This window comes from Kutzneria sp. 744, assembly GCF_000568255.1.
Taxonomy (GTDB): Bacteria; Actinomycetota; Actinomycetes; order Mycobacteriales; family Pseudonocardiaceae; genus Kutzneria.
Genome location: NZ_KK037166.1, coordinates 10,958,458 through 11,012,902, shown reverse-complemented (window position 1 = coordinate 11,012,902; position 54,445 = coordinate 10,958,458). Strand labels below are relative to the sequence as shown.

Below are 54,445 nucleotides of genomic sequence, written 5' to 3'. Positions count from 1 at the left end.
CCCGGGCCGGGCGGGGTGTGGTCCTCGGCCGACACGGTCTCCAGCACGTGCGACCAGCCGCCGTCCTGGACGATGAAGCCCTCCACGTAGTCGCACTGTCCACCGAGGACCAGATCCCGCTGCGCCGCGTTCAACGACGCGGTGTCGGGGTATCGGACCTTGCGGTGCAGGACCGTAGACGGCGCCGGGATGAGCTTGATGGTGGCCCGGGTGATGATGCCGCACTGCCCCAGCCCGCCGAGCACGGCCCGGAACAGGTCGGATCCCGGCCGGCAGGTGACCACCGCGCCGGTGCCGGTGACCACTTCCAGCTCCAGCACGTTGTCGGCCTGCGAGCCGTGACGATGGCTGGTGCCGCCGATTCCGCCGAGCGACAGCGTGCCGCCGACGGACAGATCAAGGAAGTCGGTGAGCACGGGCGGCGTCAACCCATGCGGCAGCGTGGCCCCCAGCACGGTCCGCCACGACGCACCGCCGTCGACCACGACGTGGCCGGGCTCCACGCGATGCACAGCGCCCAAACCGGTCATGTCGACCAGGACACCACTGTCCACAAGCGACTGTCCGTGCGTCGAATGCCCCCGCCCACGCGCGGTCACTGGCCCGCCACCGCGGATCACCTCGGCGATGTCGGCCGCGGTGCGGGGCACCAGGACCGCGTCGGGTCGCCGTCGGATCATCCCACCGAAGTCCGTCGACACCCGAGTCAGCGTCGCGCTGTCCCTGAGCAGAGCCACCTCGTCACCCACAGCTCAACCCTAGCAACGGCTCGTGACGGCCCGGGGACATTCGGACAGTGCTGGCGGGAATCCGCGACACCCCTGGCCGTCAGGACGAATCCGCACGCCATGCTGGTCGCATGGAGGCGGGTAGAGGGGTGTTGGAGGCGGCGTTCGCGGTGCTGGACCAGGTCCGCGAGCAGGAGCCGGCGCGGCTGCTGGATCTCGCCGCGGCGACGGGCATCCCGCGGCCGACCGTGCATCGCCTGCTCGGCCAACTGCTCGCAGTCGGCGCGGTCCGGCGGGACGGCACCAAGTACCGCCTCGGCGCGAGCCTGCTGGGCGCGGGCGGCCAGATCGAACGGCGGGTGCGGGCCGTCGCGGCACGCCCGGTCGCGGAGCTGGCGGCGCACACCGGGGCCGGCGTGACGCTGAGCATCAATGTCGGCGGTCGCAGCATTTTCCTGCAGATGATTGACGCTCACGAGCCGCTCGGCGTGACAGCGGAACCGGGCGAACCGGTGCCGGAAGGCACGGCGGGGGCCGACGCGCTCAGGGCGGTCGAGCCGCGGCCGTACATCGACGCCGGTCAGGTCACCAAGGGGCTGACCTGTGTGGCCGTGCCGATTCCGTTGCCCAGCAAGGCAACGGCGGTGATCACCACGATGGCGCACGGCGCGCAGCCGTCGCCCAAGCTGCTCAACGCCACCTGTGCGACCGCGGCCCGGGTGGCCGATCGCCTTGCGCTGCCCGAACAGTCCCTGCCAGTGCCCCAATAGTCCGCTGGCCGGACTTCGCCTGGCTGCGTCGGCCGACCGGCCATAGCCTGCGGACATGCCGTCTTACGATGTGATCTTCGTCGGCGCCGGGCACAACGCCCTGGTCGCCGCCGCGTATCTGGCCAAGGCCGGCCGAAGCGTGTGCCTGCTGGACCAGTCCGACCGGCCCGGCGGCGCGGTGCGCAGCGAGGAACTCACGCTGCCCGGCTTCGTGCACGACACCTATTCCGCGCTGCACCCCATCTTCGTCGGCGGGCCGGCCTTCGCCGAGCTGGGCGAGGACCTCGGCCGTCACGGACTTCGTTACGTGCAGGGCGGTGTCAGCACGGGATCGTCCCTTCCGGACGGTCGGTCCGCAGTCATCCCGACCGACCCGGCGGCGCTGGGCGCGGAGCTGGAGCGGCTGGGCGAGCAGGACGGCTGGGCGGGGCTGATGGCCGACGTGGCGCCGCACCTCGAATCGCTGATGCCGCTGCTGGGCATGGACCTGACCAAGCCGCAGGCGGCCGAGTTGATCCAGAAGCTGGACCGGGACCGCACGGCGGCGCTGCCGTTCGCCACGCTGCTGGCCGGCAACGGCCACGACCTGGTCACCGAACGTTTTCGCACCGAGGAGCTGCGGACAGCGCTGCTGCCGTGGCTGCTGCACGTCGGCATCGGCCCGCACGACGCCATCGGCGCGCTGTGGATCGCGCTGTTCGGCCTGATCCTGCCCGGCGGCAACCCGCAGCCGGTCGGCGGCAGCGGCCGGCTCGCCGAGGCGCTCAGCGGCCTGGTCACCGAGCACGGGGCCGAGATCGTCACCAACGTCCGGGTCGACGCCGTACTGACGGAGAACGGCCGGGCGGTCGGCGTCCGCACCGCCGACGGCGAGGTCCTGACCGCGACAACAGTTGTTGCCAGCACCACGCCCGACCAGCTCTACGGCCACCTGCTGCGCGACGTCTCGATCGGCGACTCGATCCGCGCCCAGGCCTCCCGGTACAGCTACCGCCGGGGCTGCTTCCAGCTCAACCTCGCGCTGTCGGCCCGCCCCTCCTTCGCCGATCCGCGCCTGGACCAGGGCGGCGGCCTCAACCTCGGGCGTGGCGTCGACGAGCTGGTCCGTTCCGTGCGGCAGGCCGAGGCCGGCTATCTGCCCAAGCACCCCACGCTGTCCTGGCACGAGGCCACCGCCGTCGACCCGAGCCGCGCGCCGGAGGGCTGCGCCGTGGTGCGGATCCAGGTGCTGGACGTGCCGCTGCGGCCGGTCGGCGACGCCGCCGGGGAGATCGCCGCCGACGGCACGTGGACAACATCTGTTGTCGAGGGCTTCGCCGACCGGGTGGTGGCCGAGGCCGCCGAGCACCTCAAGGGTCTCGACGAGCTGGTGCTGGCCCGGCACATGTAAAAAAACACTTCTCACTACTGCTTCATAAGAAGACTAGTGCGTATTGTTTGGAGCCGACTTCTCCAACGTTTGGACCGACCTTCCAGTATGTAGCCGCGCCGATAAAGGCTTAGACGGAGCTGCCTGTACACTCATCCCAGATGGATAGTTAGCCTAATACTGAAGTGTCGCCCTACGAAGTAAACAACTCGGTGTCGCCTTGAAGAGACGGAGTCTTCCGGTACGTTAAATTGTAAAGCCATCGGGCCAGTGGAAATTAATTTCGTGGCTTCGCTCTCGTTGGCGGCCCCCAACCTATCGGCTCGTGCAACTGTCACGGGATGAATTCTCTCGGGACACCCGCTCGAGAGAACGCGGATCCGGTACTGCCTGTAGCGGTTAATCGATACGCGAAGCCCTGGGCGTTTCCGACGAGCAGCCATACTGGATCGGTTAGGTATCAAAATCCCGGCCGGAAAAACTGCGGTCCTAGACGAATCCGAGTGCATCATTTCAGTTTATTGTACTAAGGACCCCGTGACCACCACCCAGAACCACCCGGTGCAAGCGCCGGCACGGCCGGACCGCCGCCGGACGGCCCGCGTGGCGCTGCTTGCGGCCCTGGTCGTGAACGTGCTGATCGTCGCCGCGCTGGTGGTGGCGACCGGGGCGTCGCCCAACATCCTGATCACCCTAGGCCGGATCTTCGGGCTGGTGGCGGGTCTGCTGATGGCCGGTCAGTTCCTGCTGATCGCCCGCCTGCCGTGGCTGGACCAGCGGCTGGGCATGGACCGGCTCACGACCTACCACCGCTGGAACGGCATCGGTCTGATGTGGACGCTGCTGGGCCACGTGGTGCTGATCGTGTCCGGCTACGCCCAGCACGACGCCCACGACGTGATCTCCGAGGTGTTTGTCCTCTCCGACACGTTCACCGGCGTCCTGCTGGCGATCATCGCCTTCCTGCTGGTGGTCGTGGTGGGCGCGACCTCGGCCCGCATCGCCCGCAAGCGGCTGCCCTACGAGACCTGGCACGCCATCCACCTGCTGACCTACGCGATCGTGGCGCTGGCCTTCACCCACCAGTTCATCTCCGGCACGACCATCGCCTCCACCGGCGGCCGCATCTACTGGCTCCTGTTGTGGGCCACCGCGATCGGCACGCTGCTGACTGGCCGCGTGATCCGCCCGCTGCTGCGCAACCACCGCTACCAGCTCCGCGTCGCCGGCATCGTGCACGAGTCGCCCAACGTCGTCTCCGTCTACGTCAGCGGCCGCAACCTGCACGAACTGCCGGCGCGGGCGGGCCAGTTCTTCGTGTGGCGCTTCCTGGCCAAGGGCATGTGGCACCGCGCCAACCCGTTCTCCCTGTCCGCCGCGCCGGACGGCCGCTACCTGCGGCTTACCGTCAAGGCCGTCGGCACGGCCAGCGCCGCCCTGCGCGACCTCAAGGTCGGCACGCGCGTCTACGCCGAGGGCCCGTACGGCGCCTTCACCACCGCCAACCAGGTTCACCAGCACGCCCTGCTGATCGCCGGCGGTGTCGGCGTCACGCCGATCCGCGCGCTGCTGGAGGAGATCAAGGGCCACGTCGTGGTGCTGTACCGGGTCCGCGACGAGCGGGATGCCGTGCTGCTGGACGAACTCCGCGCCCTGGCCCCGGTGGTCCGTGTCCTCGGTGGACCGTCGGCCGGCCAGTTCAACCCGGAGAGCCTGCGCTACCTGGTGCCGGACATCCGGGCCCGTGACGTCTTCGTCTGCGGCCCGGCCGCGATGACCAACGCGGTGCTGGCCAGCACCCGGGCGCTGCAGGTGCCGGACCGCCAGGTGCACGCCGAGAAGTTCAGCCTGGCCGGTTAGGCGCGCCAGACGGTGCCGCGACGCTCGTGGGCGATCATCCTCTCCACGGCGATCGCGGCATCGGCGCCCAGTTCCCGCTCCAGGAGATACAGGCCGAGGTCGATACCCGAGGTCACCGAAGAGGCGGTCACGAGATCACCGTCGTCGACCACCCGAGCGTCGACGACGGTGACTCCGTTGGCTCCCAAGGCTTCCAGGCCCAGGTGATGTGTGGTGGCGTTACGGCCCTTGATCAGGCCGGCCATCGCCAGGAGCAGCGATCCCCCGCACACGGTCGCGACCAGCACCTCCGGCCGGGCCAGGGCCTCGGCCAGCAGGCTCGACAGTGGCGTGCCGAGCGTGCGGCCGAGGATCTCGGAGATCCCGTCCGGCAGCGAGCCCAAAGCCCCTGGCACCACGACGATGTCGGCGCGCGAAGGGTCCAAACGGGACTCCGCCCGCAAGGACAACAGGCCGTTGCCGCTCTCCACCTCGCGCGGCCCTTCGGCCGACATGGCAACCCTTCCGCGGAAACGACGACGGGGCGAACGCTACGAGCGTCCGCCCCGTCGAAGAAGGAGCCGCCTTGCCAACCTCCGCCGGGTTTCAGCCAGCCACGGCGCGGATCCGGCGCAACACCTCGTCCGCGCCGAGCGTGGTGGCCACGGCGTGCAGGTCGGGGCTGCGGGTGGAGCCGGTCAGCGCCACCCGGATGATCTGCGAGGCCTCGCGGATGGAACCCGGGTAGGCGTCCGGGTTCTTCTTGTACTCCTTGGCGTTCTTCGCGTAGCCGTGCTTGGCGGCCAGCTCGCGGATCTGCCCGAACCACTCCTGGCCGTCGGCCAGGTGCTCGTAGCTGTCGGCGAAGTCGGCGGCGAAGGCCCGGGCCAGCTCCGGCGTCACGCCCTCGATCCGCTCGTCGGCGGCGGTCACCGGCGTGAACAGCTCGGGGAAGAAGAAGCCGTACGCGGTGCGGAAGTCCGACCACTTGCGCAGGTCCTTGCGCGGATTCTCGACGCCCTCGCGCTCCACCGCCAGCGCGGCCAGCGCCAGCTCCGGGTTGGCGTCCAGCACCGGCACCAGGTCGGCGTCGTGGGTCAGCGCCCACTCCCGCACGGCGGCCAGGATCTCGGCGCCGGTCAGGGTGGCGATGTGGTCGGCGCTGATGTCGTCCAGCTTGGCCATGTCGATCAGCGGCCCGGCCAGGCCCATCTCGTCCAGCTTGATCGGCGCGTCCAGGGCCTCGGCCAGCGGCAGCTCGGCGATGCGGCCGTTGGTCAGGCCCTTGAGGTAGTACAGCACCGCCTTGGCCGGGTAGCCCTCGGCGATGTAGAAGTCGACCGAGGCCTCCGGGTCCTTGCGCTTGGACAGCTTGCGCTTGCCCCCGGTGATCTGCTTCATCAGCGGCGCGATGTGGGCGTAGGTCGGCTGCTCGAAGCCGAGCGCCGCGAACAGCTGGAGGTGGGTGGGCACCGAGGAGATCCACTCGTCGGCCCGGATCACCAGGTTGACCCGCATCAGGTGGTCGTCGACCGCGTGCGCGAAGTGGTACGTGGGCAGCCGCACGGCGTTGGCCGAGGACTTGAGGATCACCACGTCGTTGCGGTTGTCCTCGTGCTCCAGCCGGCCGCGGATGGCGTCGGTGAACACCGCGCGGCCGTCGACCTCGCCCGGCGAGCGGAACCGCACCACGTAGGGCGCGCCCTCGTCCAGCTTGGCCTGCACGTCCTCGTCGGACCGGTCGCGCCAGATGGCCCAGCCGCCGTAGTAGCCGGGCGGGATCTTGCTGGCCTCCTGGCGGCGGCGGATGTCGGCCAGCTCCTCCTCGGTGGCGAAGCACAGGTACGCCTTGCCCTCGCGCAGCAGCTCCCGCGCGTAGGTCAGGTACTGCTGCTCGCGCTGCGACTGGAAGTACGGGCCGTAGTCGCCGTGGCCCTCGGCCTCGTCGGCCGGCAGGCCGAAGTAGTCGAACGCGCGGGTGAACTGCTCGACCGCGCCCTCCACCTCGCGGGCCTGGTCGGTGTCCTCGATACGCAGCAGGTAGCGGCCGCCGGTGCGGTGCGCGATGTCCCGGTTGATCGCGCCCACGTACAGCGCGCCGATGTGCAGCCAGCCCGTCGGGGACGGGCCGACGCGGGTGACCATCGCGCCGTCCGGGAGCTGCCGCTGCGGGTAGCGCTGCTCCCAGTGCGCCGGCTCCGGCAGGTCGGCGGGGAACAACGCGTCGATCACGGCACGGTCAGGCATCGGGTCACGGTCTCCAACACGCAGGTCTACGGGTGTTGTCCAAGGTTATCAGCGGCCCGGTCACGGGCTCTGGCCTAGGCTCGGGCGGATGACGTGGGAACCGGACACGCCCGGCCTGCTGCGATTGCCGTCGGGGAGGTCGGTCCGCGGGCGCGGCCTCCGCAATCCGCTGCCGCCGGGGCCGACGCCGGCGTTCGGGCTCTATCTTCGCGGCTCGGACCCGGGTGCGATGGCGTGGGAGAGCCGGTGGATTCGTTGGCCGGACTTCTGGCTGCCGACGGACCGTCCGGCCTTCGCCGAGGCTCTGAACGACCTGCTGGAGCGGTCGTCGCAGGAGCGGGTGGAGATCGCGTGCGGCGGCGGATTCGGCCGCACGGGAACGGCATTGGCCTGCCTCGCGGTGCTGGACGGCGTGCCGAACGACAAGGCGGTCGGCTATGTCCGTGAGCACTACTCCAAGCGGGCCGTGGAAACGCCGTGGCAGCGCCGGTTCGTGACCCGATTCTGAGCGGTCAGGACAGCCGCAAGCGAACGATCCAGCCGTCGTCGACCGGGCCGGCGTCGAGGGTGCCGCCGAGGGCGGCCGCCCGGTCGCGCATGGCCGTCAAACCCAGGCCGGTGCCGCCGCCGATACCCACTGGCACGGGTGCCCTGGACCGTCCATTTGCGACTTCCAGCTCCACGGAATCCGGTGAGAAAGCCAGCTTCACCGACACTGCGGCGCCGGGGGCGTGCTTGGCGGCGTTGGTGAGGGCTTCTTGCGTGGCGCGGAGGATGGCGTAGGCGGCGTCGACGGAGAGGGTTCGCTCCGCCCCCTGCACGACGAAGGCGGCGCCGGCGTTGTCGGCCACGGCCCGCAGGGTTCGGCTGAGCGGAACGGTGTCCTCGCGCAGGGCGTGGACGGCCTCCCGCATGTCGCCGATGCTGGTCACGGCCAACTGCCGGGCGTTGCGCATCGCGGCCGTGGCCTCATCGCGGCGGTCGTTCTCGTTGAGGGCGTCGGCCATGTCGAGTTGGAGGGCGATGCCCGTCAGCGAATGGCCGAGCACGTCGTGCAGTTCACGGGCGATCCGACCACGCTCCACCAGCGTCGCCTCCCGGGCCTCCGACTCCCCCGCCCGCCGGGCCTCGGCGGCGGCACGCTCCGCATTGGACAGTGCGGCGGCCCGGTCGGCACGGGCAATCCCGATGTACGAGGGCAATCCGGTGGCCAGTGCCTCCCACCACGGCCACTGCGTCGGCGTCGGCCAGATCCCGTTGACCACCAGCACGGCGACGGCGGACGCCACCGACGTGAGCACCGCGATGGCCAAGGCGGCCTTGCGGGACGGCAACCGGCCGCCGGCCCCGGCGGAGGCCAGGAACGCGAAGATCGGCGCGAGAGTGGTCTGTGCCAACGGCAACAACGCCGCCGCGGTGACGGCGTAGGCGACCCACAACACCAACGGGGACCGCCACGGGATCAGCGTCACCAGGGACAGCACGGCCACGACGGCGAACAGCCCCATGGCGAACGGCCGCGCGATGATCGCGTGGTCGGGGAATTCCAGCGCCGTCACGAGAATGGCCGCGACCGCCAGCACGGGGCGGGCGACCTTCTCGACGATCCGGTCGAGGGGCACCATGCCCGGCAACATAGCGTCAGCGACGGCCACGGGCCTGGAGGTCGTCGATGAACCTCGACGTCCGGTGCGGTGCGCCGTCCTTGCCCTGCTGCCAGATCACCTGGCCACCGGTGCGCATGGCCTTGGCCAGCACGACCGCGCCCTCCATCAGCAGGCCGGCGCCGAGCGTGAGCATCAGCGTGTTGCCGCCGTCGGCGTGCGGGTCGATCGTGGACAGCAGGAAATTGCCGCCGAGCTTGACCGCGATGTTCACCACCCAGAGCACAATGGTCATTCCGGTGTACCGCATGTTCACGATTCCGTCCCGCACGAAAACGCGAATGCTCAGGCCACGCAAGGCGCCGATGCCGATACCGGCCAGCGTGGTCACGACCAGGAAGCCGAGTTGCACCGGGTCGTGCAGGACGTCCTTGGCGCCGGACAGGCCGATCACCGTCAGCACCGCCGGCAGCACCAGCATCCGCTTGGCCTGCGCGGGCTCGCCCAGCAGGCGGCGGATCAGCATGTAGCCGACGAGGGCGACCACCAACAGGATTTCGATCGGCGTGCTCACCGTGTTTCCTCCTCATCAGGTCCGACCCGACCAAGATTAGGAAGAATCACCGGCGAGGTCTTGAGACCAGCGCCGTATTCGTGAACTACAGCGGCGGGTGGAGAGGCGTCTCCACCCGATTGTTCAGCACGTAGCGCACGGCGTCGGTCCGCGTGTGGAAACCGGCCTTGGCGAACAGGTTGTTGATGTGCGTCTTCACGGTGGCCTCGCTGATCACCAGTCGCTTGGCGATCTCCGTGTTGCGCAGGCCCTCCCCGATCAGCCCGAGGATCTCCAGCTCACGCGCGGTCAGGTTGAACGGCGTGCTCGACACCGGCCGGGCCGTGGCCAGCTCCAGCAGCCGCCGCTGCACGCGCGGATCCAGCACCGACTGCCCCAGGCTGGCGCTCCGCACCGCCTGCAGCAACGTCGCCCGGTCCGCCTCCTTGGTCAGGTAACCGGAGGCCCCGGCCCGCAGCGCGGCCAGGATCGACTCGTCGTCCTCGAACGTCGTGAGCACGACAACCCGCACGTCGGGGGCCGTTTCCTGGATGCGGGCGGTCGCCTCGACGCCGGTCATCTCCGGCATGTGCAGGTCCATCAGCACCACGTCCGGGTGATGCTCGGCAATGACGGAGACGGCCTCGGCCCCGTTGGTGGCCGTCGCGACGACGTCCACGTCCTCGGCCAACCCGAGCATCACCGCCAGCGCCTCCCGCACGGAGGTCTGGTCGTCGACGACGACGAGCTTGATCGCCACGGGGCCAGGGTAGCCACTACCCCGCGCATTCGTCGTCCGTGACGTGCCGTCCCCACTCGGTGTGGCTGCCGGTGTCGTCGGCCTCCTGGTAGGCGACCTGCGTGTGGAAGCAGCCGGGAGTCGCGCCGTGCCAGTGGTTCTCGCCCGGCTCGATGTGCACGCGGTCGCCCGGCCGCACCTGCTCGACCGTCCCGCCCTCGCGCTGGATCAGGCCGACACCCTCGGTGACGAAGATCGTCTGGCCGACCGGGTGGGTGTGCCACGCCGTGCGGGCGCCCGGCGCGAAGTGCACGACGCCGCCCATGATCCGCGAGGTCGGCGACGGCGTGCCGATGACGTCCAGGTAGACCGGTCCGGCGAACCAGTCGCTCTGGCCGCTCAGGGTTTCCAGCCCGTTCCTGATGATTCGCATGGTGTCCTCCGTGCTCGGTGTTCCTTGAGAAAAGCACGGTCGAGGGCACGGCCGAGAGGACTCGTTCGGCCAGGTACTGGCCGTACACCCCGGGATGGCGGGGTTACGCTCGCGGCTGTGGACACCAGGGTCGAGGTACGGGATTTCCTCACGTCGCGGCGCGCGAAGATCACTCCCGATGACGTCGGGCTGGTCTCCTACGGCACACGGCAGGTCCTGGGGCTGCGGCGCGAGGAGGTCGCCACCCTGGCCGGGATCAGCATCGACTACTACAACCGGATGGAACGCGGCAATCTGGCCGGCGTCTCCGACGACATCCTCGCCGCGGTCGCGCGTGCGCTTCGTCTGGACCCGGCCGAACGGGCGCACCTGGCCGATCTGGCTCGCGCGTCGCGGGACCACGCCGCCGGCCGGCGGCCCGGCCCGAGCCGGCAGACCGTGCCCCCGAGCATCGAGTGGATGATCGACGCGATGACCGGCGCCGCCGCGTTCGTCGCCAACAACCGCCAGGACGTTCTCGCCGCCAATCGGCTCGGACGAGCGCTGTTCGCCCCCATGTTCGAGTCGGCCGCCCGCGCGAACATGGCCCGCTTCACCTATCTGGACCCGGCCGCGCGGAACTTCTTCGCCGATTGGGACCGGATCGCGAAGGAATGCGTCGCGGCGCTGCGGGCCCAGGCCGGACGCAATCCGTTCGACCGGGACCTGCACGACCTCGTCGGCGAACTGTCGGCGGAATCCGCGGACTTCGCCGCCCTGTGGGCCATTCATGACGTGCGGCACCACTTCGCGGCCGAGAAGGCTTTCCACCACCCCCGCGTCGGCCGACTGGTGCTGCGCTACGACCGGCTCGCCGTCACCGCCGCTCCCGGCCTGGAGATCTTCGCCTACATGGCCGAGCCCGGGTCGCCCTCCGCGGCCGCGATCGACATCCTGGCCGGTCAGCCGGTCGCATGATCGCCCCCGACGACCGCACGGCGATGCTCGTCGGCCGGTAGGGCCCGAAGATGGTGCCCATGGACATCAACCGGCTGCTGGACGGTCGCCTGAAGGTGCGGCACCTGGTGCTCGTGGTCACCGTGGCGGAGCAGGGCAGCGTGGTCGGGGCGGCGGAGCGGCTGCGGGTGACGCAGCCGGTGGTCACGCGTGGCCTGCGGGAGCTGGAGCAGATCCTCGGGGTGGAGCTGTTCGACCGGGGGCCGCGCGGGGTGGCGCCGAACGCGTACGGCCGGGCCTTCGTCGACGACGCGCGGGCGATCATCGCGCAGATCCGGCAGGCCGGGAAGCACGTGGCCGAGCTGAGCACCGGCATGGTCGGCACGGTGGTCGTCGGCAACCACCTGAGCGGGGCCAACGTGCTGCTGCCGACGGCGATCGCCCGGCTCAAACGGCAGTTCCCGTACGTCACGGTGATCGTCCGCGAGGCGACGCCGGACCGGCTGACCGAGGACCTGCTGACCGGCGACATCGACCTGGTGGTCGGCCGGCTGACCCCGCAGGGCGAGGACCAGCGGACCACCCGGATACGGCTCTACCACGAGCCGATCCGACTCGTGGTCCGCGCGGGGCACCCGGCGACGGCGATAGACCAGCCGCAGCTGGCCGACCTGATCGACTACCCGTGGGTGCTGCCGGTGACGCAGACGGCGCTGCGCACCGAGGTCGAGCAGGTCTTCTTCCGACAGGGCCTCGGCGTGCCCACCAATCGGGTGGAATGCACCTCGCTGCCGACACTGCGGTCCCTGCTGATCGACGCCGACATGATCGCGACTCTGCCGGCGCTGCTGGCGCGGGACGACGCGCTGGCGGTGTTGCCGATCGAGCTGCCGAACGTGCAGCGGCTGGTCGGGCTCACCCTGGCCGCGGGGCGGAGCCAGAGCCCGAGCCTGAAGGCGTTCATGAAGCACCTGGAGGAGGTCGGCGCGGAGATCCGCGAGACCCTCGATATGCCCACCGAGGCATAGCAGCGAGCGATTCAAGCATTTGTCGGACGTAACTACCCAGGGCGACGATCGAGTCACCGAGAAACCGAAGCCGGGGAGCGAGTCCATGAGCCGTGTGCTGCAGAACTTTGTCGGCGGGCAGTACGTCGACGGCGGCGATCTGTTCGACGACGTCAACCCGGTCGACGGCACGCTCGTCGCTCGCGTCCAGGAGGCCGACCGCGAGGTGGTGGACGGCGCGGTCCGGGCCGCCCGCCGAGCGCTGGAAGGCGAATGGGGCCGGTTCACGGCCACCGAGCGGGTCGCGCTGCTGCGGCGCATCGCCGACGGCATCGAGGCCCGCTTCGACGACCTGCTCGCCGCCGAGATCGCCGACACCGGCAAGCCGGTCGCGCTGGCCACCGAGCTGGACGTCACCCGCGCCGCGGCCAACTTCCGCGCCGCCGCCGACCTGGTCGCCGGCCTCGGCGTCGACTCCTTCCTCACCGAGAAGGCCCTCAACTACGCAGTCCGCCGCCCGCTGGGCGTGGTCGGCGTGATCGTGCCGTGGAACCTGCCGCTGCTCCTTCTGACGTGGAAGGTCGCGCCGGCGCTGGCCACCGGCAACGTGGTGGTGGTCAAGCCGTCCGAGGAGGCGCCGGCCAGCGCCACCCTGCTGGCCGAGATCATCACAGAGGCCGGCGCCCCGGCCGGCGCGTACAACGTGGTCCACGGCTTCGGCCCCGGCTCGGCCGGCGAGTACCTGACCACCCACCCGGACATCGACGGCATCACCTTCACCGGCGAGTCCCGCACCGGCTCCGCGATCATGCAGGCGGTGGCCCCACGGGTGCTGCCGGTGTCGTTCGAGCTGGGCGGCAAGAACCCCGCGGTGGTGTTCGACGACGCCGACCTCGAACGCACCATCGACGGCCTGGCCCGGTCGGTGTTCACCAACACCGGCCAGGTCTGCCTGTGCACGGAACGGGTCTACGTCCAGCGGGGCGTGTTCGACGAGGTCGCCGCCGGCCTGGCCAAGCGGGCCCAGGAGCTGCGCTTCGGCAGTCCCTACGACCCGTCGACCACCACCGGCCCGTTGATCTCCCAGGCCCACCGCAAGAAGGTGCTGTCGTACTACGCGATCGCCGAGCAGGAGGGCGCGCAGCTGTTGGCCGGCGGTGGAATTCCGGCCGTCGGGGAAGACTTGAGCGGCGGTTCGTGGATCGAGCCCGCGCTGTGGACCGGCGTCGGCAACTCGGCGCGGATCATGCAGGAGGAGATCTTCGGCCCGGTCGCCACGCTGATGCCGTTCGACACCGAGGAGGGGGCGGTCCGCCTGGCCAACGACACCCCGTACGGCCTGGCCGCGGCCGTCTGGACCTCGAACCTGGAGCGCGGGCACCGGGTGGCCGCCGCGATGCGGGTCGGCATGTCATGGCTCAACACCTGGTACCTGCGCGACCTGCGCTCCCCGTTCGGCGGCTCGGGCCTGTCCGGCATCGGCCGCGAGGGCGGCGTGCACTCACTGCACTTCTACACCGAGCCCACCAACGTCTGCGTCGCACTGTGAGGACGGACATGAGCAACGCCAAGACCCTGCCGGACAAGGCAACCCCGCGCGGACGCTTCCCGCATGTGCGCGTGGCAGGAGGTTTTGCCTTCGTCTCCGGCACGAGCAGCCGCCGCCCGGACAACACCATCGCCGGCGCCACCGTGGACTCCTTCGGCGGCACGGAACTGGACATCAGGGTCCAGACCGCCGCGGTGATCCAGAACATCCGGGACATCCTGGCCTCGGTCGGCGCCGATCTGTCCGACGTCGTGCAGATCACCAGCTACCTGGTCACCATGAACGACTTCCGCGGCTACAACGAGGTCTACGCCCAGCACTTCGACGAGAACGGGCCCGCCCGCACCACCGTCGCCGTGCACCAGCTGCCCCACCCGCACCTGCTCATCGAGATCCAGGCCGTCGCCGTCCTGAAAGGCTGAACCATGACCGCGCTGAACCCGGCGTTCAACTTCGTCAAGTGGGTAGACGAGAACCAGCACCTGCTCAGGCCGCCGGTCAACAACAAGCAGATGTGGCAGGCCCAGGGCGACTTCATCGTGCAGGTGGTCGGCGCCCCCAACGAGCGCACCGACTTCCACGTCGACCCGTACGAGGAGTGGTTCTACCAGTTCCGCGGGGACATGCACGTCAATCTCCAGACCGACGAGGGCATCGTCACCCAGCACGTCCGCGAGGGCGAGATGTGGCTGCTGCCCCGCAACACGCCGCACTCACCGCAGCGCCCCGATCCCGGCTCCGTCGGCGTGGTGATCGAGCGCATCCGCGAGGAGGGCGTGCTGGAGAAGTTCCAGTGGTACTGCCTGAACTGCAACCACCTGGTGCACGAGGCCGAGCTCCAGGTGCGCGACATCGTCGTCGACCTGCCGCCGGTGTTCGAGCGGTTCTACGCTGACGAGAACCTCCGCAAGTGCGGCAACTGCGGCACTGTCCACCCGGGAAGGTCGGCCCGATGACCGTCATCGACATCCACACCCACTCCGTGCCCGCGAAATGGCCCGCCCTCGGCTGGGATGACGCACCCTGGCTGCGGGTCGACAGCGCCCGCGAGGCCACGATCATGGTGGGGTCCAAGGAGTTCCGGACGATCCAGTCCAACTCCTGGGACCAGGCCGAGCGCCTGGCCCACATGGGCGAGGACGGCGTGGACGCCCAGGTGGTCTCCCCCACGCCCGTGTTCTTCTCCTACGACCGGTCGCCTCGTGAGGCGCTGCGGATCGCCGAGGTGTTCAACGACGCGGCGCTGGAGCTGACCGGGCCGTCGAACGGGCGGTTGATCCCGTTCTGCCAGGTTCCGTTGCAGGATCCCGATCTGGCCTGCCAGGAGCTGGACCGGTGCCTGGACAACGGGCACCGTGGCGTGGAGATCGGCAACCACGTGGGCGACCGCGACCTCGACGACGCGGGCATCGTCCAGTTCCTGCAACACTGCGCCGACCGTGGCGCGCCGGTTTTCGTGCACCCGTGGGACATGCCGGCCTCGCCCCGGTTGAACCGCTGGATGGCCCGGTGGATCACCGGCATGCCGGCCGAGACGCACCTGTCGCTGGTGGCCATGGTGCTGGGCGGCGTGTTCGACCGGGTGTCGGACAACCTGCGCATCTGCTTCGCCCACGGCGGCGGCTCGTTCGCGTTCTGGTTGGGGCGCTTCGAGAACGCCTGGCACCAGCGGCATGATCTGCTGGGCACGTCCGAGAAGCCGCCGTCGGCCTATGTCGGGCGGTTCAGTGTGGACAGTGTGGTGTTCGAGCCGGCGGCGCTGCGGCTGCTGGTGGACACCCTCGGCGTCGACAACGTCATGACCGGCAGCGACTACCCTTACCCGCTCGGGGAGCGTCCGGTGGGCAACGTGGTGCGGCGGTCGGACTTCCTCAGCCAGCAGGACAAGGACAAGATCCTGGGCGGCAACGCGGAGAAGTTCCTGTCGTTGAAGGCCGATGCGGCTCGGTGACCGCGTACAACGACTATCTCCGCGCGGAGGAACCGCATTCGTTACAGCATCCGGTGTCCAGAGCCGATCCCTCCGCGACCGGCTCGCCGGTCAGCTTGTCCGGATGCCGCCCGGTCGCCCGCAGGTACGCCGGATTGGCCGCCTGTATCCGCAGCTCGGTGTCCAGCAGCAGGTAGGGCGCGGGGGCCACCGCGAACGCCTGGCTCCGAACCGTCGCCCTCAGTGCCTCATCCATGGGCAGCCACCTCGACGCGGGTCAGTATGACCCCGGCGCATCCCGGAGTCGAGGCACGCCAATCACGTTGAGTCTGACGTAACGGCAGACCATAACGTCCGTCGACATGGCACGCGCGAAGAAGCAGACACACCAGGTCACGCTGCATCTGGAGGGCGGCAACGCCGCCATGGCCGACCTCGGCAAGATGCTCGGCCAGACCGGCGTGAACCTGGTCGAGGTCAAACGAGGCTACGACCGGGCGACCGCCGACCAGCGCGGCGACGTCGTGCCGGTCGTCGTCACCGTGGCCGACGACCGGTCGTTCGAGCTGCGTCTCAAGACGCCGCCGACGTCCCATCTGATCCGTACGGCCTTGGGCGGCAACGGATCCGACCGACCTGGACACCGGGAGGCCGGTCGGCTGACCGTTGAGCAGCTGCGGGCGGTCGCGGTGCGCAAGCTGCCCGACCTCAACACGACCGACGTCGGGGTGGCCATGCGTATCGTCGCCGGCACCGCCCGATCCATGGGCGTGGCGGTGGAACTCAGGAACCAGAGGCGATGAGGGCGCGGACGACTTCGGCGTCCCGCTCCGCCGCCTCCGCCTCCTGGACGGTGGCCGGTTCCAGCCGTACCGGCATGTCCTTGTGGTGGGGCGTGCCGGCGATCGGGTCCCGGTCGTGGGCGTCGGTGAGGATATTGATCCGCGGGCCGTTCATGACTCGGCCGCCGTGGCCGTCCGGCACGGCCATGCCGAAGCCGTGCGGCAGCGCCAGTTGGCCCTTGCGCAGGGAGTCGTCGATCTCGGCCTTCACGACGATGCGTCCGGTGCGGCTGACCACCGCCACCCAGTCGCCTTCGCTGGCCTGTATGGCCTTCAGGTCGTCGGTGCGGATGTGCAGCGCGCCGTCGGGGTCGGTGCGGCGCCAGCTCGGCGGGCGCAGGATCTGGTTGGCGTTGTGCCGCCGGCGCTGGCCGTTGATCAGGGACAGCGGGTACTCGGGATCCGTGCGATCCTGGGCCGGGTCGAGGCTTTCCAGCCAGGACAGGAGTTCCGGCACTTCGAGATGCACGCGGTCGTGCCGCATGAGCTGCCAGACCTCGTCGTACTCATGGGTGCTGAAGGCCGTTCCGCTGGGGCTGTTGAGGATCCGGTCGAACAGCTCCGATGCGAGCGCCGGGCCTTCCTGGTCGGAGTTCAGGGCTCGTTGCACGGCAACGGGCATGCGCTTGGCCAGCGCCAGGCAGCCCGGCCAGAGGACCGCGACCGAGGCGGCGCTGCCGGGCAGCGAGGGCCCGAGCGTCCGGTAGAGCAGGATCGGCGCGATGGCCGGATTGCCTTGCAGGATCTGGCCTGCGGCCTTGAGCAGCTCCGTACGGCTCTTGCCGGCCAGTTCGTCCAGTGTGGACCGATCGGGCAGGAGGCCGAGCTCCTCGAACAGGCGGGCGTAGATCTCGGCCTCGACGAGCGTGCCCGGCAGCGGGTCGAACAGCGGTGGCCGCAGGTGGAAGTAGTTGGTCGGAAACTCGAAGTCGAAGAACGTGTACTCCCACTTCTCGTGTTGGGAGGCCGCTGGCAGCACGTAGTCCGCGAGCGCCGCCGTCTCCGTGAAGGCGACGTCGATCACCACCGACAGCTCGGCGGCGCCGATCGCCCGCTCGATGCCCGCGGTGTCGGCGGCCGTGTTGGCGGGGTTGGAGGACTCCACCCACAGCACGCGGACCCGGTTCGGATGGTCGGCCAGGATCTCCTCGGCCAGCGTGTTCAGCGGCAGCATGCCGCCGATGTACTCGAAGCCCGTGATCTCCGAGCGTTCGCCGCGGGATTCCGACCACAGCGGCATGAGCCAGGTGTGCAGGGCGTTCGTGCCGGGGCGGCCGAAGTTGCCGGTGATCAGGTAGAGCAGCTTCTCCAGGTAGCTGTTGAGCGTGGAGTTGCGGCCCTGCTGGATGCCCAGCTCGACGCGGACGGTCATTGCCTCGGCCGCGAGGATCAGGTCCACCGCCTTGTCGACTTCGACCCTCTCGACCTCGGCATGCGCGATCCACTCGTTGACGGGGATCTTGCCGAGGGTCGCCGCGACCGCTTCGAAGCCGTCAGTGTGCTTGGCCAGGAAGTCCGTGTCCGCGCCGCCGCGCTCGATGATCAGAGCCAGGATCGCGCCGAGCAGGTAGGCATCCGTGCCGGGCCTCAGCGGCAGGTGCACGTCGGCGACATCGGCCGTCTCCGTTCGGCGCGGGTCGACGACGATCATCTTGCGGCCCGGGTCGTTCTTGATGTCGTTGACCGCGCTGCGGGCCCGGTTGAAACCGTTGGCCAGCCAGGGGTTGCAGCCGATGACCAGGAGCAGGTCGCATTCCTCGACGCCCTCGGCCGTGTGGTTGGTCTGGCCGCCGAACATCTTGCCATTGACCCAGAAGTCGCCCGTCTTCTCCTGCGACAGCGCGCCGAAGAACCGGGTCGAGTTCATCCACCGGCGCAGGGCGAAGCCGTATCCCCCGCCCGAGTGATTGCCCTGCCCGCCGCCGCCCACGTACGCCATCGACCCCGGCCGGCTGGCCGCCGCGTCCTCGTCCCGCACCGCCTTGAGCCTCGCCGCGATCTCCTTGATCGCCGTTTCCCAGCTCACCGGCTCGTGCGTGCCGTCCTCGCGACGGCGCAGTGGCGTGGTCAGGCGGTCGTTGTGGTTGCCGTACCAGGTCAGCCGCTGCGCCTTCTGGCACAGGTACCCCTGCGAGCGCGGGTTGTCCCGGTCCCCCCGCACCCGCGTGATCGCCCGGCCCTCCGTCAGCACCTCGATGCCGCAGTTGACGTAGCAGAGGCTGCACGCGGTCTTGTGCCAGGTGGCGTCGGTCATGTCGGCCATGTCGGTCACCAGGGCAGGGTTGCGTGACGAGACCCAGCCTGTCAAGGGGGTGGGGTCGGCTGTCAGCAGAGTGGGGCGGGGCTTGTGGATGCGGAGCTCTCGTAGTAGTCCGAGCCGGGGAAAGCCCGGCACATGGCGAAGGAGAGCAGCGAGTCAGCAGGTAAAGCCTGCCCCCTGACGTGCACCTCGCGGCCATCGTCCAGAGGCTCCACACCAAATCGACCCACCCACACCCCACAAAACACCCACACCCCGCACGGCATAACACAGCCCAAGCATCCACACCGAGCCACCCGCGAACGCGATCGCGTTGACGGTCTTACGTGCAGAGTGTCGAGAGCATCCGACAAACCCCGCCCGGCTCCAAGAAAACTCACCCCGGGATCAGCGGTTCTGGTGCGGACTCGGGCTCCGGCGGAATCTCACGCGGCACCACCGGACCCGGCTCGGGAACCACCCGTCCAGGACCCGGCAGCGCAGGATCCGGGCCCACCGGATCCGGACCAGGACCCGGCACCACAGGATCCGGGCCCACCGGATCCGGACCAGGACCTGGCACCGCCGGCTCCGGGCTCGGCAGCCGCGGCTCGTCGGGGTCTCCCGGCAGTGGACGCTCAGGCGCGGGCACGGTCATGGTCACCACCTCCGACTGATCGACTACCCACCTCGGCGTTTCTCAACCGGCGCGGCCGAGGGCCTGCAGGACGCGGGCGGCGGTGCGGATGCCGGCGTGGAAGCGGCGGAGCTCGAAGTTCTCGTTGGGGGCGTGGTTGCGCTCGTCGACGTTGGCCAGCTGTATGCCGTAGCAGGGCACGCCGAGACCGTCGGTGAGGCCGGCGATGGGGAGGCTGCCGCCCATGGCGGGCTCGAAGAGGGCGGGCCGGTCGGCGCCGACGGCATCGAGGACGACCTGCGCGAAAGGGGCGTCGGGGAGGGTGCGAGAGGGCTCCATCAAGGCCTTGACGGTGACCTCGGCGTGCGGGAGATGGCGGTTGACATGCGCACGGACAGCCTCGACAACAGTTGTTGTCCGCTGACCGCCGGCCAGGCGCATGTCGCAGCGGGCAACGGCCACAGCGGGGATGACGGTGCGGTGCTCGTTGTTGTCGAGGCAGGTCAGAGAGTTGACGGAGAAGGTCGGCAGGGCCAGCCGCTCGTTGACGGAGCCGGCGACGACGTCCATACGATCGAGACCGGAGCTCACGGGGAGGGCGGCCAACGCGGCGAGTTCGGCGGGAGTCAACGGGGTGATGCCGGCGTCGTAGCCCTCGATGAGGATCCGGCCGTCCGGGGAACGCATGGTGCCGAGCAGCCACACGAGCTCCCACGCCGGATTCGGCGCCACGTTGCCCCAGTTGCCGGAGTGGAAGACGGCCCCGGCCCCGCGAACGGTGATCTCGAAGCTCACGACACCACGGACGCCCAAAGAGACGGTCGGCTCGTAGCCGGCGTTCACCGGCCCGTCGCTGTACAGGGCGACGTCGGCGTTCAGCTCCGTCCGCATGCCGGCCAGGGTCGACGCCAGGTTGGGGCTGCCGATCTCCTCCTCCCCGTCGAGGATGACGGTGACCTCGCACGGCAACTGCCCAAAGCAGTCCCGCAAGGCCCTCAACGCCAACAACTGGGCAAGGTGCTGGCCCTTGTTGTCGCCGGTGCCGCGCCCGAACATGCGACCGTCCCTGATGACGGCCTCGAACGGCGGACTGTCCCACTCCCCCAACGGACCGGCCGGCTGTACGTCGTAATGGCCGTAGATCACCACATGCGGACCCGGACCGGCAGCGTGCCCGACGACCAGTGGCCAACCCACGGTCTCCACCACCCGAGGCGTCAGGCCGCTGCGAACCAGCAGCTCACGAGCGTAAGCAGCGGCCTCGACCATGCCCTCCCCGGTAGCGCTGACGCTCGGCACGGCAACCCACTCCGCGAGCTCCCGCTCGTGCCGGTCGCCGTGCCGCGCCACGTACTCGTCAATAGGATCCATGCCCCCTAGCGTGTCATCCGCTGCGCCAGCTGCTTGCGGACGCGAGGCGGGATCTCCGGGGCGAAGCGGCGGATGTAGCTCTCGGCATGGGCCTTGTGCTCCACCAGAAAAGGCAGGTCGAACACGACCAGTTTGCGAATCGCCAACAGCGGCACCGGGGCCCGCAACGCCTTGAAATCGGCGTTCCACAGCCCGGGCGCGTCGCACACGGGATGGAACTGGCCGATCATCAGGCCGTCCTCGACGAACTTGTCCTTGGCGACCCGCTGCAACGCGTCGAGCCCGCTGGCATCGGTGTAATCGAGGTGCGGCAACACCAACAGGACGGTGAGCAGTTCACGGTCGGCGGCGGACATGGTGGCGCCGATGCGTTCGTACCACGTACGTAGGCTTTCCACGGCCTCGTTGACGTCGCCGTCCCCTGACAACGCCGCCAGATGGAACAGTCCCTTGTGGAGGGACGGCTGCGTGTACGGACACACCGGACCGTTGCGACCCAGCTCCGGATGCGGCGACACCAGGTATCTTCGCGCCCAGGACAGGATCTCCCGCACGTACGGCAACTGCCCGTCGGGCACGTCCCCGGCGTCGACGTCGGCCGCCGACCAGAACAGCACCCGGGCATCGACCTGCGGCGGCGTGGTCATGACCCGATCCCTTGCTCGAAGGCGAAGAAGCCGTCCGGGTCGACCCGCCGCTTGATCTCGGCCAGCCGCGGGTAGTTGTTCCCGTAGTAAGCGCTGCGCCAGGACTTCAGGTCGGGATCGGTGAAGTTCAGGTACGAACGATCGCCGCCGTACGGAGCCATGGAGGCGGCCAACTCCTCCAGCCACCCGAGGTTGGCGTCCACCACCGCACTGGGATCGTCCTCCGCCCACGAGGTGTCCATGGACAGCAGGAACTTCGCTTCGCGGTGCGGAAAAGCGGTGTCGGCCACGGGAACCCGATTCACGGCACCGCCCCACGAGAACAGGGCCGCCCCGCCGCCGTCGGCATTCCCGCCGCCGGGCCATCGACGCACCTGTGCCAACATCGCGCTGATGGCGTCGTCCGGCAACGGCTGGGTCAGCACACTGGTCCGGGCCGCGAAGGCGCCGGCCGAGGTGTCGTGCAGCAGATCATCCCTGGCCTGCCAATAGGTTCGATCCTCGATCATCACGCGGAACGGCTGCGCCACCGACAGCACGGGATCGAGGATCTCCCGCAGCTCCGACGCCGGGCCCAGGTGCTGCCCGATGCACGACACGATCGCGTCCGCCCCCGTGGTGCTCACGCCGACGCGGGCGGCGAACGCATCCGGTGCCGAACGGACAGTCTCCTGCACCACCGAGAACACCTTCTCCGCGTCCTCCATCCGCCACAGCAGCACGTAGGTGGCGCAGTCGGACACGGGCTCGGCCTGGAACGTGAAAGACACGTTCACGCCGAAGTTGCCGCCGCCACCGCCGCGACAAGCCCAGAACAGGTCGGCATTCTCGTTGGCGTCGCAGCGAAGCACCTCCCCGTCGGCGGTCACGAGCGTCGTCGCCACCAGTGCGTCGGCGGTGATTCCATGCACCCGAGACGTCGCCCCGTAACCGCCGCCGAGGGTCAGCCCACCGATGCCGACCGAGGCGCCGTTGCCGAGCGCGAAGGCCATCTCGCACGGCTCGATCGCGGCGTACACGGTGGACATCGAAGCACCGCCGCCGGCCGTCACGAGGCCGGTGGAAGCGCTGGCGGACACGGTGTTCAGCGCGCCGAGGTCGATCACGAGGCCAGGGCCGACGGAGAAGCCGGCGTAGCTGTGCCCTCCACCCCGCACGGCAACGCCGACGCCGACGTCCCGGGCCCAGGCGATGGCCCGTTGCACATCGACGGTGGAGGCCACGGACACGACGCCGGCCGGCACGGTCGCGGCGTAGCGCCGGTTGAACGGCGTGCTCACGGCCCCGAAGCCGTTGTCCCCAGGGCGGAGCACACGGCCTGTCACGGCCCGGCCGAGCCGTCGCCAGTCCTGTTCGGACGGTGACTTCATCTGAGATCCCTCACCTCTTCGAGGTAGGACGTGCCGGTGGCGGCATGCGCGCCGTACCGCTCCCACTGCTCGCGCAGCCGGATCCGGCCGTCGTCGGCCACCTCCGGCGTGTTCACGGTGCGACCGCAGATCACGTCCCCGGAGTCGAGCACGATCGTGTATCCCATGTGGAGGATGTCTCGGGAATCCCGCACCCCCGTGACGGAACAGCGCAGCACCGGGCCGCCGGAGACCTCCGTCCACACGACGTCGCCGCGCTGCCGGTACACGGCCACCGGCGCGTCGCCGGCTCCCTCCTTGCGGAACCGGCGGCCGTCGTAGTCGATCACCGACCACCACCGGCGGCGCGCTCCTCCTCCTGCTTGACGAAGCCCTCGGACATCGCCCGGTCCCACCAGATCGCGTAGTAGGCGAAGTCCTCGTCGCCCGCGTTGGTCAGATGGTGCTCGATGCCGGGACGCAGGAAGGCGACGTCCCCGGCGTTGAACGCATAGCGCTCGGCGGGCGTCACCACCTCGGCGCGGCCCGCCATGCCGATGAAGATCTCGTGCTCGTGGTGGGCATGCGTCACCGACGTGTCGCCCGGCCGCAGCACGCACCAGGCGCCCTCGAACGGGGCCGTCAGGCCGTCCCACGGGTAGAGCAGCTTCATCTCCAGTCCGTAGGCGCGGACCAGATTCTCGTGCTCCAGTCGGCGGATGTCCACGGCCACGGGCTCTTGGTCGGTCACGTCCCCACTCCGATCAGCCGAATCCTGTTGACGCTGACCGAGGCTAATGTCGGATGTTTCCCGGCCGGTAGGGGAAGTTATCCCACAACGCGGGGAAATCCCTTGCCCGCCAACGGGGTCAGCCGCGCCCGAGGCCGGCGTCGCGGGCCAGCACGATGGCCTGGGCCCGGTCGTTGACGCCGAGCTTGCCCAGCACCGAGGAGACCCGGTTGCTGATGGTCTTGGGGGCCAGCGCCAGGTCGCGGGCGATGGCCAGGTTGGACTTGCCGGCCGCGATCCGTTCCAGCACCTGCTGTTCCCGGGCGGTCAGCTGCGGGAAGGGATACGGCACGTGCCCGCCGGTCGGGCTGAACAGCGCCGGCAGCCGGCCGGCCACGGACCGGCCGACGATGACCTCTCCGTTGGCCACCACCTGAACCCCGCGCAACACCTGGTCGGCATCGGCGTCGGCGGCGACCAGGTAGCCCCGGGCGCCGGCGTGCAGCGCGGACCGCACGGCCGCGTCGTCGTCGACCGAGGTGACGACGAGAACCCTTGTGCCGGGCGCGATCCGGGCCACATGACCGATCATGCCGGCCACGTCGAGCGGGCCGAACTGGTGCGGGTCGACGACCAGCACGTCCGGCCGGTGCCATGCGGTCTCGGCGAAGGTCTCGGCGGCGGTGGTGGCCTCGCCGAGCACCACGCAGCCGCCGTCTCGCTCCAACGTGGACCGGATCCGCCTGCGGGCGACGGGATGTGCGTCGGCCAGCAGCACCGTGACGGTCTCCAGGGTGGCGCCGTGTCGTCCGCCCGCGAACAAACCCTCGATCTGTGCCGGGTGAGTCATGTGGTCCCCCAAAAGGTCCTCAGGCTCCCCCCAGTGCCCGCCCATCTGGGATGTCAAGCTAGCGAACCGCCACCTGACAACGTTAGTTGCGGCACAAAAGACCAGGGGTGCGATCCCCCCGAAGCGACTAGTCACTACCGCTGAAAGCACGCCGGCGCCGGCAGATTCCCCGCCGGACGGGCAAAGCTTCCCTATCTACAGGGAAGGGCCCGACCATAGCATCGGGTCACGAGCTGGTCACTCGCTCGGCACATCACCCGTCACCGCCTGAAGCCACCGGCTCGGCGTGCGAATCGATCACGATGAACGAGGTGCAGCTGTGACTGACCAAGAGGTGGGCTTGCTTGCCATCGGCGCGGGGCCGGCGAACCTGGCGCTCGCGGTGGCCATCGAGGAGTCCGGTTCGGACGCACTGGCCGACGAGACGCTGCTGTTGGACCAGAGCCCGGACATCAAGTGGCAGCGCGACCTGCTGATGCCGTGGGCACGCAGCCAGGTGTCGTTCCTCAAGGACCTGGTGACGCTGCGCAACCCGCGCAGCAAGTTCTCCTTCCTGAACTTCCTGCACGACTCCGGGCGCCTGGACGAGTTCGTGAACCTGGGCACCTTCAACCCGTTCCGCTGGGAGATCTCCGACTACCTCCAGTGGGTGGCCCGCTCACTGGACCGGGTGAACATCCGGTTCAACTCGCGGGCCCAGTGCATCGAGCCGACCCGCGCCGCGGACGGGTCGATCACCGGGTGGACGGTCACGCTGCACGGCGGCGACACCATCCGTTGTCGGGACCTGGTGGTGGGCGGCGGCCGGGACCGGCACGTCCCGGCGGTCTTCGCCGACCTGCCGTCGGACCGGGTCATCCACAGCGCACAGTATCGGACCAGAATCGCCGCGCTGCCGTCCGAGGCGCCGCTGCGCGCGGTCGTGGTCGGCGGGGCGCAGAGCGCGGCCGAGATGTTCATGGCGCTGCATCAGAACCTGCCCAACAGCGAGCTGACCATGGTGGTCCGCTCCATCGGCCTGCAGAACTACCAGACCAGCAAGTTCGTCAACGAGCTGTTCTTCCCGTCCTTTGTGGACACCTTCTACGACAGCGCGCCCGAGGTCCGCAAGCAGCTGCTGGACGAGATGCACCTGACCAACTACGCGGGCCTGGCGCCGCCGTTCCTGGAGCAGCTCTACACCATGCTGTACCAGCAGCGCGGTGTCGGCCAGGAACGGTCACGGGTGCGGGCCCTGACCGAGGTCGTCGGCGCTCGCATGGACGGCGACGAGGTGGTTCTGGACCTGCGTGACCGGACCAGCGGCAAGGTCGAGCCGCTGCGCTGCGACGTCGTGCTGGTCGGCACCGGCTTCGACCAGCGGATGCCGGAGATGGTCCGCGACCTGGCCGACCGGGTCGGCCTGGACGAGGTCACGGTCAGCCGCTGCTACCGCGTCGACCTCGGCGACTCCACCTGGGGCGCCATGTATCTGCAGGGCGTCAACGAGGGCACGCACGGTATCGCGGACTCGCTGATCAGCGTGCTGGCCCACCGGTCGCAGGACATCGTCAACGACCTGCTGGCCCGCCGCGGCGAGCTGAGGAGCGCCTGATGGAACGGCTGGTGATCATCTCGCCGGCGCCGACGGCCAACGGCGACCTCCACGTCGGCCACCTGGCCGGTCCCTTCCTGGCCGCCGACGTATGCACCCGCTACGCCCGTGCCACCGGCGTGGAGGCCTTGTACGGCACCGGCATGCACTTCACCCAGAACTATGTGGTCACGGCCGCGCGCAAGCTGGGCGTGTCCCCGGAGCACCTCCGGGTGCGGTCGGCCGAGCAGGTCGAACGGACGCTGGCGGCCATGGGCATAGAGGTGGACGGCTTCGGCTGCATCGGCGACCGGTTCACCAAGATGGTGCTGGACTTCTACGACCGGCTGCACAGCCAGGACCGGCTGAAGCTCCGCACCTGGCGCTTCCCGTACCTGCCGAGCACCGGTGAGTACCTGATGGACGCCTACGTGCTCGGCGGCTGCCCGTTCTGCCTGGCCACCGGGTACGCCGGCATCTGCGAGAGCTGCGGCCTGCCGGTCGCGCCCGGGGATCTGCTCGACCCCCGCTCGACGCTGTACCCGGACGAGCCCCTGGAGATCCGCGAGGCGGAGATCCTGGTGTTCCCGGTCGAGGAGTACCGGGCCGAGCTGACCGCGTACTTCGCGGGGACAACCATGCGCCCGCACATGGCGCAGATGATCGAGGACGTGATGGCCGGGCCGCTGCCCGACTTCCCCATCACGCAGCCGACCTCGTGGGGCATCCCGGCGCCGTTCCCCGAGGTGCCGGGCCAGGTGATCTACCCGCACATGGAGGGCATGCCGTGGAGCATGTTCACCACGGCGCTGGCGGCCGAGCGGCGGGGCGCGGTCCTCAAGTCGGACGATGAGCTGTGGCGCAAGGACTCCGGCACGACCGTCGTCTACTTCACCGGTCTGGACGCCACGTATCCGTTCGCAGTCGTCGGCACGGCGATGCTGACGGCGTTGGGCGAGTACGTGGTGCCGGCACAGTACGTCACCAACGACTTCTATGAGCTGGCCAACGAGAAGTTCTCCACCAGCCGCGGTCACGTGGTGTCGGGGCGGGAGCTGGCGGCCGAGGTGCCGCGGGACCTGATCCGGTTCCACCTGTCGGCCACCAGCCCCGAGTTCCAGCGCACCGACTTCACCCGCGAGGCCCTGGTCCGCGTCACCGACACGCGTCTGGTCCGGCCGTGGAACCGCGTTGCGGCGGCGGTCGACGCGTGGGTGGGCCGCGGTGCGCTGCCGGTGTCCGAGCGGTCGCGGCGGTCCGCGCAGCGGATGGTCGACCGGTTCGCCGCCGGGTACGGCGTGCGGCGCTTCAGCCTCACTGCCGTGGCGTCGACGATGTCAGAACAGTTGGCCCGCTTGGACCAGATGGCGGCAGGGGTGACCAAGGAGACCGCCGGCGACCTGTGCCACGAAGTCGATGTGTTCCTCCGCTGCGCCGCCCCGGTGCTGATCGACCTCGCGGGCGCCGCACTACCGGACACCACGATCCCGGCCCGCCAGGACGCCGTGACGGTCACTCCCACTCCACTGCCGCGCCTGACCGGGGCCGGCGGCTGATGTCCAGCATCGTTGTCGTCGGCGCCGGGGTCACGGGGATGGTGACGGCGATCGAGTGCGCGCGGGTGGGACACCGCGTGACGCTGCTCGACCGCGGCCCCATCCCCAACCCGGCGTCCACGTCGGCCGACCAGCACCGAGCACTGCGGGTGCTGCGGCCCGGCGACCCCGTCATGACGGCCCAGTTCGCGTCGGCCCGCACATGCTGGCTGGAGCTGGAGTCGTTGCTGGGCGAGCGGTTCTTCCGCCAGGTCGGCATCGTGACGGCCTGGCCGCGGAACGAGGTCGGGGCACTGACCGTCGTGGAGCCGGAGAAGCTGCCGCACATCAGATTCCCCCATGACACGGTCGGTGTGCTCGACGCCGACGCTGGAGTCCTTTTGGCGGACCGGTTCCTGGATGCTGCTGCACGATGGTTGTCCAGGCGGCCCAACGTGACCGTGCGGCCGGAGTGCTCGGTGAAATTCGTCGCGGAGCATTGGGTGTCGCTTGTGGACGGTACCGCCCTCGGGGCGGACGTCGTAGTCGTCGCGGCCGGGCCGTGGAGCCGTGAACTGGTCGACATCCCGGTGAAGCTGTATCGGCAGACCATGGTGTACCTGCGCCCGCCGGCCGATCTGGCGGCGTGGTGGGAACACGCACCCGGCGCGGGCGGTCTGGGCGCGGACTGCCGCGCCTGGCTGCTGCCGCCGGGCGACGGAACCCTGCTCAAGATCAGTTCGGACCTGGTGTGCCGCGACGTGGACTCCACGGCCGGCGGCGAACCCGGGCCGTGGGTCGACCGGCTGCTGGCCGAGCCGATTCTGTCCGAAATGGACCGTTACCAGGTGGTGGCGGTGCGGGAATGCCACTACGCCACCGATCCCGGCACCGGCGGCCCACTGCTCCACCACTTCGGGCCGGGACTGTGGGTCCGGCCCGCCTGCGGCGGCTCGGGTTTCGCCGCCGCACCGCTCGTTGCTCGCACGATCGTCGAGGCCATGGAGGCAACAGCATGAACGAGAGGGCGTCCGACGGCGTGCTCGCCGCGATCAGGGCGACACCGACGTCGATCCGGTACCTGCTCGGCGGCATGCTGCTCAACCAGCTGGGCGCGTTCGTCCAGTCCTTCCTGCTGCTGTACCTGGTGCACCGCGGCGTCACGGCGGAGCTGGCCGGCGTCGGCCTGGTCGCCTACGCCGTCGGCGCGATCATCGGCAGCACACTGGGCGGCGAGCTCGCGCACCGGCTCGGTACCCGGTACACCATCGGGCTGGCGATGGCCGCGTCCGGCCCGCTGGTCGCGCTGATCCCACTGCTGAGCGGGCCGGGCACGTTCTGGCTGCTCATACTCGACGTGGGCCTGGCCGGCCTGGTCACGCAGGCCTACCGGCCGGCGGCGTCGGTGATGCTGGCCGAACTGATGCCGGAGAAGTTCCAGGTGATGGCGTTCTCCATGATGCGCATCGCCCTCAACGCCGGCGCGGCCGGCGCGGCGCTGCTGGCCACCGTGTTCATCGGCGTGAACTGGGACCTGCTGTTCTATGTGGACGGTGCGACGGCGCTGGCGTACTCGCTGCTGGCGTTCTCGCTGCTGCCCAACGTGGTCGCGCCGGAGGAGGAGAAGCCCACGCCCGGCGAGAACGCGCCGCGCAGCTCGGCCTACGCGGTGCTGGCCCGGGACGGCCGGTTCCTGATGTACCTGGCCGCCGTGTTCATCGGGACGGTGGTGTACGCCCAGTACACGGTCGCGCTGCCGCTGAAGATCGTCGCCGACGGCCTGTCCACCGACCTGTACAGCTTCGTACTGGCCACCTCCGGCATCGTGCTGATCACCTGCGAGCTGAAGATCACCTCGTACATCGTGAAGTGGCCGCCTTCGCTGGCGGTGTTCCTGGGCCACGTGGTGTTCGGGCTGGCCTTCGTCGGCTGGGGCCTGTCCTCGGGCAACCCGGCGGCGGTGATCATCAGCGCCGCGCTGTTCACCGGAGGCCTGATGATGTCCGGCCCGACCATGTTCGCCCGCCCGGCCAAGACTCCCGCCCGCTACCGGGCCCGCTATCTGGGCGTCACCAGCTCGGTCATGGGCATGGCCCAGGCGCTCGGGCCGATCGTCGGCGTGCTGGCGTGGGCCGCGCTGGGCAACGTGTTCTTCCCGGTGCTGACCGTGCTCGGCATCATCACCGGCGCGCTGGCCTGGGCCGGCATCAAGGTCAAGCCGGAACCCGAGGTGGAGCCGGTGATCGCTGAGGAGGCCGTGGCATGAGCGAGCTTGCGAGCGAATCATTCAACGCAGTACGTCCGCGAACGCGGACACCGAGCGCTAGCGAGGTGCCGCAGTGAACGGTGTGTTGTTGGTCATCGGCAGCGGGCTGCGGTACTACCGGGAGTACCTGGTCACTTCCATCCACCGCCGGGCCCGTGAGGCCGGGCTGCGTCTGGTGCTGCTGAACAATCTCAAGCCGACCTGGCAGAGCGAGTACTTCGACGAGATCGTGCTGGCCGACGTGTTCGACCCGGCGGTGATGATCGCCGAGGCCCGCAAGGTCGCCGAACAGAAGCAGATCGTCGGGCTGATGTGTTGGGACGAGCCGCTCGTGTTGACGGCCGGCGAGCTGGCGGCCGAGTTCGGCGTGCCTGGCCTGGGGTTGGCCGGCGTGCACGGGTGCCGCGACAAGCACCGTACCCGTGATCTGCTGACGGCTGCGGGCCTACCTCAACCCGGTTACGCCATGACGTCCGATCCGGCCGTCGCACGGGAAGCCGCTGTGGGCATCGGGTTCCCGGTAGTGGTGAAACCCCGGGCGCTCGGCGCCAGCATCGGCGTGGTGCTGGCCCGGGACGAGTCGGAGTTCGACGCCGCCTTCGCCGTCGCCCTGGCGGCCAGCGAAGTGGACCAGGGCGTCTACGGTGCTCAGGCCATTGTGGAGGGTTACGCCGACGGCCCGGAGATCAGCGTCGACGGGGCCGTGCACAAGGGCGAGTACCTGCCGATGTTCCTGGCCCGCAAAGAAAGCGGAGAGCACCCGTACTTCGAGGAGATCGGGCACGTCGTCGACGCGGCCGACCCGCTGCTGGCCGACCAGTCGCTGGTGTGCACCCTGGCCCGGGCCCATCGCGCGCTGGGCATCGAGGACGGCATCACCCACAGCGAGATGCGGCTGACCGCGGACGGCCCGGTGGTGATCGAGATCAACGGCCGGGTCGGCGGGGACCTGATCCCGCTGCTGGGCAAGATCGCCACCGGTATCGACTCCGGCGACGTTCTGTTCGACGTGGCCACCGGGCAGCGGCCGGACATCGCGCCGTCCAAGCGTTCCGTGGCCGGGATCCGCTTCGGGCTGCCGGCCGCCGACTGCGTGGTGCGATCGGTGACGGTGCCCTCCGTGGCGGAAGGCCTGGTGACGGCGTCGCCGATGGTCGATCCCGGCACCACTTTGAGGCTGCCGCCGGGTGGTTACCTGGCCCGTCATTCCTTCGTGGTGTGCGAGGCCGACGACGTGCCGACCTGCCGGCGGCGGCTGCTCGACACCTCGGCCATGGTCGAGGTCGACGCCCAGCCCATCGGGCCACCGGAAGCCGATGCCGCCTTCGAGATGCCCGCCGGCCTGTTGGACACCGACGCGTGAGGAGTGAGCAGATGACCATCGCACCCGAGGCAACGCTGACTGCCGCGGAGATACTGGCCCGGGCCAAGGCGCTCGCCCCGGAGCTGCGCGAGCGGGCGGCGGAGATCGAGCGGACCCGGCACCTGCCCGACGACATCGTCGAGAAGCTGCGGGACACCGGCATCTACCGGGCCGGCTTCACTCACGCCTGGGGCGGTCCCGACCTGACGTCGTTGCAGGAGCTGGACATCGTCGAAGCACTGTCCTATGGGGACGCATCGGCCGCTTGGACCGCGGAGGTCTGCGCGCACACCGGTCACTTCGCCCGCTACCTGGACGACTCGGCGGCGCGGGTGATGTTCCCCAGCCTGGACATGATCACCGCCGGCGCGCTGTTCCCGGTCGGACGGGCCGAGCGGGCGCCCGGCGGCTACCGGCTGTCCGGCCGGTGGACCTTCGGCAGCGGCGTGACCACCTGCGACTGGGTGATCTCCGGTGCGTTCATCTACCGTGACGGCCAACCGGATCCGAGCCCGGACGGCAAGGACCCTCATGACTCCCGGCTGTTCATGGTGCGCCGCGAGGACGTCAGCCTGATCGACAACTGGGAGACCACCGGCCTGTCCGGCACCGGCAGCTGCGACTACACCATCGTCGATGTGTTCGTGCCGGAGGAGCACACGCTGGTGTTCAGCCAGCTGCGTGACCACTCCAGCCCCAGGACCGAGCCGGAGACGTTCATGCGGTGCCTGCCCGGCGTGCCGCTGGGAGTCGCTCGCGCGGCGCTGGACTACGTCCGCGAGCTGGCCGAGAACCGACGCTACCCCAACGGGGATCGGTGGGCCGACAACCGTCGCGTGCAGACGATCATCGCCGAGTGCGAGGCCGACTACAACGCCACCCGGTTCGGTGTGCGCGGCGCGTTGCTGCGGCTGGAGGAAGTGCTGACTGGCGGCGGCACCCTCGACGACCTCACCCGCACCGAGCGGGCAGCACTGCCGTTGTCGCGGCTGCACGCCTTCCGAACCGCGCGGTCGATCGTGACCCGGATCTACGACCTGCTCCAGACCGCCTCGATCCACCGCGCGTCGCCGATGGACCGCTGGCTGCGTGACACCACGACGATGTGCCAGCACCTGTTCGCGCAGGAGCGGATCCTCCAGTCCGGCGGCGCCCACCTGCTGGGCGGCACCCCCGAATTCGGCCTGTGCCTCGGCATCGCGAAGTAGAGGAGCGCTGACGTGTCCGAACGACCGATCATCCTGGTGGGCTTCGTGGCCGCGCTGGGCAAGCTGGCCGAGTTCCTGCCCGAGCAGTCGCTGATCATCGTCGAGGAGCCGGACGTCGTGCGCAAGCGGGACGTCCGCAACCACATTGCCGAATCGGCACTGGTGCGCGAGCTCGTCGAGTGGGAGTACCAACTGCCCGGTGCGGCCGACACGCTGTTGGCCAGTCGGCCTGATCTCGCCGCGTCGGCCGTGGTCCCGTTGGTCGAGTACGCGACGCCGTTCGCCGCCCGGCTGGCCGAACGGCTCGGGACGCCCGGCGCCAGCCTGGGGGCGGCCGAGGTGCTGCGTGACAAGTCCTTGCTGCGCAGGGTGACCAGCGCCGCCGGTGTGCCCAATCCGGCATCCGCTGAGGTCGGGTCGCCGGAGGAGGTGACCGCGTTCATCGCCGCCCACGGCGTCCCGGTGATCCTGAAGCCGGCCAATCGCCAGGGCGCGGTCGGCACGCAGGTCCTGCACGACGCGGATTCCGTTGCCGCGGCCTGGGAATCGTGTATTCAGCACGATGAGGGCATGTTCGTGCCGGACCGTGAGCGGGCGGTGCGCATGCTGGTCGAGGAGTACGTTGCCGGCCACGAGTACAGCGTGGAAATGGTCGTCCGCGACTGTCAGTCGCTGTTCGCCAACATCACCGACAAGGTCCTCTACCCCGGGCCGCGGCCGGTCGAGCTCGGGCACGTGCTGCCGGCGGCGATTCCCTTGGCGTTGAGGGACAAGCTGGTCGTGAGCACACTGGCGGTGCTGCGGGCCGTCGGTTTCGGCTCCGGGGTCGTGCACTGCGAGTGGATCGTCCGCGACGACGGCACGCCGTACCTGGTGGAGTGCGCTGGTCGGTTCCCGGGCGACGGCATCATCGAGATGATCGAGCGGGCCTACGAGGACCCGATCGGCGAGCGCTATTTCTCGGTCATGCGCGGCCTGGAGCCGCCGGAGATGCCGTCCGTGGCGCCGCAGGCCGCCGCCGTGCGGTTCATGCAGGTGCCGCCGGGCGAGATCGTCAGCATTGACGGCCTCGACGCCGCCCAAGAGATGCCCGGCGTGGTCAGCTTCGGTATGGGGCCGGGCGTCGGCGATCCGGTGCGGGAGCTGCGCAGCTCGTGGGACCGGATCGGCTCCGTCATGGTGCTGGCGCCCACCGCCGCCGAGGCCGTGGCGTTGGCGGAGAAGGCGATCGACCAGGTGCACGTCGTCACGACCGGGAGTCCGCAGTGGAATTCGCGGTAGTCGGCGGCGGCATGGCCGGGGCGTTCCTCGCGCTCGCCCTCGGCCGGCAGGGCCACACGGTGACCGTGTACGAGCGGCGACCCGATCCCCGGGTCAACGCCGTGCACACCACCTCGATGAACCTCGGCCTGTCCGAGCGTGGGCTGAAGGCGTTGGAGCGCCTCGGTCTGCGGCAGGAGATCACCCGACACGTCATGCCCATGCGGGGCCGGCTCGTGCACAGCCAGGACCGGTCGCTGCGCTTCTCCACCTACGGCGAGGGCGGCATTCTGGCCATCCAGCGCCATGATCTCGGCGTCCAGCTCATCGAGGCCGCCACCCGGTCGGCCAACGTGCGGTTCGTGTTCGACACCCGCTGCGTCGGCATCGACCGGGACCTCCCCGCCGCCGACTTCGTCTCCGAGTCCGGCACGGCGTTCACCGTCACCCCGGACGTCATCGTCGGCGCCGACGGCGCATTTTCCGTCGTGCGCAAGCACATGCACCGGGACGAGCGGGCCGACTTCCACCAGGAGTTCCTGGAATGGGGCTGGCGGGAACTGCACATCCCGGCCGGCGCCGACGGCCAGCACCGCATGGCCGACGACGTTTTCCACCTCTGGCCCCGTGGCGAGACCATGATGTTCGCCCACCCCAACCGTGACGGCTCCTTCACCTGCTCCTGCGTGCTGCCGTTCCGGGGTCCTCGCAGCTTCGACACCCTTCGCACCTCGGACGACGTCGAGACCCTGTTCCGTGAGCTGTTCCCCGACGTCCTCGATCTCGTGCCCGATGTCGGCAAGGTCTTCCTCGACCAGCCCACGTTCAAGCTCGTCACCACGCGGACCTCTCCCTGGCACCACAACGGCAAGGTCGTGCTCATCGGCGACGCCTGCCACGCCGTGTACCCGTTCCTGGCCCAGGGCATGAACGCCGCCTTCGAGGACGGCTTGGAGCTGGCCGATGCCTTCTCCGCCTTCCCTGCCTCGGCCCCGGACGCCGTCGAGCGGTTCTACCAGCGACGCAAGCCCCACACCGACGCCCTGGCCGAGATGTCCCGCCAGAACTTCGCCGAGCTCCGCGACACCGTCCGTTCCCCCGCCGTTCGGCTGGAGAAGGCCTGTGACGTGGTGTTGGAGAAGGCCTTGCGGCATCGATGGATGCCTCTGCACGCCATGATCACGAATACCACCATGCCCTACGCCGACGCCCGCGACCGCGCCCGCCGCCAGCGCCGGATCTTGCAGGGGGCGGCGGGATTAGTGGGATTGATGGTGGCGGGAGGGTTGTTGAGGAAGCGGCGCTGAGGACCGGCTTCACGAGGGCTGTGGCCGGAATGCTCGCCGCTGGAACGTCACCGACGAGATTGCGCCGAAGGCCGCTCCGCAAGGGACGCCGCCCGCAAACTCACGACTGGAATGCCACCAAGGGCATTGCACCGCCGCTCCGGTTTCACCCCGGGGCGGCGGTGTCCACCGAGGCGCCGCGGTTCCATTGGGCGAACCGAACAGAGCAATCCTCGTTTCCCCGCCCGATCACCAGCACCGAGGCAATGTGGGCGCTGCGGGCGACCGCCGCGAAGGCCGTCGCCGATCGCCTCCACAGGGAGGATGGAAGCGGTCTCACACACACGACGATCGAAGGTTGACTCAGCCGGAGATCACACCTCCGACCGTGTGCAGCAGGGTCTCCCGCACGGTGGCCGGGTCGTCCAGCTCGGCGGCGGACATGGCCCCATCACGTAGCAAGACCAGCGCCCCGGCAGCCTGATCCGGCTGCGGGTGACCAGTTTGCCCTAGCAGGGACCGAAAAGTCTCGCGTAGCCAGGCCCGGTGGGCGGCGATCAGGCGCCGTGGCGGGCTGTTCCGGTCGGCGTGCTCGGCGGCGGCGTTGAGGAAGTTGCAGCCTCGGAAGTCCTCGCTGGCGGCGAAGTCGGCATAGAACTCGAAGATCCCCACCAGTGCCTCGACCGGCGGCCGCTCGGCCACGATCGTCTCGACCGCGTCCCGGATGAGTCGGTCGACCGAGTCGAGGTAGGCCAGTACGAGGTCGTCCTTGCCGGCGAAGTGGCGGTAGCAGGTGGACCGGGTGACGTTGGCCTCGGCGACCAGGCGGTCCATGCCGACGGCCCGGATCCCTTCGGCGTAGAACAGCCGGGCCGCGGTGGTCAGCAGGCGGTCGCGTGGGGCCTCGTTCATGGACATCAGCCTACAGAACGACCGTTCTTTCTGCCGAACCCTTGACGGCCGGGAGCCACCGCCCCTAGCGTGCACCACGGGCAGAACGAACGTTCTTTCTCTCGCCAAGACTCGGAGGACCTGATGACTCCCACCGTGGTGCTCGTGCACGGCGCCTTCACCGACACGGGCAGCTGGGCCGGCGTGATCCGGCGGCTCCAAGCCGCCGGCATCACGGCCAAGGCCGTCGCTACTCCCCTGCGCGGCCTCGCCCACGACGCAGCCTTCGTCGCCGGCACGGTCGCGGCAATCGACGACCCGGTCGTGCTCGTCGGCAATTCCTACGCCGGCGCGGTGATCGGGGCGGCCGCGCCACAAATGTCAAATGTGAATGCGCTCGTGCACATTGCCGCGTTCGTGCCCGACGAAGGCGAGAGCGTGCTGGAGATGGCCGCGAACTTCCCCGATTCCGAACTGGGCCCGAACCTCCGCGCGATCGGCGACGACTTCTACCTGAGCACGGAGGGATTTCGCCGGGTGCTCGCCGAAGACCTGCCCGAGGACGTGACTTCGCTGCTCGCGGTGAGCCAGCGGCCGATCGCCGCGGTCGCGCTGGGCGAGAAGTCAGGGCCGGTCGGGTGGAGGACCCTGCCGTCCTGGCACGCGGTGGCGAGCGCCGACAAGGCGATCCATCCGACCGTCCAACGTTTCGGGGCCCAGCGGGCGGGCTCCACGGTTGTCGAGATCGACGGCTCGCACCTGCTCGCATTGTCCCAGGCGGACACCGTGACCGACCTGATCCTCGAAGCGGCGGCCAAAACCTCGTAGGAAGACCCTTTCTTTGCTAGATCAACAAAACCGGGTCACGTCGCCTGAGCGGCCCACACCCCTACGACGCAATAAGGCCGTTCAGGCGATTCATGCAAAGTTCACTACCTTCGTCGGTTGTTCCCGGTTCCCCGAGCGCCGATCCTGGTCCGCGGTCGACACCTTCCACCTCTGCCGAACGCGGCCCGAGACCCGGGTCGTGATAGCCCCTGCTCGGAGGAGAACTGCCGATGTTCCTGAGACGCTCCACCGTTGTCGTCGCGGCCGGCCTTCTGGTCGCCGCGGTCACCACCAGCACGGCCGCACAGGCGCAGCCATCCGCGCCCGCGGCGAACCCGCTCACCGCCGACGCGATGGCCGTCAACGCGGCCCAGAGCCTCGTCGCCTCCCGGCCCGCCGCGCTGCACGCCAGCTCGGACGACGTCTTCACGCAGCAGAGCACCATCTCCTCCACCAACGGGCTGAAGTACGTGCCGTACCAGCGGACGTACAAGGGTCTGCCGGTGGTCGGCGGCGACTTCGTGGTCGCCACCAACTCCACCGGCCAGGTCCTGGGCACCTCCGTGGCCCAGGACGCGACCATCAATCTCGCCTCCACCACGCCGAAACTGACCTCGGCGCAGGCGCAGAACGTCGCCCGCGGCCAGCTGTCGAAGGTGGACAGCGTCGGCGCCGCGCAGCTGGTGACCTTCGCGCTCGGCACGCCCACGCTGGCGTGGCAGAGCACCGTGACCGGCACCCGGGACAACGAGCCCAGCAAGCTGGACGTCGTCGTCGACGCGGTCAGCGGCAAGGTGCTGCACACCCAGGAACACGTGCTGTTCGGCGACGGAACGTCCGCTTGGAACGGTCCGAACCCGGTACACCTGGACACCACGCACTCCGGCAGCAACTTCTCGCTCAAGGACCCGGTGCTGACCAACGTCAGCTGCCAGGACGCCGCGAACAACACGACGTTCACCAAGACCTCCGACAGCTGGGGCACGGGTAACGCCACCAGCAAGGAGACGGGCTGCGTCGACGCGCTGTTCGGCGTGCAGACCGAGAACAAGATGCTGTCGCAGTGGTTGGGCCGCAACAGCTTCGACGGCAACGGCGGCGGCTGGCCGATCCGCGTCGGCCTGGCCGACGAGAACGCCTACTACGACGGCAGCCAGGTGCAGATCGGCCACAACAGCCAGAACCAGTGGATCGGTTCGATCGACGTGGTGGCCCACGAGCACGGCCACGGCATCGACGACCACACCCCGGGCGGCATCTCCGGCAACGGCACCCAGGAGTTCGTGGCCGACGTGTTCGGCGCGTCCACCGAGTGGTTCGCCAACGAGCCGGCGCCCTACGACGTGCCCGACTTCCTGGTCGGCGAGCAGATCAACCTGGTCGGCTCCGGCCCGATCCGCAACATGTACAACCCGTCCGCCCTGGGCGACAAGAACTGCTACGACAGCAGCGTCCCCGGCGGCGAGGTGCACGCCTCGGCCGGTCCCGGCAACCACTGGTTCTACCTGCTGGCCGAGGGCACGAACCCGACCAACGGGCAGCCGACCAGCACCACCTGCAACAGCTCCACCATCACCGGGCTCGGCGTGCAGAACGCGCTGAAGATCTTCTACAACGCCATGCTGCTCAAGACGACCGGCAGCTCCTACCTGAAGTACCGGACCTGGACGCTGACCGCGGCCAAGAACATGTTCCCGGGCAGCTGCACCGAGTTCAACACCGTCAAGGCGGCGTGGGACGCGATCTCCGTGCCGGCGCAGGCCGGCGACCCGACCTGCTCGGCCACCGGCACGGTCACGGTGTCCAACCCGGGCAACCAGTCCACCACCACCGGCGCGGCCGTGAGCCTGCCGCTGTCGGCCAGCGGCGGCACCGCGCCGTACAGCTGGACCGCGACCGGCCTGCCGGCCGGCCTGTCCATCAACGCCTCCACCGGCACGATCTCCGGCACCGCGACCACCGCCGGCAGCAGCAACGTGACGGTGACCGCCACGGACAGCGCCAGCCACAGCGGCTCGGCCTCGTTCAGCTGGACGGTCGGCACGGTGAGCGGCAACTGCACCGGTCAGAAGCTCGGCAACCCCGGCTTCGAGTCCGGCGCCACGGTTTGGACCTCGTCCTCTGGCGTGATCGGCCAGAACGCGCCCGACCAGCCCGCCCACGGCGGCACCTGGAACGCCTGGATGGACGGCTACGGCACGAGCCACACCGACACGCTGTCCCAGTCGGTGGCCATCCCGGCCGGCTGCCACGCCACGCTGACGTTCTACCTGCACATCGACTCGGCCGAGACGACCGGGACGACCCAGTTCGACAAGCTGACCGTCGCCGGCGGCACTTCCACCCTGGCGACCTACTCCAACCTGAACAAGGCCGCGGGCTACGTCCAGAAGTCGATCGACGTCTCGTCGTTCGCCGGGCAGACCCTCGCGCTGAAGTTCACCGCGGCGGAGGACAGCTCGCTGCAGACCTCGTTCGTCGTCGACGACGCGGCTGTGACCCTGAGCTAGCCTGAGCCAGCAGGACTGGGCGGGGAGGACGGCAGGCGACGTCCTCCCCGCTCACTCTATGCCCGGCTGCTCGTTCGGCATGGCCCCCAGCACCGATTCGGTCTCCGGCAAGGGTTCCTGTTGCTCGGGTTGCGCGGGAATCGGCGTTGTCGGCGGCGCGGGCGGGATCGGCGCGGCAGGAATCGGCGTGGTGGGCGGCGCGGGGTCGTAGGTGGTCTGCTGTTTCATGCGCCCCCGGGTACCCACGATCGCGCGGGTTATCCCACCTTCGGGTAGGTCCGCACGCCGACCTGAACATACGGCTCGCCGGTCGGCAGGCTGAAGAACACGATCGGCGTCCACCACTGCCGGCCTTCGGCCCGCGACACGAACAGTGTGTCGCCGACGGGCAACAGATCGTGCTCGGTGACGGGTTCAGGCACGATCTCGGCCATCTGGCCGGTCGCGATCGACCGCACCCGCAACCCGTTCTCACCGGCGAAGATCTCGATGCGACTGCCGGCTCGCTCGTACGCTCCGAGGTAGCGTGCGGCATCGACCGTCGGCGGCTGTGCCGGCGGCGAGACGGGTTCGGGCAGGGTGATGCCGGCGATCTCGGCGAACAGCTCCCGGAACAGCTCCTGGTAGAGGTCGATCGCGTTGTCGCCGTTGGTGAGCAGCGTGACGGCCAGTCCGAGTTCGGGCACGATGCGCAGGAAGGCGAACTGCCCGCGGGTGCCGCCGTCGTGTCCGATGACCTGGCGACCGTCCCAGTCGAACCGCATCCAGCCGAGGCCCCATGAATCGCCGAAGACGTACTTGTTGGGCACATCGGCGTGGTTCTCGGTCATGGCCACCGCGGACGCCTCGCTGAGCAGTCGGTCGCCGTCGGGACCGAGGCCGCGGGTCAGGTGCAGTCGGGCGAAAGCCAGGACATCGGCGGTGGAAGCGGTGATCAGTCCGGCCGGGCCCATCGAGCGCGGCAGCAGAAACGTTGACACGGGAAGAGGTTCCCGACCGGCCGGGGCTTCGTGGCCGACGGCGGCGCTGAGCAGGATGGCTTCCTCGGGCAGGGTCACGGTGTGCTTGAGGCCGAGCGGATCGATCAGCCGCTCCCGCAGCGCGGCGTCCCAGGTCTGGCCGGTGATCTTCTCGATCACACGGCCGGCGAGCGCGAATCCCGAGTTGCAGTAGGAGAAAGTGACGCCGAGCGGGTACACCTGGGCGGCTTCGCCGAGCCGGTCGACGTATTTGGCCACGCAGTCGTCGCCGCGGCCGGTGTCGGTGAACACGTCGCCGTCGATACCGCTGGTGTGGGTCAACAGGTGCCGCATCGTCACCTGCTTGGTCACGTCCGGATCGGACAGTCGCAGATCCGGCAGCACGTCGGCGATCGGCGCGTCCAGGTCGAGGCGGCCTTCGTCGACCAGCTGCATCGCCAGGGTGGCGGTCCAGGTCTTGGTGATGGACCCGATCTGGAACACCGAATCGTCGGTCACGGACGTGCCGGTCGCCTTGTTGAGCACGCCCGCGCTGACCTGGACGAGCTCATCGCCGCGCAGGATGCCCAGCGCCGCACCGGGAACGTGATGCTTGCGAGCCAACTCGGCCAGTCGTCGCCGCCAGTGGTCGGCGCGGAGCTCAACGAGAGAGAGAGTAAATCAGCTCGGAACCAGGGGAGCCAGTCGCCGACCCGGCGGTTGTAGTCGACACGGTGCGAAGGCAGTCCATTGTGGATGAACATGTGCGACGCGCCCGGGTAGAGCACCAGTTGTGCTGGCACGCCCTGGGCCCGCAGCGCGGTGAACCACTGTTCGGCCTGGCCGACCGGGCAACGGTCGTCGGCCGCGCCGTGCAGGATCAGGGTCGGCGTGCGGACCTGGTCGACTCGGCTCAGGGGCGAGCAGTCCCCGTCGCCGAACTCGATCACCTTGAGGTAGTGCCCGCCGTCGGAGGTGCCGGCCATGCTGGTGGTGTCGGCGACGATGCCGCCCGCGACCGCCGCCGCGAAACGGTTGTCACGGCTGGTGAGGTAGCAGGTCATGTAGCCGCCGTAGCTGTAGCCGACCACGGCCAGCCGGTCGGCGTCGGCCACGCCCTCGGCCACCAGTTGGTCCAGCGGCTCAAGGAAGTCCTTGGCGTCGGCCTCGCCCCATGCACCGACGGCCGCGGAGATGAACGCCTCGCCGTAGCCGTCGCTGGCGCGCGGGTTGAGCAGCAAGACGGCCCAGCCGCGTGCCGCCAGCTCCTGGCGGTAGGTCCGCGTGGAGTCGGCGGCGCCGTTCCAGGCGTTGTGCGGGCCGCCGTGGATGTCCAGGACCAGCGGCAGCGGGCCCCTGCGGGCGGGATCGCGCATCAGCCAGCCGTGCACGACTGTGCCGTCGGAGATGGCGAATTCCCTTTCCTCACAGGGGAACGGTGTGATGTTGGCGTTGCCATGGGCGGTGCGGACGTCGACATCGCCGCGGTGTAGGTCAACCACCACGACCTCGCCGTACGACAACGGCGTGACCAGTACAGCCGCCGCCTTGCCGCCAACGACGTCCACATCGGACACAACATTTCCGTCGCCGCCGAGAACAAGCCTGATATCGCCGTCCTCGACCGCATACAGGTGGGTACAGCCCCGGTCACGGACGGCAAAGTAGACGGTGTCACCGACCGCCTGCGGCACGACCCCGGGGTAGCCGGCCTCGCCGGCCATCACATTGCGGTCCAACGACTCGGCCAGGTCGACGGTCTCGCCGCCATCCAATGGGACCCGCAGCAACCGGGCGTTGCCGACCTTCAGGGTCCGTGTGCCGACGACCAACAGCGCGGTCCCGTCGGCCGTCCATGCGACCCGCTGGCAGACGCCGTCGGCGGTGCCGACCAGCCGGGGTTCGCCACCGATCTCGACAACGTAGGCGGCGGAACGGAAAGTCAGGTCGGCGTCGTCGCCCCGGGCCGCGCTGAAGGCCAGGAGCGTGCCGTCGGGCGACCATGCCGGATCACCGGCGTCCCAGTCGCCGAAGGTGACCTGCTGGACCTCGCCGGTCGTGACGTCGAGGACGTGGAGGTGTCCCCGCTTCGCCCCGATCATGCCGACACCGTCCGCCTTGTAGGCCAAGCGGTCGATCACGATCGGCGCCGTCGGCTGGTCGGGGCCGACCAGGGCGGTGAACGCGATCTTGGTGCCGTCCGGGCTCCACCTCGGGGCGCCGGCGCCCGACGGCAGGGAGGTCAGCTGCCGGGGCTCGCCGGTTTCCAGCAGCCACACCTGTTCCTCGCGCAGAAACGCCAGCGCCGAGCCGTCCGGCGACCAGGCCGGCGCGGAGTCGTTGGCGCCACGGGTGATCTGCCGCGCCGCTCCCCCGCTCGTGTCGACTTCCCACAGCTGTGTGAGGTTCTGATCCGCCGCCCGATCGGCCGTGCGCAGCACGTACACGATCCGGCGGCCGTCCGGCGACAGCGCGGGCTGCGCCGGGACGGCCAGGTCGTACAGGTCCTCGATCCGCATGCGTCGAGTCATGCCACTCCCCCCCTTGTTGTGTGTCGAGAACTGCCGTCAGGCGAGTACCGCCTTGATCAGTCCGGTGAGCAGTGCCGTGCGGCGAGGGATCTCCTCGACGATCACGTGCTCATGGTCGGCATGGGCGCCGTCGCCCACCGCGCCGAGGCCGTCGAGCGTCGGAACGCCCACGCCGGCGGTGAAGTTGCCGTCCGAAGCCCCGCCGACGGCCGTCTCGGCCGGCTCACCGAGTCCGAGCTCACCGGCCACCGCGGACGCCAGCGCGAACAGCCCGGCCGAGGACTTGGCATCCAGCGGCGGTCGGTTGATGCCGCCCTCGATACGGATCTGAGCACCGGGCAGCACGGGCGTCAGGCGGTGGATGGCCTCGTCGACCCGAACCTGTTCGTCGCGGTCCCATGCCCGCACGTCCACCGACACCGCAGCGTTAGCCGGCACGGTGTTGGACGTGGTGCCGGCGTTGAGCACCGTTGGCACGACGGAGGTTCCGCGCGCAGGATCGTCCAATGCGGACACCGCGAGGATCTGGTGCGCGATCTCGACGGCGGCGTTGACGCCCTTCTCGGGCTCCAGCCCGGCGTGGGATGCCTTGCCCTGCACCACGACCCGGTAGATGGACGTGCCCTTGCGGCGGGTCTTCAGCGCCCCGCCGGGGCCGGCCGCTTCCAGCACGAACGCGGCCTCGCAGCCCCGCGCCTCGTCCTCGATCAGCGTCCGGGACCGCGGCGAGCCGAGTTCTTCGTCGCCGGTGATCAGGATCGTCACGCCGGAACGGTCCTCCAGCGCCGCGACGGCGTGCAGGATCATCACGACGCCGGTCTTCATGTCGAAGCAGCCCGGCCCGCGCATGACGCCGTCGACCACGGAGAACGGGTGGGTCTCAAGGGATCCGTGCGGCCACACGGTGTCGTGGTGCCCGAGCAGCAGGACCTTCGGCACGTCGCCGAACCGCCAGCGCAGGTGCGTGCACCCGTCGGTCACGATCCGTTCGGGTTCGGCGCCGAGCAGCCGCCGGCCGAGCTCCGTCACCACATCGGCGCTGCGCGCCACCGCGTCGTGATCCGACGACGGCGACTCGCACCGCACCAGTTCCTCGATGTCCGCCAACAGATCCGTCATCGTGCCTCCCCGCGTAGCGCCCGTCCCGGCAGCGCATCCGTCCGCATTTCCCCTTGCCGCACAACAGCAGTTCCGCCCACGAACAGATGCCGCACGCCGATCGACGGCCGCAGCGGGTCCCGGTAGGTCGCGGCGTCGCTGATCCGCGCCGGGTCCAGCACCACGACGTCCGCATCGGCCCCGACTCCGAGATGCCCCTTGGCCCGCGCCGCCGGCGCGCAGTCGTCCAGCAGCCGCGCCGGCAGGTACGAACACCGCCTGAACGCCTCCAACCAGGTCCAGACCCCGGTTTCCCGCACCATCAGGCGCAGCGTCTTCGAGAACGTGCCGGCCGCGCGCGGATGGGTCGAGCCGCCCGGCGGCAGCGGCCACTCGGTGCTCTCGAAGCTGCCGTCCGGCCAGAACAGCGGCATCGCGTCGCTGCCGACGATCGAGTCCGGGAAGGCCAACGTGCGGCGCAGCATCTCGAGGTCGGCCTCCCGGCTCTCGTCCAGGAACTCCATCAGGCAGGGCGCGCTGGGGTCGTCCTGGCGCAGCTGGAGCAGCCGCTTCTCGTCGGCGACACGCTCACCGGTCTCCACCACGATGATGTTGGACGGGCCGAGGCCCTTCATCCGCAACCGCTCCGGGGCGATGAAGGCGGCGCCGATCGCCGTGCTGCCCGCGCCGTAGGGGTAGGCCTCCACGGTCACGCGCGACCCGAGCCGCTGCGCGCGGTCCAAGGTTCCCAGCACGCGGTCGACGTGCCGGCCCGAGGTGCTGTTGACGTGGCAGTGGTGCATGGCCGCGCCGGTCTCCCCGGCGGCTCGGGCGATCTCCTCCGACCCGTCGACCGGGGTCGAGGGGTCCACCTCCGCCAGCTCGCGGACGTGCGTGTACGTGGGAACGCCGGCCTTCGCGGCCAGCTGGGCGACGGCGAGGAACTCCCCCGGGTCGGTCATCGGCGCGTACCCCAGCAGCACGCCGATGCCCAGCGCCCCGGCGGCGATCTCGCTCTCCAGCAGCGACAGCCAGGCCGTCAGCTCGGCCGGTGAGGACGACCGCCGCCAGGCCTCGTTGCCCAGCATCGCCAGGCTGCTGCCGACGTTGGCATTGGGCTCGGCGCCGAGCAGCACCTGCGCCCGCGCGCCGCCCCAGGAGGCGGAGAAGCCGTAGTTCAGAGGCCGCCCGGCCTTGGCCGCGTCGGCGTAGCCCTTCTCGATCGGCATCACGCCCGCCTCCAGGTCGAGGGCGGTCGTGACGCCGTCCATCGCCTGCATGCGGTGCCCGACGATGGAGTGCACGTGGCTGTGCACGTCCACGAACCCGGGTCCGACAACGAGCCCGGTGACGTCCACGACCTCGGCGCCCGGTGGCGCCTCCAGGCCCGGCCCGACCGCCGCGATCCTGCCGTCGGAGATCAGCACGTCGGACAGTCCGTCGAGGCCGGCGCCCGGATCGATCACCCGGCCGCCCCGCAGCAGTGTCTGCATCCCTCGACCCTAGAGGTCCTACGGCCGGACCTGTCCAGAACTGTCCGGTCGGGCAACGACGGCCTGAAGCGATTCCCGCAGCTGCTGGCCGGCCGCCTCGGTCAGCGGGCGCAGGAAGACCTGCTCCGCCTCCGCGGCCGCCGAACCGGCCCAGCGGACGATGTTCTGGCCCTTCTCGGTCAGCTCGACCACATTGCGCCGGCGGTCGTCGGCGTCGGGGTGACGGGACACCAGGCCCTTGTCCTCCAACGTGTCCAACAGCGCGACCATGGTGGTGCGGTCGATGCCCAGCCGCTGCGCCGCGTGCTGCTGCGAGCCTGGTTCGCGCCCGTTGAGCACGTTGAGCACGCCCAGCTCCCGCCCGCTGATGTCGTAGGGCAGCAGCGCCTTCTCGGTCAGCTCGGAGATCCGCAGGTTGGCGTGCTTGAGCAGGTACGCGAGCCGGGGGCTCGCCTGGTCGCTGGACACCCGGCAATCTTATCGCTACGCTGATTGTCAGCTCCACTGATGATTTGTCAGCCTGACGTTCAGTACAGCGAACCGTAAGGAGAACTGATGATCCTGGTCACCGGCGGTCTCGGCTTCATCGGCACCCACACCGCCCGCGCCCTGCTCGACCTGGGCCGGCCCTGCGTCCTCGCGCAGCGCCGCCCGGCCTCGGACCCGCCCGTGCCTGCCGAAATCGTGCAGGCCGACATCGCCGACCTCGACTCGTTACGGGCGATCGGCCGGCGTCACAAGATCACCGGGATCCTGCACCTGGCCGGGTCGATGCCCTGGCCGCCCGCCCCCGAGCAATCCGGCCCCGACCAGCAGCCGATCGAGGCGGCCCGGACGGCTCTCGGCAGCCTGTTCAACGTGCTGCAGGTGGCGCAGGAATGGGGTGTGAGCAGGGTCGGCGTGGCCAGCACCATCGGCGTGTACGGCGGCGTGAGCGCCGACTCGTACACCGAGGACCTGCCGCTGCCGATGACCTCGGCCCACGTCATCCCGGCGTTCAAGAAGATCGGCGAACTGCTGGTCGACCACCTCGCCGATGCCGCCGGCCTGGACATCGTGAACTACCGCATCGGCGCCATCTGGGGGCCGCGCGGCCATTTCGTCGATCGTTTCTTCGCCGCGTCACAACTCGTGCACGCCGCCGCCCGCGGCACCAGGCCCGAGACCAACGCGCGGTCCGGCGACGCCATCGACCTCTGCTACGCCAAGGACTGCGGCCGCGCCCTCGCCCTGCTCCAGACCGCCGACCGCCTCGACCACCGCACCTACAACGTCAGCTCCGGCCGTGCCACCACCAACGCCGAGATCATCGCCGCGATCAAGAAGGTCGTGCCCGACGCCGAGGTCGACCTCCCCGACGGCGGCCAGGTGTTCCCCCCGCTCGACATCACCCGCCTGCGGAAGGACACCGGCTACCAGCCCGAGTTCGACACCGAGCGGGCCGTCGCCGACTACCTGTCCTGGCTGCGTGCGGGCAACCCGCGCTAAACGCGCTTGCCAGGGGCTGCGATCATGGGCCGCATGATCGAGAGAATCGAGTCTTCCCTCCGCGGATGAGCGCGGCCCAGCACGACAACACGCTGTACGACCACGCCCTGCGCCTGCACGAGCTCACTCCCGACGAGCCGCTGCCGCGCGACGGCCAGCCGTTCCCGGACCACGACCGGCACCGTGGCCGCCGATGGCGCAATGCTGACCAGCGGCTCGGGGCGCCCGACGTCGCGGCCCTGCTGGGGCTATTTCGCCGATCTCGAAAGCGTCGCCCGAGTGCCCTGGCCGAGGTCTGCCACGACTCTTCATTGTAACAAGGAAAGGCATGCTCGGTTCGAGGTACTAGACAGCCGATTAGCCGGTAGTGATAGTATGACGCGATTTTGGTCACTGATATCCTCTGCTAGATTGTGCGCACCCCGATGTAGCCCGATATTGAGCGGAAACACGCGACGTAGCCTGATCATAGTTTCCTCCCCTTGCATTTACACAGCATCTTTGGTTTGCCTGATCCTACGAGGGTATTTCGGAACTTAGACCTCAATTAACCGTTCTGAGTGCAGGTGGCGATCCTCATGAATTAGATACGATTAGCTATCGTAACTCCGTGTGCTACGCGACGTCAAAAACGTCGACAGTTAGGCCGGATCAATACTAGTAAAGAGGACAGCCCCCTCATCCGCACCATCGGCCTGCTGTCCAACCACTTCGGGCCGCTGGCGGCCGAAGGTCTTCGCCGCCGCGGCGCTGGCGAGGACCTGCTCTGGCTGGCCAAGCGGGTCGCCGGGTGGGGGCGCGTCTACGTGGTGGACGCGCTCTGCCGCTGGGGACTGTCGGATGAGGCCCGACACTGGCTGCTGCGCCATTCCTGCGACGGCGACCCCCTCAGCGGCTATTTCGCCGGCCAGATCGCCACTGCCGCCCATCTGCACCAGGCCATTACCGCTGACGAAGTCGACGACGAACTCGTCGACCACACCGGTGCGGTGTTGAGAATCATGAGCGGCTGCGAGGGAATGGGCACGACCCTCGAACACTATCCCCCGGCATCAATCGTGCTCACGGCCCACGCCACCCGTTTCGCCCGGCTCGAACCGACCGCTCTCCGCTATATCAACGGCGCCATCCTCGCCAACCGCCTGACCGTCGACGCCGGGAAATGCGGATGCGGCGCCGCGCACGCCGAGGACTTGGTCCGGCAGTACCTCGACGTCCTCACCAGACCGGCCTGGCGCGCCGCGGCGGCCGCCATGAACCCGGAGCACGCCCAGTGGTTCGACCACAACACCACCGCGGTCCGGGCCCTGCTGGATTATTAGGTGTCGGCGATTGGTTGCCAGATAACTGTGACCGGGGCAAACATCGCTGTCGACACCTGATCTGGGGGTAGGTAGGGATGGCACGACCGGAGCGCCCGCTCGACGCGGGCGACACTCCACTGCTGAGATTCGCCGCCGATCTGCGCACGCTGCGCGGGCGGGCCGGCAATCCGACGTACCGGGAGCTCAGCAAGCTGGCGAACTACTCGACGGCCGTGCTGTGCGAGGCGGCGGGCGGGCGCAAATTCCCGAGCAAGGCGGTCACGCTGGCCTTCGTGACCGCCTGCGAGGGCGACACCGACGAATGGGCGACGCGCTGGCGCAAGGTGGCCGATCACCTCGCGCCATCGCGCCCCGAACCGGATACGGAACGGTCCCCGTATCCGGGGCTGGCGGCATTCCAGATTTCCGACGCCGACCGCTTCTTCGGGCGGGAAAACCTGCGGAAAGAACTGCTCGGCCATCTCCGCGAGCACCGATTCATCGGTGTTTTCGGCGCGTCCGGCTCGGGCAAGTCGTCGCTGCTGCGGGCCGGGCTGGCGGCGGCCGTGACCGGCCCCGTGGTGGTGATGACGCCAGGCGCCGACCCGCTCCACGAATGCGCCGCCCGGCTGTCCGACCTGACCGGCGAGGTCCCGGCCGTCCTGCGCGCCGAGTTCGCCGCCGACCCCACGGGCCTGCACCGGCGGATCAGCCAGGCGCTGGCCGACCGGCGCGAAGACCTGCTGCTGGTGGTCGACCAGTTCGAAGAGGTCTTCACCCTCGGTGCCGACCGGGCCCCCTTCATCGACGCCCTCGTGCACGCCGCGAACGCGGAAGGCAGCCGGGTGCGGGTCGTGCTCGGCGTGCGAGCCGACTTCTTCGGGCACTGCGGATCCGTTCCCGCGCTGCGCGAGGCGCTTCGTGACCGCACGGTCCTGGTCGGCGCCATGACCCCCGAGGAGCTACGGGAGGCCGTCGTCCGGCCGGCCACCGACGCTGGACTCACCATCGAAACCGCGCTGGTGAACCGGATTCTCGCCGACGCCGGCAAGGAGGCCGGGGCCCTGCCGCTCGTGTCACACGCCCTGCGCGAGACGTGGCAACGTCGGCAAGGCATCGCGCTGACGCTGGCCGCCTACGAGGCAGCCGGCGGCATTCAGCACGCCATCGCCCGCACCGCCGAGGCCGTGTTCACTCGCCTCGACGCCGAGCAGCAGACCGTCGCGCGGCAGGTGTTCCTCCGCCTGGTCGCGCTGGGCGACGAGGACACCAAACGCCGGCTCAGCCGTGCGGAACTGGACGCCGGCAGCGAGGCCGTGCTGGCGGCGCTCACCGCCAGCCGCCTCATCACCGTCGACCAGGACCACGTCGAGATCACGCACGAGGCACTGATCAGCCACTGGCCGGCTGCGCGACTGGCTGGGCGAGGACCGCGAGGGGCTACGCACCCACCGCCTGCTCACCGAGGCCACAGCCGAGTGGAAGACGCTCAACCGCGACGCCGGCGCCCTGTACCGGGGCGCCCGGCTCGCACTCACCCAGGACTGGTTGCAGCGGACACGGACCCGGCTCAGCGTCGACGAGCGGGCGTTCCTCGACGCCAGCGCCGCGACCAGCCGCCGCCAGTCCCGCCGCCTCGTCCGTCTGGTCGTCCTGCTGGTGGTGCTGCTCGTCGCGGTGTCCGGCACGACGGCGTACTCGCTGCGTGAGCAGGGCCGCACCGCCGACGCCCTGCACCGGGAAACGTTGCAGCAGGTGGAAACCGCCGTCCTGAGCGAGTCGCCGATGAACCCGACGGACGTCGCCGCGCTGGCGGTCGCCGACTACCAGTCCGATCCGACGCCGCAGCACCGTGGGCAGCTGTTCCGCTGGTGGTACCAGGGCTGGACGACGCCGCCGCGAACCCCGCGGACCATGGCGGTGCTCGACCCAACAGGCTCCTTCTCGGCGTCGGTCACCGACACGGCGACGATCGCGCTGGCCCCCGAGCCTGCTGACTGGCCGCGCAAGGAGATTCCCGCGCACGGTGCGACCGTCGAGTCGATTGCTGTGGCGTCGGACGGCAAACACGTCGCAGTGTCCTATCAGGACGGTGTCGCCGACCTCTGGAACACCGCCGGGGACCCGGTTCTCCAGCGCACGTGGACCGGCCGGCGGACCTATCTGTCGTTCAGCCCCGACGGCCGGACACTGGCCATCGGCGAGACGACGGCGAACTGGCGCCAGGACGTCTCCCGCTATCCCCAGCTCGAACTGTGGAACGTCAACGACCTCACGGCACCGGTGCGGACGTTCGCCGATTCCTGGGGCCAAGCCGCGTTCGCCGCCGACGCGCCCCGGGTCGCGGTGCGGTCGATGGAGCGCGGGGACGGAATTCGGGTCTATGCCACGGATTCCGCTCCGCCCCAACTGCCGCTGGCGACCCGGTCCGACATGCTCGCGCCCCCGATGGCCCTGTCGCCGGACGGCCGCACCGTCGTGATGGGGGCGTTCGATCCGCACGTTCCGATCAGCATGTACACGGTCCAGCCCGACGGCGACGTCAAGGAGGTCGAGGAGCCGGTGCCCGCCGGCGGCGGCACACTCCAGCCCGTGTTCAGCCGGGACGGCACGTACGTCATCCTGCCCGACGATGCGAACGGCATTGCCGTGTGGGACATTCGCGATCCGCACCACCCGCACGAGTACGCCGCGCTGTCCGGATGGAAGGGCCAGGTGCTGGCCGCCGCCGTCTCGCCGGACCGGCGGCTGACGATCATCACCACCGAGACGCAGCTGGCGGTGACGCTCGACGTCGGCTCGGCGATCGCCGGAATCTGCGGTCACCTCAATGAGAACGCGCCGCACGTGGCCGAGATGTGGCCGTCGTTCGCGGCCAACAACGTGCTGCCGATGCCGTGCCAGCAGTGAGTCAGCGGCAGGACCACGTCGTCGGCACACCGCCGGCCGCGCCCAGCACCGTGCCGTCGTCGGCGACGGAACCGAGCTCGCTGCCGGCCCCAAGCTCCTGGACGGAGTTGTCCAGGGTCACCATGGCGACCTGGCCGTCGTAGCGGCCGGCCACCAGTCCCGAGCGGTTGACCGAGACGGCGTCGAAGCCGGCCGGCAGCAGGCGCGGAGTGCCGCTCGGGTCCCACACCACGGACTGCCCACCGATCTTGCCGATGATCCAGCTGCCGGCGACGGCCGTGGACGACGAATCCGTGGCACCGGCGGGCAGGGCCAGCAGCGTCGCGCCACCGCCGAGGAAGGTGGCGGCACGGGTGTGGCCGTCGGTGGTGGCCCAGTCGATGAGCAGGCGGCGGTCATCGGCGATGCCGGTCAGGGCCCGGAACTGGTCCGCGTGCACGAGGACCTCGGTCGGGCCCGTCGAACCGTTGGCCCACACCAGGTAGCGCCGCTGCTGCGGGCCCGGCCCGGTGGCGACGCCGGCCACATCGCCGCGCTGGTTCACGCCCTTGACCTCGCCGTTGCTCGCGCCGGCGGGCAGGGAGAACTCGGTGATCTTGCCATCCCGGACGGTGATCGCGTGGCTCGGGGAGTTGATCGTGCCGGCCGCCCGGCCGGCGCTGTCGGCACCACGCAGCTGGAGCTGGGTGGCTCCGTCGGGCAGGGCGGTGGAGGTGACGGCGCCGTTGCTCCAGCGCAGCAATGGCCGTCGCCGAAGCCCAGGATGTCGCCGGCCGCCTGGACCTGAGCGATGGCGTCGCCGTCGTGCGGCAGGGCCGTGCCGGTCCAGGCGCATTCGCCCGCGCTGGCCGTGCCGGTGATCATCGTCGCAGCCAACGCACCGGCCGTGAGCGCCGTCATCCACGCGTGCTTACGCATGCTGTCCCCCCTGAGATCGCCTGGCCCCGGACCCTAGCGACTCGCAGCGGTCTGGCGAAGCCGACTCCCCCGGTCGAGGCCGGCCAGCGTCGCCACACCGGCCCCGACCAGCAGGGCCGCCCCGGCCGCCGCGACGACGGTGCCGAGGACGGGGGCGCTCGCCGGGTCGAAGCCGTCGAAACCGAGGAACGCCTCCAGCACGATCGTGCCGGCACAGACCAGGTAACCGGCGCAGCCCAGGGCCGTGACGCGGGTGCGGGCGGGCTCCGGCCAGGACGTGAAACCGGTCAGCCAAGCCAGGATCGGCAGCACCAGGATGCCCTGCATCGCCGCCGCGTGGGCCGGCACGAGCACCACCGCGGCGTCGTAGGCGGCGTCGAGGGAGACCGTGCGGGCCTGGGCGGTGCCGATGGCGATCATCACCGCGCCGATGACCAGCCCCACCAGCAGGCTGCCGAAGCCGACCTGCACCGCCAGCCGCTGGCCGCGCGTGGCGTCCGACGGCCGGAAAGCCGCCCTGAGCAGGGCCAGCGTCGTCACGATGATCACCGCGCCGCCAGCGGCCGCGCTGAACGCGAAGGCGGAGTTCAGCGGCGTCGTGGTGTTGAAGTGCGACGGCACGCCCCGCCAGGCCTGCACCGAGATCGCCACCACCTCGACGACCGAGGCCGCCGCGAAGCCGGTGAGCACCGCGCGGCGGGGCCGGACGTCGATCCACGTGCTCGCCCAGGTCACCGCGAACAGCGTGAGCCCGAACGCCATGCCGAAGTCCGCCGGCTTGCGCCAGGACACCGGGCCGTCCCACGGGCCGCCCAGCACCGCCTGCACGCCCAGGTGCGCCAGGCCGCTGGCGAACAGGACGGCCGCCACCAGGTAACACGCGCGTTCGATCCTCATGGCGTCGACGGTAGGGCCGTGACCGGCCGGCAGACATCGCACGCAGGACGTACCTGCGGACTACGCGTTCCGGCGTACGCGACTATCCTGGCTCGCGCCACACCGAGTACGACGGGAGCCGCCCTCATGGACCGCGACGAGTTCGACGACGACGCGTTCGAGCAGCTCGATGCCTCGGACACCCTCGACGGCGGGCCGGGCGACCCCTTGGACGAGGGTTTCTCCCCCGCCGAGAAGCCTTGGGTGCTCGACGACTGGGGCACCACCCCGCGCGAGCAGCACGACGGCCAGTCCCTCGACGACCGGCTCGCCCGCGAGGTCCCCGAGTTCGGCGCCGGCGACTCCGACGATGACGACGGTCTCGGCGACCTCTCGGGCTCCGACGGCGAGCTCCGCGACTACGACGAGGTCGGCGACGCCCGCGCCGGCCGCCTGGTCAGCGAGTCCTATGTGGCCTCCGACGCCGCCAGTGTCGGCGGCGGCGAGTGGGACGCCGACCTGCTCGGTGTGGACGTCGGCATCGACGGCGCCGGCGCCTCCGCCGAGGAAGCCGCCGTCCACATCATCCGCGACGAGGACTGAACCCCCGCGAGTCCCGCTCACGGTCACACCGAACGCGTGAATCGGATTCGTGCTTTCGGTGTGACGGTAGGCGGGACTCGCGGGGGTGCGTGAACCGGTAGTTGTACTGCTCCACAACCATGCCGATCAGGCCCGCAGCGCCGGCAGCAGCTCCTCCCGGGCGAAGTCGAGGAACTCGTGCTGGTGGTCGCCGCCGATCTGGACCAGCGCCACGTCGGTGAAGCCGGCGTCCTGGAACTTCGCCACCGCCTCGACGATCGGCTTCACCTCCGGCCCGCACGGGATCGACGCGGCGACGTCCTCCGGCCGCACGAACTGCGTCGCCCCGGCGAAGGCCGGCGGTCCCGGCAGCTCGGAGTTGACCTTCCAGCCGCCGCCGAACCACCGGAACTGCTCGTGGGCCCGGACGATCGCGGCCAGTTCGTCACGGTCGAAGCACACCGCCAGCTGCCCGATGATCCGGTCCGCGTCCGGGGCCGCCTTCCGCCACTGCCGGCACAGGTCGGCGTCCGGCTCGACAGCGATCATGGCGTCCGCGCTGGGCGCGAACAGCTCGACCGACTGCGGGCCGGACACCGCGACCCCGACCGGCACGCGCTGCTCCGGCAGATCCCACAGCTTGGCCGAGTCCACCCGGAAATGCCGGCCCACGAAGTCCACGTGGCCGCCGTTGAACAGCCGGGAGATGATCTCCAGCGCCTCGCCCAGCATCTCGTGGCGCACGTTCACCGGCGGCCAGCCCTGGCCGACCACATGCTCGTTGAGGTTCTCCCCCGCGCCCAGTCCCAGCGTGAACCTGTTGTCCGACAACAGCTGCACCGTTGCCGCCTGCTGCGCGACGACCGCGGGGTGGTACCGCATGGTCGGACACGTCACGTACGTCATCAGCCGTACCCGCTCCGTGGCCTGCGCGATCGCGCCCAGCACCGCCCAGGCGTTCGGCGCGTGCCCCTGCTCGACCAGCCACGGCGAGTAGTGGTCACTGATCACCTCGAAGTCGAACCCCGCCCGCTCCGCGTGCACGGCGTGCTCCACCAGCGCCCGCGGCCCGGCCTGCTCGGTCATCAGCGTGTACCCGATCATCAGCGTGCCTCCTCGTGCTCGTCACGCTGCGGGTACCCGCTGTCCGGCGGCCGAACCAGGCGCGCCGTCCCGGCCCACCGGGGCGATTTCCCG

General features: G+C 69.8%; 50 protein-coding genes and 1 pseudogene. 27 read left to right on the top strand and 24 right to left on the bottom strand.

Going from position 1 to position 54,445, the window contains the following annotated elements; genetic code table 11:
• Positions 1 to 749 (bottom strand): FAD-binding protein (locus tag KUTG_RS49855; protein WP_198047639.1); only part of this gene is annotated, 749 nt, incomplete at its 3' end.
• 110 nt (positions 750 to 859) lie between these two features.
• On the opposite strand from KUTG_RS49855, the gene KUTG_RS55025 reads away from it, so the two are divergent.
• From KUTG_RS55025 to KUTG_RS49840, 3 genes are all read left to right on the top strand, one after another.
• A complete protein-coding gene (locus KUTG_RS55025; protein ID WP_084580774.1) occupies positions 860 to 1,498 on the top strand; it encodes a helix-turn-helix domain-containing protein in 639 nt (212 codons plus the stop codon).
• 55 nt (positions 1,499 to 1,553) lie between these two features.
• On the top strand, positions 1,554 to 2,888 hold the full coding sequence (locus KUTG_RS49845; protein ID WP_052396388.1) for a phytoene desaturase family protein: 1,335 nt from the start codon (positions 1,554 to 1,556) through the stop codon (positions 2,886 to 2,888).
• Positions 2,889 to 3,404: 516 nt separating this feature from the next.
• Entirely contained in the window at positions 3,405 to 4,727 is a 1,323-nt protein-coding gene (locus tag KUTG_RS49840) for a ferredoxin reductase family protein (RefSeq protein WP_043727008.1), read from the top strand.
• On the opposite strand, the gene KUTG_RS49835 is transcribed toward KUTG_RS49840, so the two are convergent.
• Together KUTG_RS49835 and KUTG_RS49830 are read right to left on the bottom strand one after the other, a co-directional pair.
• On the bottom strand, positions 4,724 to 5,221 hold the full coding sequence (locus KUTG_RS49835) for a DJ-1/PfpI family protein (RefSeq protein ID WP_043727007.1): 498 nt from the start codon (positions 5,219 to 5,221) through the stop codon (positions 4,724 to 4,726). The genes KUTG_RS49840 and KUTG_RS49835 overlap by 4 nt on opposite strands.
• Before the next feature lie 91 nt (positions 5,222 to 5,312).
• Positions 5,313 to 6,953, bottom strand: a complete 1,641-nt coding sequence (locus KUTG_RS49830; protein ID WP_043727006.1) for a glutamate--tRNA ligase — start codon at positions 6,951 to 6,953, stop codon at positions 5,313 to 5,315.
• Positions 6,954 to 7,041: 88 nt separating this feature from the next.
• On the opposite strand from KUTG_RS49830, the gene KUTG_RS49825 reads away from it, so the two are divergent.
• Positions 7,042 to 7,461, top strand: coding sequence for a protein-tyrosine phosphatase family protein (locus KUTG_RS49825; RefSeq protein ID WP_043727005.1), 420 nt, complete (start codon positions 7,042 to 7,044; stop codon positions 7,459 to 7,461).
• Between the two features lie 4 nt (positions 7,462 to 7,465).
• Here the strand turns inward: KUTG_RS49825 and KUTG_RS49820 are convergent, their stop codons facing one another.
• The 4 genes from KUTG_RS49820 to KUTG_RS49805 all read right to left on the bottom strand — a co-directional run bounded on the left by KUTG_RS49820 (position 7,466) and on the right by KUTG_RS49805 (position 10,282).
• The gene (locus KUTG_RS49820; protein ID WP_043733564.1) at positions 7,466 to 8,578 is read right to left on the bottom strand and encodes a sensor histidine kinase; all 1,113 of its coding nucleotides are present in this window, start codon (positions 8,576 to 8,578) and stop codon (positions 7,466 to 7,468) included.
• A gap of 16 nt (positions 8,579 to 8,594) precedes the next feature.
• Positions 8,595 to 9,131, bottom strand: coding sequence for a hypothetical protein (locus KUTG_RS49815; protein WP_043727004.1), 537 nt, complete (start codon positions 9,129 to 9,131; stop codon positions 8,595 to 8,597).
• 85 nt (positions 9,132 to 9,216) lie between these two features.
• The gene (locus KUTG_RS49810) at positions 9,217 to 9,870 is read right to left on the bottom strand and encodes a response regulator (protein ID WP_052396387.1); all 654 of its coding nucleotides are present in this window, start codon (positions 9,868 to 9,870) and stop codon (positions 9,217 to 9,219) included.
• Between the two features lie 16 nt (positions 9,871 to 9,886).
• Complete coding sequence (locus tag KUTG_RS49805) at positions 9,887 to 10,282, bottom strand: (R)-mandelonitrile lyase (RefSeq protein ID WP_043727003.1); 396 nt, start codon at positions 10,280 to 10,282, stop codon at positions 9,887 to 9,889.
• 117 nt (positions 10,283 to 10,399) lie between these two features.
• Here KUTG_RS49805 and KUTG_RS49800 point away from each other — a divergent pair, with 117 nt between their 5' ends.
• The 6 genes from KUTG_RS49800 (at position 10,400) to KUTG_RS49775 (ending at position 15,725) form a co-directional block, all read left to right on the top strand.
• The gene (locus KUTG_RS49800; protein WP_043726997.1) at positions 10,400 to 11,239 is read left to right on the top strand and encodes a helix-turn-helix domain-containing protein; all 840 of its coding nucleotides are present in this window, start codon (positions 10,400 to 10,402) and stop codon (positions 11,237 to 11,239) included.
• 59 nt (positions 11,240 to 11,298) lie between these two features.
• Positions 11,299 to 12,246 (top strand): LysR substrate-binding domain-containing protein, encoded by a 948-nt coding sequence (locus tag KUTG_RS49795; protein WP_043733559.1) that lies wholly within the window; start codon positions 11,299 to 11,301, stop codon positions 12,244 to 12,246.
• Positions 12,247 to 12,331: 85 nt separating this feature from the next.
• Complete coding sequence (locus KUTG_RS49790) at positions 12,332 to 13,774, top strand: 2-hydroxymuconic semialdehyde dehydrogenase (protein ID WP_043726996.1); 1,443 nt, start codon at positions 12,332 to 12,334, stop codon at positions 13,772 to 13,774.
• A gap of 8 nt (positions 13,775 to 13,782) precedes the next feature.
• Positions 13,783 to 14,196 carry a RidA family protein gene (locus tag KUTG_RS49785; protein ID WP_043726995.1) on the top strand — a complete coding sequence of 138 codons (414 nt, stop codon included), beginning with the start codon at positions 13,783 to 13,785 and terminating at the stop codon, positions 14,194 to 14,196.
• Positions 14,197 to 14,199: 3 nt separating this feature from the next.
• Positions 14,200 to 14,730 (top strand): 3-hydroxyanthranilate 3,4-dioxygenase, encoded by a 531-nt coding sequence (locus KUTG_RS49780; protein ID WP_043726994.1) that lies wholly within the window; start codon positions 14,200 to 14,202, stop codon positions 14,728 to 14,730.
• Complete coding sequence (locus tag KUTG_RS49775; RefSeq protein ID WP_043726993.1) at positions 14,727 to 15,725, top strand: amidohydrolase family protein; 999 nt, start codon at positions 14,727 to 14,729, stop codon at positions 15,723 to 15,725. Before KUTG_RS49780 ends, KUTG_RS49775 begins: the two co-directional genes overlap by 4 nt.
• Before the next feature lie 13 nt (positions 15,726 to 15,738).
• Here the strand turns inward: KUTG_RS49775 and KUTG_RS49770 are convergent, their stop codons facing one another.
• The gene (locus tag KUTG_RS49770) at positions 15,739 to 15,960 is read right to left on the bottom strand and encodes a PAS domain-containing protein (RefSeq protein WP_043726992.1); all 222 of its coding nucleotides are present in this window, start codon (positions 15,958 to 15,960) and stop codon (positions 15,739 to 15,741) included.
• Positions 15,961 to 16,066: 106 nt separating this feature from the next.
• Here KUTG_RS49770 and KUTG_RS49765 point away from each other — a divergent pair, with 106 nt between their 5' ends.
• The gene (locus KUTG_RS49765) at positions 16,067 to 16,507 is read left to right on the top strand and encodes an uL11 family ribosomal protein (RefSeq protein ID WP_043726991.1); all 441 of its coding nucleotides are present in this window, start codon (positions 16,067 to 16,069) and stop codon (positions 16,505 to 16,507) included.
• Here KUTG_RS49765 and KUTG_RS49760 read toward each other — a convergent pair.
• The 7 genes from KUTG_RS49760 to KUTG_RS49730 form a co-directional block, all read right to left on the bottom strand.
• Positions 16,488 to 18,809, bottom strand: a complete 2,322-nt coding sequence (locus tag KUTG_RS49760) for a molybdopterin-dependent oxidoreductase (RefSeq protein ID WP_232241557.1) — start codon at positions 18,807 to 18,809, stop codon at positions 16,488 to 16,490. The two genes, KUTG_RS49765 and KUTG_RS49760, sit on opposite strands and share 20 nt — an antisense overlap.
• Positions 18,810 to 19,485: 676 nt before the next feature.
• On the bottom strand, positions 19,486 to 20,793 hold the full coding sequence (locus KUTG_RS49755) for a M20/M25/M40 family metallo-hydrolase (protein WP_043726990.1): 1,308 nt from the start codon (positions 20,791 to 20,793) through the stop codon (positions 19,486 to 19,488).
• Positions 20,794 to 20,798: 5 nt separating this feature from the next.
• A complete protein-coding gene (locus KUTG_RS49750) occupies positions 20,799 to 21,440 on the bottom strand; it encodes a DUF6875 domain-containing protein (RefSeq protein ID WP_043726988.1) in 642 nt (213 codons plus the stop codon).
• Positions 21,437 to 22,810 (bottom strand): FAD-binding oxidoreductase, encoded by a 1,374-nt coding sequence (locus KUTG_RS49745; RefSeq protein ID WP_043726986.1) that lies wholly within the window; start codon positions 22,808 to 22,810, stop codon positions 21,437 to 21,439. The genes KUTG_RS49750 and KUTG_RS49745 overlap by 4 nt, the downstream gene beginning before the upstream one ends.
• A complete protein-coding gene (locus tag KUTG_RS49740; protein ID WP_043726984.1) occupies positions 22,807 to 23,139 on the bottom strand; it encodes a hypothetical protein in 333 nt (110 codons plus the stop codon). The genes KUTG_RS49745 and KUTG_RS49740 overlap by 4 nt, the downstream gene beginning before the upstream one ends.
• Positions 23,136 to 23,540, bottom strand: a complete 405-nt coding sequence (locus KUTG_RS49735; RefSeq protein ID WP_198047638.1) for a cupin domain-containing protein — start codon at positions 23,538 to 23,540, stop codon at positions 23,136 to 23,138. Before KUTG_RS49735 ends, KUTG_RS49740 begins: the two co-directional genes overlap by 4 nt.
• A gap of 118 nt (positions 23,541 to 23,658) precedes the next feature.
• Positions 23,659 to 24,369, bottom strand: coding sequence for a LuxR C-terminal-related transcriptional regulator (locus KUTG_RS49730; protein ID WP_052396386.1), 711 nt, complete (start codon positions 24,367 to 24,369; stop codon positions 23,659 to 23,661).
• Between the two features lie 319 nt (positions 24,370 to 24,688).
• Here KUTG_RS49730 and KUTG_RS49725 point away from each other — a divergent pair, with 319 nt between their 5' ends.
• From KUTG_RS49725 to KUTG_RS49690, 8 genes are all read left to right on the top strand, one after another.
• The gene (locus KUTG_RS49725) at positions 24,689 to 25,963 is read left to right on the top strand and encodes a lysine N(6)-hydroxylase/L-ornithine N(5)-oxygenase family protein (RefSeq protein ID WP_043726981.1); all 1,275 of its coding nucleotides are present in this window, start codon (positions 24,689 to 24,691) and stop codon (positions 25,961 to 25,963) included.
• Positions 25,963 to 27,498 (top strand): class I tRNA ligase family protein, encoded by a 1,536-nt coding sequence (locus tag KUTG_RS49720; RefSeq protein ID WP_052396385.1) that lies wholly within the window; start codon positions 25,963 to 25,965, stop codon positions 27,496 to 27,498. Before KUTG_RS49725 ends, KUTG_RS49720 begins: the two co-directional genes overlap by 1 nt.
• Complete coding sequence (locus tag KUTG_RS49715; protein WP_043726979.1) at positions 27,498 to 28,496, top strand: NAD(P)/FAD-dependent oxidoreductase; 999 nt, start codon at positions 27,498 to 27,500, stop codon at positions 28,494 to 28,496. Before KUTG_RS49720 ends, KUTG_RS49715 begins: the two co-directional genes overlap by 1 nt.
• Positions 28,493 to 29,743, top strand: a complete 1,251-nt coding sequence (locus tag KUTG_RS49710; protein WP_043726978.1) for an MFS transporter — start codon at positions 28,493 to 28,495, stop codon at positions 29,741 to 29,743. Before KUTG_RS49715 ends, KUTG_RS49710 begins: the two co-directional genes overlap by 4 nt.
• Positions 29,744 to 29,816: 73 nt before the next feature.
• Positions 29,817 to 31,106, top strand: a complete 1,290-nt coding sequence (locus KUTG_RS49705; protein WP_043726976.1) for an ATP-grasp domain-containing protein — start codon at positions 29,817 to 29,819, stop codon at positions 31,104 to 31,106.
• An 11-nt stretch (positions 31,107 to 31,117) separates the two neighbouring features.
• Positions 31,118 to 32,314, top strand: coding sequence for an acyl-CoA dehydrogenase family protein (locus KUTG_RS49700; protein ID WP_043726974.1), 1,197 nt, complete (start codon positions 31,118 to 31,120; stop codon positions 32,312 to 32,314).
• Between the two features lie 12 nt (positions 32,315 to 32,326).
• Complete coding sequence (locus KUTG_RS49695; RefSeq protein WP_043726972.1) at positions 32,327 to 33,595, top strand: ATP-grasp domain-containing protein; 1,269 nt, start codon at positions 32,327 to 32,329, stop codon at positions 33,593 to 33,595.
• Positions 33,580 to 34,881, top strand: coding sequence for an FAD-dependent oxidoreductase (locus tag KUTG_RS49690; RefSeq protein ID WP_043726970.1), 1,302 nt, complete (start codon positions 33,580 to 33,582; stop codon positions 34,879 to 34,881). The genes KUTG_RS49695 and KUTG_RS49690 overlap by 16 nt, the downstream gene beginning before the upstream one ends.
• A gap of 342 nt (positions 34,882 to 35,223) precedes the next feature.
• On the opposite strand, the gene KUTG_RS49685 is transcribed toward KUTG_RS49690, so the two are convergent.
• Positions 35,224 to 35,772 carry a TetR/AcrR family transcriptional regulator gene (locus KUTG_RS49685; protein WP_052396855.1) on the bottom strand — a complete coding sequence of 183 codons (549 nt, stop codon included), beginning with the start codon at positions 35,770 to 35,772 and terminating at the stop codon, positions 35,224 to 35,226.
• 123 nt (positions 35,773 to 35,895) lie between these two features.
• Between KUTG_RS49685 and KUTG_RS49680 the strand changes: the two genes are divergently transcribed.
• Together KUTG_RS49680 and KUTG_RS49675 are read left to right on the top strand one after the other, a co-directional pair.
• Positions 35,896 to 36,579: an alpha/beta hydrolase gene (locus tag KUTG_RS49680; RefSeq protein WP_043726967.1), complete on the top strand. Its 684-nt coding sequence runs from the start codon at positions 35,896 to 35,898 to the stop codon at positions 36,577 to 36,579.
• A gap of 230 nt (positions 36,580 to 36,809) precedes the next feature.
• A complete protein-coding gene (locus KUTG_RS49675) occupies positions 36,810 to 39,089 on the top strand; it encodes a M4 family metallopeptidase (RefSeq protein WP_043726965.1) in 2,280 nt (759 codons plus the stop codon).
• Between the two features lie 51 nt (positions 39,090 to 39,140).
• Here KUTG_RS49675 and KUTG_RS60100 read toward each other — a convergent pair whose 3' ends face one another.
• From KUTG_RS60100 to KUTG_RS49655, 5 genes and pseudogenes are all read right to left on the bottom strand, one after another.
• Positions 39,141 to 39,317, bottom strand: a complete 177-nt coding sequence (locus KUTG_RS60100; RefSeq protein WP_157495367.1) for a hypothetical protein — start codon at positions 39,315 to 39,317, stop codon at positions 39,141 to 39,143.
• Positions 39,318 to 39,346: 29 nt separating this feature from the next.
• Positions 39,347 to 42,579, bottom strand: a pseudogene (locus KUTG_RS49670) (serine hydrolase).
• 36 nt (positions 42,580 to 42,615) lie between these two features.
• On the bottom strand, positions 42,616 to 43,698 hold the full coding sequence (locus tag KUTG_RS49665) for a M20 family metallopeptidase (protein ID WP_043726963.1): 1,083 nt from the start codon (positions 43,696 to 43,698) through the stop codon (positions 42,616 to 42,618).
• Positions 43,695 to 45,170, bottom strand: coding sequence for an amidohydrolase family protein (locus KUTG_RS49660; protein WP_043726961.1), 1,476 nt, complete (start codon positions 45,168 to 45,170; stop codon positions 43,695 to 43,697). Before KUTG_RS49660 ends, KUTG_RS49665 begins: the two co-directional genes overlap by 4 nt.
• Before the next feature lie 18 nt (positions 45,171 to 45,188).
• Entirely contained in the window at positions 45,189 to 45,638 is a 450-nt protein-coding gene (locus KUTG_RS49655) for a MarR family winged helix-turn-helix transcriptional regulator (protein WP_043726960.1), read from the bottom strand.
• An 87-nt stretch (positions 45,639 to 45,725) separates the two neighbouring features.
• On the opposite strand from KUTG_RS49655, the gene KUTG_RS49650 reads away from it, so the two are divergent.
• From KUTG_RS49650 to KUTG_RS62715, 5 genes are all read left to right on the top strand, one after another.
• Positions 45,726 to 46,658 (top strand): NAD-dependent epimerase/dehydratase family protein, encoded by a 933-nt coding sequence (locus KUTG_RS49650; protein WP_043726958.1) that lies wholly within the window; start codon positions 45,726 to 45,728, stop codon positions 46,656 to 46,658.
• 65 nt (positions 46,659 to 46,723) lie between these two features.
• Positions 46,724 to 46,975 (top strand): hypothetical protein, encoded by a 252-nt coding sequence (locus KUTG_RS49645; RefSeq protein WP_043726957.1) that lies wholly within the window; start codon positions 46,724 to 46,726, stop codon positions 46,973 to 46,975.
• 489 nt (positions 46,976 to 47,464) lie between these two features.
• A complete protein-coding gene (locus KUTG_RS55020; protein WP_052396384.1) occupies positions 47,465 to 47,980 on the top strand; it encodes a hypothetical protein in 516 nt (171 codons plus the stop codon).
• A gap of 77 nt (positions 47,981 to 48,057) precedes the next feature.
• Positions 48,058 to 49,671, top strand: coding sequence for an ATP-binding protein (locus tag KUTG_RS55015; protein ID WP_052396383.1), 1,614 nt, complete (start codon positions 48,058 to 48,060; stop codon positions 49,669 to 49,671).
• Positions 49,622 to 50,872 (top strand): WD40 repeat domain-containing protein, encoded by a 1,251-nt coding sequence (locus KUTG_RS62715; RefSeq protein WP_052396382.1) that lies wholly within the window; start codon positions 49,622 to 49,624, stop codon positions 50,870 to 50,872. The genes KUTG_RS55015 and KUTG_RS62715 overlap by 50 nt, the downstream gene beginning before the upstream one ends.
• Before the next feature lies 1 nt (position 50,873).
• Here KUTG_RS62715 and KUTG_RS49630 read toward each other — a convergent pair whose 3' ends face one another.
• Together KUTG_RS49630 and KUTG_RS49625 are read right to left on the bottom strand one after the other, a co-directional pair.
• Positions 50,874 to 51,614 carry a hypothetical protein gene (locus KUTG_RS49630; RefSeq protein WP_043726955.1) on the bottom strand — a complete coding sequence of 247 codons (741 nt, stop codon included), beginning with the start codon at positions 51,612 to 51,614 and terminating at the stop codon, positions 50,874 to 50,876.
• Between the two features lie 209 nt (positions 51,615 to 51,823).
• Positions 51,824 to 52,687, bottom strand: coding sequence for a hypothetical protein (locus KUTG_RS49625; protein ID WP_043726954.1), 864 nt, complete (start codon positions 52,685 to 52,687; stop codon positions 51,824 to 51,826).
• Between the two features lie 126 nt (positions 52,688 to 52,813).
• Here KUTG_RS49625 and KUTG_RS49620 point away from each other — a divergent pair, with 126 nt between their 5' ends.
• A complete protein-coding gene (locus KUTG_RS49620; RefSeq protein WP_043726952.1) occupies positions 52,814 to 53,269 on the top strand; it encodes a DUF5709 domain-containing protein in 456 nt (151 codons plus the stop codon).
• A 126-nt stretch (positions 53,270 to 53,395) separates the two neighbouring features.
• On the opposite strand, the gene KUTG_RS49615 is transcribed toward KUTG_RS49620, so the two are convergent.
• Positions 53,396 to 54,355, bottom strand: coding sequence for an LLM class F420-dependent oxidoreductase (locus tag KUTG_RS49615; protein ID WP_043726950.1), 960 nt, complete (start codon positions 54,353 to 54,355; stop codon positions 53,396 to 53,398).
• Positions 54,356 to 54,445 lie beyond the last annotated feature (90 nt).

What these genes read in the sequence shown, in the direction of transcription:
- KUTG_RS55025 (WP_084580774.1), top strand. Translation starts at nt 860, where the DNA reads ATGGAGGCGGGTAGAGGGGTGTTGGAGGCGGCGTTCGCGGTGCTGGAC.
- KUTG_RS49845 (WP_052396388.1), top strand. Translation starts at nt 1,554, where the DNA reads ATGCCGTCTTACGATGTGATCTTCGTCGGCGCCGGGCACAACGCCCTG.
- KUTG_RS49835 (WP_043727007.1), bottom strand. Translation starts at nt 5,221, where the DNA reads ATGTCGGCCGAAGGGCCGCGCGAGGTGGAGAGCGGCAACGGCCTGTTG.
- KUTG_RS49830 (WP_043727006.1), bottom strand. Translation starts at nt 6,953, where the DNA reads ATGCCTGACCGTGCCGTGATCGACGCGTTGTTCCCCGCCGACCTGCCG.
- KUTG_RS49825 (WP_043727005.1), top strand. Translation starts at nt 7,042, where the DNA reads ATGACGTGGGAACCGGACACGCCCGGCCTGCTGCGATTGCCGTCGGGG.
- KUTG_RS49820 (WP_043733564.1), bottom strand. Translation starts at nt 8,578, where the DNA reads ATGGTGCCCCTCGACCGGATCGTCGAGAAGGTCGCCCGCCCCGTGCTG.
- KUTG_RS49805 (WP_043727003.1), bottom strand. Translation starts at nt 10,282, where the DNA reads ATGCGAATCATCAGGAACGGGCTGGAAACCCTGAGCGGCCAGAGCGAC.
- KUTG_RS49795 (WP_043733559.1), top strand. Translation starts at nt 11,299, where the DNA reads ATGGACATCAACCGGCTGCTGGACGGTCGCCTGAAGGTGCGGCACCTG.
- KUTG_RS49790 (WP_043726996.1), top strand. Translation starts at nt 12,332, where the DNA reads ATGAGCCGTGTGCTGCAGAACTTTGTCGGCGGGCAGTACGTCGACGGC.
- KUTG_RS49785 (WP_043726995.1), top strand. Translation starts at nt 13,783, where the DNA reads ATGAGCAACGCCAAGACCCTGCCGGACAAGGCAACCCCGCGCGGACGC.
- KUTG_RS49780 (WP_043726994.1), top strand. Translation starts at nt 14,200, where the DNA reads ATGACCGCGCTGAACCCGGCGTTCAACTTCGTCAAGTGGGTAGACGAG.
- KUTG_RS49775 (WP_043726993.1), top strand. Translation starts at nt 14,727, where the DNA reads ATGACCGTCATCGACATCCACACCCACTCCGTGCCCGCGAAATGGCCC.
- KUTG_RS49770 (WP_043726992.1), bottom strand. Translation starts at nt 15,960, where the DNA reads ATGGATGAGGCACTGAGGGCGACGGTTCGGAGCCAGGCGTTCGCGGTG.
- KUTG_RS49765 (WP_043726991.1), top strand. Translation starts at nt 16,067, where the DNA reads ATGGCACGCGCGAAGAAGCAGACACACCAGGTCACGCTGCATCTGGAG.
- KUTG_RS49760 (WP_232241557.1), bottom strand. Translation starts at nt 18,809, where the DNA reads ATGGCCGACATGACCGACGCCACCTGGCACAAGACCGCGTGCAGCCTC.
- KUTG_RS49755 (WP_043726990.1), bottom strand. Translation starts at nt 20,793, where the DNA reads ATGGATCCTATTGACGAGTACGTGGCGCGGCACGGCGACCGGCACGAG.
- KUTG_RS49750 (WP_043726988.1), bottom strand. Translation starts at nt 21,440, where the DNA reads ATGACCACGCCGCCGCAGGTCGATGCCCGGGTGCTGTTCTGGTCGGCG.
- KUTG_RS49745 (WP_043726986.1), bottom strand. Translation starts at nt 22,810, where the DNA reads ATGAAGTCACCGTCCGAACAGGACTGGCGACGGCTCGGCCGGGCCGTG.
- KUTG_RS49730 (WP_052396386.1), bottom strand. Translation starts at nt 24,369, where the DNA reads ATGACTCACCCGGCACAGATCGAGGGTTTGTTCGCGGGCGGACGACAC.
- KUTG_RS49720 (WP_052396385.1), top strand. Translation starts at nt 25,963, where the DNA reads ATGGAACGGCTGGTGATCATCTCGCCGGCGCCGACGGCCAACGGCGAC.
- KUTG_RS49715 (WP_043726979.1), top strand. Translation starts at nt 27,498, where the DNA reads ATGTCCAGCATCGTTGTCGTCGGCGCCGGGGTCACGGGGATGGTGACG.
- KUTG_RS49710 (WP_043726978.1), top strand. Translation starts at nt 28,493, where the DNA reads ATGAACGAGAGGGCGTCCGACGGCGTGCTCGCCGCGATCAGGGCGACA.
- KUTG_RS49700 (WP_043726974.1), top strand. Translation starts at nt 31,118, where the DNA reads ATGACCATCGCACCCGAGGCAACGCTGACTGCCGCGGAGATACTGGCC.
- KUTG_RS49685 (WP_052396855.1), bottom strand. Translation starts at nt 35,772, where the DNA reads ATGAACGAGGCCCCACGCGACCGCCTGCTGACCACCGCGGCCCGGCTG.
- KUTG_RS49680 (WP_043726967.1), top strand. Translation starts at nt 35,896, where the DNA reads ATGACTCCCACCGTGGTGCTCGTGCACGGCGCCTTCACCGACACGGGC.
- KUTG_RS49675 (WP_043726965.1), top strand. Translation starts at nt 36,810, where the DNA reads ATGTTCCTGAGACGCTCCACCGTTGTCGTCGCGGCCGGCCTTCTGGTC.
- KUTG_RS60100 (WP_157495367.1), bottom strand. Translation starts at nt 39,317, where the DNA reads ATGAAACAGCAGACCACCTACGACCCCGCGCCGCCCACCACGCCGATT.
- KUTG_RS49665 (WP_043726963.1), bottom strand. Translation starts at nt 43,698, where the DNA reads ATGACGGATCTGTTGGCGGACATCGAGGAACTGGTGCGGTGCGAGTCG.
- KUTG_RS49660 (WP_043726961.1), bottom strand. Translation starts at nt 45,170, where the DNA reads ATGCAGACACTGCTGCGGGGCGGCCGGGTGATCGATCCGGGCGCCGGC.
- KUTG_RS49650 (WP_043726958.1), top strand. Translation starts at nt 45,726, where the DNA reads ATGATCCTGGTCACCGGCGGTCTCGGCTTCATCGGCACCCACACCGCC.
- KUTG_RS49645 (WP_043726957.1), top strand. Translation starts at nt 46,724, where the DNA reads ATGAGCGCGGCCCAGCACGACAACACGCTGTACGACCACGCCCTGCGC.
- KUTG_RS55015 (WP_052396383.1), top strand. Translation starts at nt 48,058, where the DNA reads ATGGCACGACCGGAGCGCCCGCTCGACGCGGGCGACACTCCACTGCTG.
- KUTG_RS49625 (WP_043726954.1), bottom strand. Translation starts at nt 52,687, where the DNA reads ATGAGGATCGAACGCGCGTGTTACCTGGTGGCGGCCGTCCTGTTCGCC.
- KUTG_RS49620 (WP_043726952.1), top strand. Translation starts at nt 52,814, where the DNA reads ATGGACCGCGACGAGTTCGACGACGACGCGTTCGAGCAGCTCGATGCC.